At 74.7% G+C, this 57,671-nt stretch carries 47 protein-coding genes and 1 tRNA gene (2 of these 48 cut by a window edge); 36 read left to right on the top strand and 12 right to left on the bottom strand.

Features of this window, described 5'->3' with window-relative positions; genetic code table 11:
• The 17 genes from ACF08D_RS22230 to ACF08D_RS22150 all read left to right on the top strand — a co-directional run.
• Window positions 1-732: the 3' portion of an ABC transporter permease gene (locus ACF08D_RS22230; RefSeq protein ID WP_392224475.1), read on the top strand. 63 nt of this gene lie to the left of the window's left edge; 732 of the gene's 795 nt are visible here — the last part of the coding sequence; the start codon falls outside the window, past its left edge; it ends in the stop codon at window positions 730-732.
• Window positions 733-853: 121 nt separating this feature from the next.
• Window positions 854-1,828, top strand: a complete 975-nt coding sequence (locus ACF08D_RS22225) for an ACP S-malonyltransferase (protein ID WP_392224474.1) — start codon at window positions 854-856, stop codon at window positions 1,826-1,828.
• Window positions 1,815-3,533: a class I adenylate-forming enzyme family protein gene (locus ACF08D_RS22220; RefSeq protein ID WP_392224473.1), complete on the top strand. Its 1,719-nt coding sequence runs from the start codon at window positions 1,815-1,817 to the stop codon at window positions 3,531-3,533. Before ACF08D_RS22225 ends, ACF08D_RS22220 begins: the two co-directional genes overlap by 14 nt.
• Window positions 3,514-3,768 carry an acyl carrier protein gene (locus tag ACF08D_RS22215; RefSeq protein ID WP_392224472.1) on the top strand — a complete coding sequence of 85 codons (255 nt, stop codon included), beginning with the start codon at window positions 3,514-3,516 and terminating at the stop codon, window positions 3,766-3,768. The genes ACF08D_RS22220 and ACF08D_RS22215 overlap by 20 nt, the downstream gene beginning before the upstream one ends.
• 5 nt (window positions 3,769-3,773) lie before the next feature.
• A complete protein-coding gene (locus tag ACF08D_RS22210; RefSeq protein WP_392224471.1) occupies window positions 3,774-4,970 on the top strand; it encodes a PLP-dependent aminotransferase family protein in 1,197 nt (398 codons plus the stop codon).
• Entirely contained in the window at window positions 4,967-7,315 is a 2,349-nt protein-coding gene (locus ACF08D_RS22205; RefSeq protein WP_392224470.1) for a lantibiotic dehydratase, read from the top strand. Before ACF08D_RS22210 ends, ACF08D_RS22205 begins: the two co-directional genes overlap by 4 nt.
• Complete coding sequence (sbnA, locus tag ACF08D_RS22200) at window positions 7,312-8,307, top strand: 2,3-diaminopropionate biosynthesis protein SbnA (RefSeq protein ID WP_392224469.1); 996 nt, start codon at window positions 7,312-7,314, stop codon at window positions 8,305-8,307. Before ACF08D_RS22205 ends, sbnA begins: the two co-directional genes overlap by 4 nt.
• 96 nt (window positions 8,308-8,403) lie before the next feature.
• Complete coding sequence (gene sbnB / locus ACF08D_RS22195; RefSeq protein ID WP_392224468.1) at window positions 8,404-9,444, top strand: 2,3-diaminopropionate biosynthesis protein SbnB; 1,041 nt, start codon at window positions 8,404-8,406, stop codon at window positions 9,442-9,444.
• A complete protein-coding gene (gene fabG / locus ACF08D_RS22190; protein ID WP_392224467.1) occupies window positions 9,441-10,193 on the top strand; it encodes a 3-oxoacyl-ACP reductase FabG in 753 nt (250 codons plus the stop codon). Before sbnB ends, fabG begins: the two co-directional genes overlap by 4 nt.
• 38 nt (window positions 10,194-10,231) lie before the next feature.
• Entirely contained in the window at window positions 10,232-10,540 is a 309-nt protein-coding gene (locus ACF08D_RS22185) for an acyl carrier protein (protein ID WP_392224466.1), read from the top strand.
• Complete coding sequence (gene fabZ / locus ACF08D_RS22180; protein ID WP_392224465.1) at window positions 10,537-11,061, top strand: 3-hydroxyacyl-ACP dehydratase FabZ; 525 nt, start codon at window positions 10,537-10,539, stop codon at window positions 11,059-11,061. Before ACF08D_RS22185 ends, fabZ begins: the two co-directional genes overlap by 4 nt.
• A gap of 29 nt (window positions 11,062-11,090) precedes the next feature.
• Complete coding sequence (locus ACF08D_RS22175; RefSeq protein WP_392224464.1) at window positions 11,091-13,127, top strand: GNAT family N-acetyltransferase; 2,037 nt, start codon at window positions 11,091-11,093, stop codon at window positions 13,125-13,127.
• Window positions 13,128-13,253: 126 nt separating this feature from the next.
• A complete protein-coding gene (locus tag ACF08D_RS22170) occupies window positions 13,254-14,306 on the top strand; it encodes an aminomethyl transferase family protein (protein ID WP_392224463.1) in 1,053 nt (350 codons plus the stop codon).
• An 11-nt stretch (window positions 14,307-14,317) separates the two neighbouring features.
• Window positions 14,318-16,642 (top strand): beta-ketoacyl synthase N-terminal-like domain-containing protein, encoded by a 2,325-nt coding sequence (locus ACF08D_RS22165; RefSeq protein WP_392224462.1) that lies wholly within the window; start codon window positions 14,318-14,320, stop codon window positions 16,640-16,642.
• Complete coding sequence (locus ACF08D_RS22160) at window positions 16,642-17,289, top strand: hypothetical protein (RefSeq protein ID WP_392224461.1); 648 nt, start codon at window positions 16,642-16,644, stop codon at window positions 17,287-17,289. Before ACF08D_RS22165 ends, ACF08D_RS22160 begins: the two co-directional genes overlap by 1 nt.
• Window positions 17,286-18,473, top strand: coding sequence for a hypothetical protein (locus ACF08D_RS22155; RefSeq protein WP_392224460.1), 1,188 nt, complete (start codon window positions 17,286-17,288; stop codon window positions 18,471-18,473). The genes ACF08D_RS22160 and ACF08D_RS22155 overlap by 4 nt, the downstream gene beginning before the upstream one ends.
• Window positions 18,470-19,936 carry a DHA2 family efflux MFS transporter permease subunit gene (locus ACF08D_RS22150; RefSeq protein WP_392224459.1) on the top strand — a complete coding sequence of 489 codons (1,467 nt, stop codon included), beginning with the start codon at window positions 18,470-18,472 and terminating at the stop codon, window positions 19,934-19,936. The genes ACF08D_RS22155 and ACF08D_RS22150 overlap by 4 nt, the downstream gene beginning before the upstream one ends.
• Before the next feature lie 25 nt (window positions 19,937-19,961).
• Here the strand turns inward: ACF08D_RS22150 and ACF08D_RS22145 are convergent, their stop codons facing one another.
• The 3 genes from ACF08D_RS22145 to ACF08D_RS22135 form a co-directional block, all read right to left on the bottom strand.
• On the bottom strand, window positions 19,962-20,609 hold the full coding sequence (locus ACF08D_RS22145) for a response regulator (protein WP_392224458.1): 648 nt from the start codon (window positions 20,607-20,609) through the stop codon (window positions 19,962-19,964).
• Complete coding sequence (locus tag ACF08D_RS22140) at window positions 20,606-21,682, bottom strand: sensor histidine kinase (RefSeq protein ID WP_392224457.1); 1,077 nt, start codon at window positions 21,680-21,682, stop codon at window positions 20,606-20,608. The genes ACF08D_RS22145 and ACF08D_RS22140 overlap by 4 nt, the downstream gene beginning before the upstream one ends.
• Window positions 21,683-21,815: 133 nt before the next feature.
• Window positions 21,816-22,787 (bottom strand): UbiA prenyltransferase family protein, encoded by a 972-nt coding sequence (locus tag ACF08D_RS22135; RefSeq protein ID WP_392224456.1) that lies wholly within the window; start codon window positions 22,785-22,787, stop codon window positions 21,816-21,818.
• A 159-nt stretch (window positions 22,788-22,946) separates the two neighbouring features.
• Between ACF08D_RS22135 and ACF08D_RS22130 the strand changes: the two genes are divergently transcribed.
• The 4 genes from ACF08D_RS22130 to ACF08D_RS22115 all read left to right on the top strand — a co-directional run bounded on the left by ACF08D_RS22130 (window position 22,947) and on the right by ACF08D_RS22115 (window position 28,037).
• Window positions 22,947-24,755: a BTAD domain-containing putative transcriptional regulator gene (locus ACF08D_RS22130; RefSeq protein WP_392224455.1), complete on the top strand. Its 1,809-nt coding sequence runs from the start codon at window positions 22,947-22,949 to the stop codon at window positions 24,753-24,755.
• Between the two features lie 164 nt (window positions 24,756-24,919).
• On the top strand, window positions 24,920-26,545 hold the full coding sequence (locus ACF08D_RS22125) for a hypothetical protein (protein ID WP_392224454.1): 1,626 nt from the start codon (window positions 24,920-24,922) through the stop codon (window positions 26,543-26,545).
• 61 nt (window positions 26,546-26,606) lie between these two features.
• Window positions 26,607-27,371: a hypothetical protein gene (locus tag ACF08D_RS22120; protein WP_392224453.1), complete on the top strand. Its 765-nt coding sequence runs from the start codon at window positions 26,607-26,609 to the stop codon at window positions 27,369-27,371.
• Window positions 27,372-27,491: 120 nt separating this feature from the next.
• The gene (locus tag ACF08D_RS22115; protein ID WP_392224452.1) at window positions 27,492-28,037 is read left to right on the top strand and encodes a DUF6344 domain-containing protein; all 546 of its coding nucleotides are present in this window, start codon (window positions 27,492-27,494) and stop codon (window positions 28,035-28,037) included.
• Between the two features lie 22 nt (window positions 28,038-28,059).
• Here ACF08D_RS22115 and ACF08D_RS22110 read toward each other — a convergent pair whose 3' ends face one another.
• Window positions 28,060-28,776: a DUF5324 family protein gene (locus tag ACF08D_RS22110; protein WP_392224451.1), complete on the bottom strand. Its 717-nt coding sequence runs from the start codon at window positions 28,774-28,776 to the stop codon at window positions 28,060-28,062.
• A gap of 245 nt (window positions 28,777-29,021) precedes the next feature.
• Between ACF08D_RS22110 and ACF08D_RS22105 the strand changes: the two genes are divergently transcribed.
• Together ACF08D_RS22105 and ACF08D_RS22100 are read left to right on the top strand one after the other, a co-directional pair.
• Window positions 29,022-29,549: a peptidylprolyl isomerase gene (locus tag ACF08D_RS22105; protein WP_392224450.1), complete on the top strand. Its 528-nt coding sequence runs from the start codon at window positions 29,022-29,024 to the stop codon at window positions 29,547-29,549.
• Between the two features lie 132 nt (window positions 29,550-29,681).
• Window positions 29,682-30,545, top strand: a complete 864-nt coding sequence (locus ACF08D_RS22100; protein WP_392224449.1) for a rhomboid family intramembrane serine protease — start codon at window positions 29,682-29,684, stop codon at window positions 30,543-30,545.
• 274 nt (window positions 30,546-30,819) lie between these two features.
• Here ACF08D_RS22100 and crgA read toward each other — a convergent pair whose 3' ends face one another.
• The gene (gene crgA / locus ACF08D_RS22095) at window positions 30,820-31,077 is read right to left on the bottom strand and encodes a cell division protein CrgA (RefSeq protein ID WP_392224448.1); all 258 of its coding nucleotides are present in this window, start codon (window positions 31,075-31,077) and stop codon (window positions 30,820-30,822) included.
• 150 nt (window positions 31,078-31,227) lie between these two features.
• Between crgA and ACF08D_RS22090 the strand changes: the two genes are divergently transcribed.
• The 5 genes from ACF08D_RS22090 to ACF08D_RS22070 all read left to right on the top strand — a co-directional run bounded on the left by ACF08D_RS22090 (window position 31,228) and on the right by ACF08D_RS22070 (window position 34,762).
• Complete coding sequence (locus tag ACF08D_RS22090) at window positions 31,228-31,995, top strand: DUF881 domain-containing protein (RefSeq protein ID WP_392224447.1); 768 nt, start codon at window positions 31,228-31,230, stop codon at window positions 31,993-31,995.
• A 146-nt stretch (window positions 31,996-32,141) separates the two neighbouring features.
• On the top strand, window positions 32,142-32,303 hold the full coding sequence (locus ACF08D_RS22085) for a hypothetical protein (protein WP_189549781.1): 162 nt from the start codon (window positions 32,142-32,144) through the stop codon (window positions 32,301-32,303).
• On the top strand, window positions 32,300-32,938 hold the full coding sequence (locus ACF08D_RS22080) for an aminodeoxychorismate/anthranilate synthase component II (RefSeq protein WP_392224446.1): 639 nt from the start codon (window positions 32,300-32,302) through the stop codon (window positions 32,936-32,938). The genes ACF08D_RS22085 and ACF08D_RS22080 overlap by 4 nt, the downstream gene beginning before the upstream one ends.
• Window positions 32,935-34,047: a class E sortase gene (locus tag ACF08D_RS22075; protein ID WP_392224445.1), complete on the top strand. Its 1,113-nt coding sequence runs from the start codon at window positions 32,935-32,937 to the stop codon at window positions 34,045-34,047. Before ACF08D_RS22080 ends, ACF08D_RS22075 begins: the two co-directional genes overlap by 4 nt.
• Before the next feature lie 37 nt (window positions 34,048-34,084).
• Window positions 34,085-34,762, top strand: coding sequence for a class E sortase (locus tag ACF08D_RS22070; RefSeq protein WP_392224444.1), 678 nt, complete (start codon window positions 34,085-34,087; stop codon window positions 34,760-34,762).
• A gap of 80 nt (window positions 34,763-34,842) precedes the next feature.
• On the opposite strand, the gene pknB is transcribed toward ACF08D_RS22070, so the two are convergent.
• The 6 genes from pknB to ACF08D_RS22040 form a co-directional block, all read right to left on the bottom strand.
• Window positions 34,843-36,888 (bottom strand): Stk1 family PASTA domain-containing Ser/Thr kinase, encoded by a 2,046-nt coding sequence (gene pknB, locus ACF08D_RS22065; RefSeq protein ID WP_392224443.1) that lies wholly within the window; start codon window positions 36,886-36,888, stop codon window positions 34,843-34,845.
• Between the two features lie 166 nt (window positions 36,889-37,054).
• Complete coding sequence (locus ACF08D_RS22060) at window positions 37,055-38,515, bottom strand: peptidoglycan D,D-transpeptidase FtsI family protein (protein ID WP_392224442.1); 1,461 nt, start codon at window positions 38,513-38,515, stop codon at window positions 37,055-37,057.
• On the bottom strand, window positions 38,512-39,954 hold the full coding sequence (locus tag ACF08D_RS22055) for an FtsW/RodA/SpoVE family cell cycle protein (RefSeq protein WP_392224441.1): 1,443 nt from the start codon (window positions 39,952-39,954) through the stop codon (window positions 38,512-38,514). Before ACF08D_RS22055 ends, ACF08D_RS22060 begins: the two co-directional genes overlap by 4 nt.
• A 27-nt stretch (window positions 39,955-39,981) precedes the next feature.
• Window positions 39,982-41,484, bottom strand: coding sequence for a Stp1/IreP family PP2C-type Ser/Thr phosphatase (locus tag ACF08D_RS22050; protein WP_392224440.1), 1,503 nt, complete (start codon window positions 41,482-41,484; stop codon window positions 39,982-39,984).
• Between the two features lie 138 nt (window positions 41,485-41,622).
• Complete coding sequence (locus tag ACF08D_RS22045) at window positions 41,623-42,135, bottom strand: FHA domain-containing protein (protein WP_392224439.1); 513 nt, start codon at window positions 42,133-42,135, stop codon at window positions 41,623-41,625.
• Window positions 42,136-42,145: 10 nt separating this feature from the next.
• Window positions 42,146-42,982, bottom strand: a complete 837-nt coding sequence (locus ACF08D_RS22040) for an FhaA domain-containing protein (RefSeq protein ID WP_392224438.1) — start codon at window positions 42,980-42,982, stop codon at window positions 42,146-42,148.
• A 543-nt stretch (window positions 42,983-43,525) separates the two neighbouring features.
• Between ACF08D_RS22040 and ACF08D_RS22035 the strand changes: the two genes are divergently transcribed.
• The 5 genes from ACF08D_RS22035 (at window position 43,526) to ACF08D_RS22015 (ending at window position 54,067) form a co-directional block, all read left to right on the top strand.
• Window positions 43,526-43,612 (top strand) — tRNA-Leu (locus ACF08D_RS22035).
• A 276-nt stretch (window positions 43,613-43,888) separates the two neighbouring features.
• Window positions 43,889-45,820 (top strand): NAD-binding protein, encoded by a 1,932-nt coding sequence (locus tag ACF08D_RS22030; RefSeq protein WP_392224738.1) that lies wholly within the window; start codon window positions 43,889-43,891, stop codon window positions 45,818-45,820.
• Between the two features lie 203 nt (window positions 45,821-46,023).
• Window positions 46,024-46,629 (top strand): hypothetical protein, encoded by a 606-nt coding sequence (locus ACF08D_RS22025; RefSeq protein ID WP_392224437.1) that lies wholly within the window; start codon window positions 46,024-46,026, stop codon window positions 46,627-46,629.
• A 114-nt stretch (window positions 46,630-46,743) separates the two neighbouring features.
• A complete protein-coding gene (locus ACF08D_RS22020; protein WP_392224436.1) occupies window positions 46,744-48,726 on the top strand; it encodes an SPFH domain-containing protein in 1,983 nt (660 codons plus the stop codon).
• A 241-nt stretch (window positions 48,727-48,967) separates the two neighbouring features.
• Window positions 48,968-54,067, top strand: coding sequence for a DNA repair ATPase (locus ACF08D_RS22015; RefSeq protein ID WP_392224736.1), 5,100 nt, complete (start codon window positions 48,968-48,970; stop codon window positions 54,065-54,067).
• On the opposite strand, the gene ACF08D_RS22010 is transcribed toward ACF08D_RS22015, so the two are convergent.
• On the bottom strand, window positions 54,064-54,540 hold the full coding sequence (locus ACF08D_RS22010) for a MarR family winged helix-turn-helix transcriptional regulator (protein WP_392224435.1): 477 nt from the start codon (window positions 54,538-54,540) through the stop codon (window positions 54,064-54,066). The genes ACF08D_RS22015 and ACF08D_RS22010 overlap by 4 nt on opposite strands.
• A 331-nt stretch (window positions 54,541-54,871) precedes the next feature.
• Between ACF08D_RS22010 and ACF08D_RS22005 the strand changes: the two genes are divergently transcribed.
• The 3 genes from ACF08D_RS22005 to ACF08D_RS21995 form a co-directional block, all read left to right on the top strand.
• Window positions 54,872-56,392 carry a DUF2252 domain-containing protein gene (locus ACF08D_RS22005; protein WP_392224434.1) on the top strand — a complete coding sequence of 507 codons (1,521 nt, stop codon included), beginning with the start codon at window positions 54,872-54,874 and terminating at the stop codon, window positions 56,390-56,392.
• Window positions 56,393-56,425: 33 nt separating this feature from the next.
• On the top strand, window positions 56,426-57,403 hold the full coding sequence (locus tag ACF08D_RS22000) for a hypothetical protein (protein ID WP_392224433.1): 978 nt from the start codon (window positions 56,426-56,428) through the stop codon (window positions 57,401-57,403).
• A gap of 124 nt (window positions 57,404-57,527) precedes the next feature.
• Window positions 57,528-57,671, top strand: the 5' end (the start) of a protein-coding gene (locus tag ACF08D_RS21995) for a rhodanese-like domain-containing protein (protein ID WP_392224432.1). 201 nt of this gene lie beyond the right edge of the window; the window shows 144 of its 345 coding nt (coding positions 1-144); its start codon is at window positions 57,528-57,530; its stop codon lies beyond the right edge, outside the window.

Here is a 57,671-nt window from a genome sequence, read left to right as displayed (position 1 = left end):
GCCTTCATCGGCTACGAGCTGCGCCGCCGCTTCAACCGGCAGACCACGATCTTCACGCTGCTGCTGCCGGCCGTGCTGTACCTCGCGCTGTTCCGGACGGCGCCCCACGGGGCCACGCTCCCGCACGGGAACTTCGCCGCGTGGATGATGACCGGCATCGCCGTGTACGGCGCGGCGACCGCGGCCGTCAGCTCGGCGGCCACCATCTCGGTGGAGAAGGCGTCCGGCTGGATGCGCACGATGGCGCTCACCCCGCTGGCGCCTCCCGGCTACCTGTTCGTCAAGGTGCTGTCCTCGGTCCTGATGGCGGCGGTGCCGGTGGCGATCGTCGGGGTGCTCGGCGCCTTCACCGGGGTGGAGGCCACCACCACGGTGTGGGTGACCTCGCTGCTGGTGGCCTGGCTCGGCGCGGCGGTCTTCGCCGCCCTGGGCATCACCATGGGGCTCGCCCTCAAGCCCGACACGGTGATGCACATGCCGGGCCTGACCATGACGGCGCTCGCCTTCCTCGGCAACCTCTTCATCCCGCTGTCCGGGACCATGCTGGAGATCTCCCGCTACTCGCCGATGTTCGGCGTCTCCACGCTCGCCCGGTACGGCCTCACCGAGGGCTACTCGTTCAGCGGCGAGCACTCCAGCCTCGCCATGGCGGTGGTCAACACCGTCGCCTGGTTCGCGGCCTTCTCCTTCATGGCCGTACGCCGCTTCCGCAAGAGCACCGGCCGCACCTGACCTCGCCGGCCCGCCCGGCCGGGCGTCCGCACCCCGCAACCCCCGCAACCCCCGCAGCCCCAGCAGCCCCAGCAGCACCTCACGGCACCTCACGGCACCTCATGAAAGGAGATTCGAACGCATGTACGCAATCGTCGCGCCCGGGCAGGGCTCCCAGACCCCGGGCATGCTGGCCGGCTGGCTGCGCGACCCCGCGCACGCCGAGCGGCTGCGGGCCTGGTCCGAGGCCGCCGGCGTGGACCTCGCGCACCTCGGCTCCACCGCGCCGGCCGCCGAGATCGCCCGTACCGAACACGCCCAGCCGCTGCTGGTCGCCGCCGGGCTCCTGGCCCACGAGGCGCTGCGCGCCGCGCAGTACGGCGGGGCCGGGGAGCCGGTGGTGGCCGCCGGGCACTCGGTCGGGGAGCTGACCGCGGCCGTGTACGCCGGGGCGCTCGACCCCGCGGACGCCGTGCGCCTGGCCGCCGTGCGCGGCCGGGCCATGGCCGCCGCCTGCGCCGAGACCCCCACCTCGATGGCGGCCGTGGTCGGCGGCGACGAGACGGCCGTCCTCGACCGGATCGCCGAACTCGGGCTGTACGCGGCGACGTTCAACGGCCCCGGCCAGATCGTCGCGGCCGGGACGGTGGCCGCCCTGGAGCGGCTCGCCGCCGCCCCGCCGCCCTCCGCCGCGGTCAAGCCGCTGGCCGTGGCGGGCGCCTTCCACACCCCGTACATGGAGCCCGCCCGGCAGGCCGTCGCCGAGGCGGCCGCGCTGACGCCGTTCCGCCGCCCGGCCGGGGCGCTGCTGTCCAACGCGGACGGCACCGTCGCCACCGAGCCGGACGACATCCGGCGCCGCCTCGTCGAGCAGGTGGTCCGCCCGGTGCGCTGGGACCGGTGCCTGGACGCACTCGGCCGCCTGGCGCCCCGGGTGACGGTCTGCCTGCCGCCCGCCCGCACCCTCGCCGGCCTCCTCAAGCGCCGGCTGGGTCACCTGGACGTCGTCCGCGTCACCGCGCCGCGCGACCTGGACGCGGTCCGGGCCCGGCTCGGCGCCGTGCCGCCCCCGGCCGTGGCGTCCCCGGCGGAGGAGGCCGACCGTGCCGGTGTCTGAGCTGTTCGCACGGGCCCGCGCCGAGCGCCCCGGGCACACCGCGCTGATCGACGCCGAGGGGCCGCTGACCTACGACGGGCTGGGCGCCCTGGTGGACCGGGCGGCGGGCTGGCTGCGCCGCCGGGGGGTGCGCCCGGGGGACCGGGTCGTCCACGCGGGCCCGGGCGACCGGACGTTCCTGGCGCTGATGTGGGCCGCGTTCCGGGCCGGGGCCGTGTTCGTCCCCGTACACCCCGACCTGACGGACGACCAGTTGCGGCACATCGTGCGGGACTGCGGGGCCGGGCTCGCGATCTGCCGCCCGGCGGCGGGCGCGGACGCCCGGACCGCCGTGGAGCCGGCACGGGCCGCGGAGGAGATCCGGAGCGCGGACGGGGAGTTCGCGGACGGCGGCGCCACGACCGTGGAGGTCGCGGACGGCGCGATCGCCCTGCTGATCTACACCTCCGGCACCACCGGCCGCCCCAAGGGCGTCGTCTGCCCCCACCGGCAGGTCCTCGCCGCCGTGCGCGCGATCGACGCCCGCCTCGGCCACCGCGCCGACGACGTGGTGCTGTGCCGGCTGCCGCTCTCCTTCGACTACGGGCTCTACCAGGCCCTGTTGTGCGCCCACGCCGGTGCCACCCTGGTCCTCGCCGACCGCGGCGGAGACCTGGCCCTCGTCCGGGCGATCGAGCGCCACGGCGTCACCGTCGTCCCGCTGGTGCCCTCGCTCGCGCGGATCCTCACCCTGCTCAGCGGCAAGCTGCGCGGCCCCGCGAAAGTCCGGCTGTTCACCAACACCGGCGCCCGGCCCAGCCGGGCCGTGACGGAGGAGCTGCTCGCCGCCTTCCCCGGGTCGGTCTTCGCCTCGATGTACGGGATGACGGAGTGCAAGCGGATCTCGGTCCTCGACCCCGCCCTGTACGCGGACCACCCCGACTCGGTCGGCCACGTCATCCCCGGTGACCACGTACGGATCACCGGCCCGGACGGGCGGACCCTGCCGCCGGGCGAGACGGGCGAGATCGTGGTGTGGGGCGACACCGTGATGGCCGGGTACTGGGGCGTGCCGCTGGACCGGCAGGACCGGTACGCGCGCCGTGCCGACGGCTCGCTGGAGCTGCGCACCGGCGACCGGGGCCGGCTCGGCGTCGACGGGCTGCTGTACTTCGCCGGGCGCGACGACGACCTGGTCAAACGGCGCGGTGTACGGGTGGGGCTGGCCGAGATCGAGGACGCCGCCGAGCGCGTCCCCGGCGTGTACGCCGCCGTCGCCCCGCGCCCCGCCGCCGAGGACGCCCCGCTGCTGCTCGCCGTGCAGACCGCGCTCACCGCGCGGGAGGTGCGCGAGGCGCTCGCCCGCCACCTGGACCCGGCCCGCCTGCCCGACCGGATCGTCCCGCTGGACGCCCTGCCGTTGACCGCCAACGGCAAGCCCGACCGCGCGGCCGTCGCCCGGCTGCTCGCCGCCCCGGAGGCCCCGGAAGCCCCGGAGGCCCCGGAGCCCCTGGAAGCCCCGGAGGCCCCGGAGGCCGCGGACGCCGCACGCCCGGAGGCCGCCGGACCCGGGCCCGCCGCGGTCCCGGGCGCCGCCGGACCCGCGACCGGACCCGGACCCGGACCCGTCCCGGACGCCCCGGAGGCCGCCGCCGGAGCGGGCACCACCGACACCACCGACACCACCGCACCCCTGAGGAACACCCATGCACCAGCCGGAGTTTGACCAGCTCGTCGAGGAGATCTGCGCCGTCCGGGTCACCGACCCCGAGACCCCGCTCGTGGACCTCGGCGTGGACTCGCTGCACACCGTCGCCCTGGTGATGGCGGTCGAGGACCGGTTCGGCGTCGAGCTGGACCCCGACGACCTCGCCGACCTCTCGCTCACCTCGCCGGCCGGTCTGCTCAGGACCGTACGGGCCCGGCTCGCGGACGACGCGTCCGTGCCCTCGGGGAGCTGACCGACATGTGGACCGACGCCGGAGCCCCGGCGGGCATGCCCAGCCTCTTCGAGCGGGGCGGCGACCTGATCTCCTTCGCCGGGGGCCTGCCGGACCTGGACCTGCTGCCCCTGGAGGAGCTGTCCGGGCAGCTGGCCCGCCTCACCCGGCTCGGCGGCCGGATCGCCCTCCAGTACAGCACCCCGCACGTGGCCCGGGCCCTCGTCCCCGCGATCACCGACCTGATGGCCCGTGAGGGCGGCCGGCCGGTCGCGGAGGACCTCGTCCCGACCGCCGGCTCCCAGATGGGCCTGCTGGCCGTCGCCCTCGGCCTCGGCACACCGGGCGAGACCGTGCTGTGCCAGACCCCCGCCTACCCGGGCGCGACCGCCGCCTTCCGCACGGCCGGACTGCTGCCGTACGCCGCCCCGGAGGACCCGGAGGGCATCGACCCGGTGGCGCTGCGCGCGACCGCGGCCCGGCTGCGCGCCGAGGGGCGGCGGGTCCGGATGCTGTACTGCAACCCGACCTTCCAGAACCCCACCGGCGCCACGCTCTCCACCGAGCGCCGCCACCACCTGCTCGACGCCGCGCGGGAGGCGGAGCTGCTGGTCGTCGAGGACGACCCGTACGGCCTGCTCGGCTTCGACGGGCGCACCACCCCGGCGCTCCAGGGGCTCGACCCGGAGAACGTCCTCCATCTCGGCACCTTCTCCAAGGTGTTCGCGCCCGGCCTGCGCTGCGGGTGGATCGCCGCGCCCGCGCCGCTCGCCGGGGCGCTGCGCCGTACGACCGAGGTGATGGCCCTGTCGCCCTCGGCGTTCGCGCAGGCCGCGCTCGCCGCCTTCCACGCCCGGGGCGGGTGGGACACCCTGATCGACGCCTACCGGGAGCGCTACCGCGAGCGGTGCGGCCTGATGGCGGACGCGCTCGACGCCGAACTGGGCACGGACGGGCCCTGGCGGTGGCGGCGGCCGGACGGCGGCTTCTACCTGTGGCTGCGGCACACCGGCGGCGCCGACACCGCGGGCCTCGCGCCCGCCGCCGAGCAGGGCGTCTCCTTCGTGCCCGGCGCCCACTTCGGGCTCGACGGGGAGTGCGGTGACGCGCTGCGGCTCTGCTTCAGCCATGTGCCCCGGGGGCGCATCGCCGAGGGGGTCGCCCGGCTCGCCCGGGTGCTGCGCGGCGCGTCCGCCGCCGGCCCGGAGAGGCGGGTCGCATGACCGGCACCCGTGTGGCGCCGCGCCCGCACGACTGGGCGGACTTCCGGCCGCTGCACCCCCTCGGCGACAGCGCGTGGCGGGTGTGGGGCGTGGGGCTGCTGCGCAGCGCCGGGTTCCCCGCCTCGGGCGTCGACCTCCTCGGCGGCCCCCGCGCCGCGGCGGCGGCCGACCGCCTGATCGGCGCCGGTGACGCGGCCGGAGCCGGTGAGGACCACCGCGACGGTCACGACGCCGGGAGCGCCTTCTCCGCCGCGTACCGCGCCGACAGCGAGGCCGAGTCCCGCCGCCTCGCCGGCCTCGCCCGCGACGAGAAGGTCCGTACCGCCATCGCCTGGCAGAACCGGACCGTGTACCGCGTCCTCGACGCGCTCGCCGCCGGCACCGGCAAGGAGTCCAAGCGCAGGCAGCGCGAACGGACCCTCGCCATGTACTGGCTGCGCTACTGCGCCAAGGCCGAGACCATCGGCTTCTTCGGGCCGGCCGCCTGGATGTCCGTGGGGCGCGGCCCCGGGGCGCTCACCGCGGACCACGGCGAGCGGCTGGTCGCCGAGGACCGCGTCTTCTTCGAGCGGTGGGCGCTGGCCGCCCTCGCGGACTGGATGGCCGCCCGGCCGGGTGCCCGCTGGTGGTTCCCGCCGCTGCCGCGGCCCGACGTCCACCTGGACGGCGACCGGCTGCTGCTGCCGGGCGGGCGCACCCTGCGGCTGCGCCCGGAGGACCGCCGGGTCCTCGCGTACGCGGACGGGGAGCGCAGCGGCGCCGCGATCGCCGACGCCCTCGTACGCCGGGAGGGTCTGCCCGCGGACGGGGCGCGGGAGCACGTGGAGACGGTGCTGAACCGGCTGCTCCGGCAGCGCGTGCTGACCTGGGACGCCAACATCCCCGTCGACGTGCGCGCCGAGGAGGTGCTGCGCCGGCGGGTGGCCGCCGTCGGCGACCCCGAGCTGGCCGCCCGCTTCCGGGCCGTCCTCGGTGAGCTGGACCGGCACCGCGCCGCCCTGGAGACGGCCGGTTCCGCCGGCGAGCTGGCCCGGCGCCTGGACGAGCTGGACGTCTTCTTCGTCCGTACGACCGGACTGGACGCCTCCCGCGACGAGGGCAAGGCGTACGCCGGGCGCACCCTCTGCTACCAGGACGCGGTGCGCGACTGCCGCGTCGAGGTCGGCACCGGTCTGCTGGACGGCATCGCCCGGCCGCTCGCCCTGGTGGCGGATGCGGCGGACTGGTTCGGCAACCGGCTGGCCGGGCTGGTCGAGCGGGAGGTGGCCGCGCTGGTCCGGGCCGCCGCCGCGCGGCGCTCCCCCGTCACGCTCGCCGACGTGTGGCCCCGGGTGCTCGGCCTCTTCTGGGGCGACGGCGCCGAACCGGTGCGCACCGCGACCCGCGAACTGGCCGTCAAGTGGCGGGAGGTGCTGGACCCGGCCGGCCCCGGACCGCTGGACCTGAAGACCGGGGACGTCGAGGACCGCGCCCGTGCGGCCTTCGCCACCGGGCCGGTCACCGCGCCGCACCTGGCGCTGCACAGCCCCGACCTCCAGGTGGTCCGGCACCGGGACGGCGGCCACACCGTCGTCCTGGGCGAGCTGCACGCCTGCCTCGCCACCTGCGACCTGCCGTTCCTCGACTGGACCGGCGGCCCGGGCTCGCTGCGCGACCGGGTGAACGCCGTGATCGGCGCGGAGCGCGCGGTGCCGCTGCTCCCGGTGGACTGGAAGCGCAACAGCGGGCGCCTGGTCCCCGCGCCCGTCGGCGCCGGCGACCGGCTGATCGGCTTCACCCGGGCGCCGTTCGGCGACCGCTCCCGGATCGACGCGGCCGTCGCGATCACCCTGGCCGAGCGGGACGGCACCGTCACCGCCACCACGCCCGACGGGCGCGTGTGGAGCATGGCCGAGCTGCTCGCCGTCCCGGTGTCGATCGTCGCGGCGGACGCCTTCAAGGTCGGGCTCGACCGGCCGCACGCCCCGCGCGTCACCCTCGACGGGCTCGTCCTCTTCCGGGAGGCCTGGCGGGTGCCGGCCGGGGAGATCCCGCTCGCCGCCCGGCCCGACCGGGAGGGCGACTACCTCGCCGTACGGCGCTGGCTGCGCGGCAGCGGACTGCCGGACCGGGCGTTCGTGAAGTTCCCCCAGGAGACCAAGCCGTCCCTGGTCGACTTCACCAGCCCCACCCTGGTGCTCACCTTCGCGAACCTCGTCCGCCGCGCGCAGCGCCTCGACCCGGCCGCCGCCGTGGTGCTCAGCGAGCCGCTGCCCCACCCGGAGGACTCCTGGCTGACGGACGCCGACGGCGAGCGGTACGTCAGCGAACTCCGGCTCCAGATCAGCAGAAAGGTATCGGCATGACCGTGGCCCCCTCCGCCCCGGCGACCCGGCCCCGCGAGCCGGACATCCTCGCGACGATCGGCGCCACCCCGCTGGTCGCCCTCGACCGGCTGTTCCCGCCGGACCGCTTCCAGGTGTGGGGCAAGTGCGAGCGGTTCAACCCGGGCGGCTCCATCAAGGACCGCGCCGCCCGCTCGATGATCGAACACGCCCTGGCGGCGGGCGAGCTGACGCCCGGCGTCTCCACCGTCGTGGAGTCCTCCTCCGGGAACCTGGGCATCGCGCTCGCCCAGCTCTGCGGCTTCCACCGGCTCCGGCTGATCTGCGTGGTCGACCCCCGCACCACCGCGCAGAACGTCGCCCTGATGCGGGCGTACGGGGCGACGGTCGAGGTCGTCGACCGCGACCCGGAGACCGGCGAGTACCTGCCGGCCCGGCTCCGGCGGGTGCGCGAACTCCTGCGCACGGTGCCCGGCGCCTACTGGCCCGACCAGTACGGCAACGAGTACAACGCCCGCGCCCACCACCACACCATGCGCGAGATCCACGAGGCCCTCCCCAAGGCGCCCGACTACCTGTTCGCCGCCGCCGGCACCACCGGCACCCTGCGCGGCTGCGCCGAGTACATCGCCGCCGAGGGCCTGCCCACCCGGCTGGTGGCCGTCGACGCCGTCGGCAGCGTGATCTTCGGCCCGCCCGAGCCCTGGGAGCACGGCCACGACCGGACCATCCCCGGCCACGGGGCCGCCGTGGTGCCCCGGCTGCTGCGCCCCGGCCTGGTGGACCGGGTGGTGAAGGTGACCGACCTCGACTGCGTACGCGGCTGCCGCGGCCTCCTCGCCAAGGAGTCGATCCTCGCGGGCGGCTCGTCCGGCGCCGTCACGGCCGCCCTGCTGGACGCCGCCTCCTGGATCGAACCGGGCGCCACCTGCGTCGCGATCCTCCCCGACGGCGGCGACCGCTACCTCGACACGATCTACAGCGACGCCTGGGTCGAGTCCCGCTTCGGCTGACCGCCGCCCCGATTTCCGGCCCCGCCCCCCCTTCCCCCGCCCCCCTCCTCCCCCGCCCCCTCCTCTCCGTCCCCGTTGTGAAGGAACCGACCTGTCATGAGAATCCTCGGCCGCGAGGACGTCGCCGCCGCGCTCCGCGGCCTTGACGCCACCGTGCTCGACGCGGTCCGCGCCGCGTACCTGCTGCACGGCCAGGGCCACTCGGAGGTGCCGTTCTCCGGGTTCCTGCGCCCGCCCGGCGACTCCGGCTCACGCGTCATCTCCCTGCCCGCCTACCTGGGCGGACCCGAGCCCGTCATGGGCCTGAAGTGGATCTCGTCCTTCCCGGACAACGTCGGCCGGGGCCTCCAGCGCGCCTCCTCGGTCCAGATCCTCAACGACCTGGACACCGGCTACCCCACCGCCGTCCTGGAGGCCAGCCGGATATCGGCGTCCCGCACCGCCGCGTCCGCCGCGCTCGCCGGCCGGGCCCTGCACGGCGACCGCCCGGTCCACACCGTGGGCCTGATCGGCTGCGGCACCATCAACCGGCGCGTCCTCGACTTCCTCGCGCTCACCCACCCCGAGCTGCGGACCGTCGTCCTCCAGGACGCCGTGCCCGGCCGGGCCGAGGTCCTCGCCGCCCGGCTCGCCGCCGAACGGCCCGGCCCCCGCTACACCGCCGGCGACCTCGGCGCCGCGCTCGGCGCCGACACCGTCTCCGTCGCCACCACCGACTCCACCTACTGGCTCGACCTGGCCGCCCACCCCGGCCGCCCCCGCCACCAGGTGATCCTCCACCTGTCGCTGCGCGACCTCACGCCGGCGTCCGTCCTCGGCGCGTACAACGTGGTCGACGACACCGACCACGTACTGCGGGAGCAGACCTCGCTGCACCGCGCCGAACAGCAGGCCGGGCACCGGGACTTCGTGGCCGCCGAACTCGCCGGGATCCTCGCGGCGCCGGCGGGCCCGGGCGCCGCGCCGGACACCGACCGGCTCGTCGTCTTCTCGCCGTTCGGCCTGGGCATCCTCGACCTCGCGGTCGCCCGGGTGATCGTCGAGGCCGCCGCCCGCGAGGGCATCGGCACCGAGGCCGGGGGCTTCGACCCGGGCCCGCACCCGGTCACCGCGGCCATGGCGGGGGGCGCGGCATGAGCACCCTGTTCCCCGAGGGCACCCGGGCGCTGGTCACCGGGGCCTCGCGCGGCATCGGGGCGGCCACCGCCCTGGCGCTCGCCGAGGCCGGCTGCGACGTGGCCCTCAACTACCGGTCCTCCGCGGCCGGGGCGGAGGAGGTCGCCGAGCGCGTCCGGGCCCTGGGCCGCGAGGCGCTGCTCGTCCGCGCCGACGTCGGTGACGAGGCGCAGGTCATGGCGATGTTCCAGCGGATCCGCGCCGAGTGGGGGCCGCTCGGGGTCGCCGTCCTCAACTCGGGGGTGACCTCCGACGGCCACCTGGCCGCCATGAGCAGCGGCAAGTGGCAGGAGGTCATCGGCACCAATCTCACCGGCGCCTTCCTCACCGCCCGCGAGGCCACCAAGCAGATGTACGTGGACGGCGGGGCCCTGGTCCTGATCGCCTCCACCAGCGGCATCGCCGGGCGGGCCGGGCAGGCCAACTACGCCGCCAGCAAGGGCGGGGTGATCGCGCTGGCCAAGACCCTGGCGTACGAGGCCGCGCCGCGCGGCATCCGGGTCAACGTCGTGGCGCCCGGGTTCATCGACACCGACATGGTCAGGAAGGTCCCGCCGGCCCGGCTGAAGGAGGCGCTCCACGCGATCCCGCTCGGCCGCACCGGGACCCCCCGGGAGGTGGCCTCGGCGGCCGTCTTCCTGGCCTCCCCCGCCGCCTCGTACATCACCGGCAAGGTGCTCACCGTCGACGGCGGAATGATCCCCAACTAGCCCTCTCACTCCCTTTGTTCAGGTTCAGGAGAACTGTTATGCCCACCGCTCTGCCCACCGCCGCGTTCGAGGACGTCCGCACCCGCGCCGAGGCCCGCCTCGCCAGGAACATGCGGATCAAGTCGATGATCACCGAGCGGCTGGGGCTCGACGTCGACCCGGCCGTCGTCTCCGACAACCAGCCGCTGTTCGGCCGGGGCCTCGAGATGGACTCGCTGGACACCCTGGAGATCGTCGTCATGGTCAACAACGAGTACGCGGTCCTGATCAGCGACGACGACTTCGAGGCGTTCGGCTCCATCAACGCCCTGGTCGACTTCATCGAGGCCCGCGAGGCGGCGGCGTGAGCCGCGCGCTCGCCGGGGCCCCCGCGACCGGGGCGCTGAGCTACTCGTCCGACGACATCAAGCGGATGCTGCCGCACCGCTGGCCGATGCTGATGATCGACCGGGCGTACGACGTCGTCCCGGGCGTCTCCGGGCGCGGCGTGAAGAGCGTCTCCGTCAACGAGCCGTTCTTCGCCGGGCACTACCCGGACCACTCGATCATGCCGGGCGTGCTGATCGTCGAGGCGATGGCCCAGCTCGTCGCCGTGGTCTACGTCGCCGAGATCCTCGAGTCGGCGGAGAGCGACGGGCCCGGCGGGCCCGGCGCGCCCGGCGGCGACGTCTCGCGGAACGTCGGCTACCTCGGCTCCATCAGCTCCATGAAGTTCTCCCGGCTCGTCGTCCCCGGCGACCAGCTGACCCTGGACGCCCGCCTCGGGCAGCGGCTCGGCGGGCTGCGCCAGGTGAAGGTCCGGGCGAGCGTCGGCTCCGAACTCGCCGCCGCCGGAACGCTCGTCGTCACCACCGGCCGCAAGGGCTGACCCATGCCGGACACGGAAGGAGGTGCCTGATGGCCCTGACGATCCGCCCGTACGAGGAGGGCGACGCGCCCGCCATAGCGGAGCTGTACAACCGCCACCGCGACAGCCCCAACCCGGTCGCCGGCGGCATCACCGGCGCCGAGCTGGCCCGGGAGCTGGTCGAGCGGGAGACGGCGGCGTTCCTGGTGGCCGTGGACGACGAGCGGCTCGTGGGCACGTTCGGCCTGTTCCACCACACCGGCCGGCGCTCGGCCCGGGCCGGTGAGCTGATCGCGGACATGTTCTTCGTCCACCCCGCCCACCGGGGCGGTGTGCTCACGGGACGGCTGTTCACCGAGGCCGTCGAGTGGATGATGCGCTCCGGCTGCCTGGTGCTGCGGCTCACCGTCAACCCGGCGAACACCGTGGCGTTCCGCCTGTACCGGCGGGTCGGCTGCGTCTCCGTGGGCCGGGCCGTGCCCGGCGAGGACGGGAACGTGGAGCTGTACAACTACATCCCGCTCGTCCTGCGCAGCGTCTTCGCCGACCTCGGCGAGGGGGCCACGGCCGCCCTCGGCGGGCTGACCAGCTTCGCCTCCGTCACCGAGGCCCGCGACGACGAACTCCGCTCCGACGTGACGGTGGTGGACGGGGTCCGCACCGTCGGCTACGCCCTGGCGCTCGGCGGGTTCCGGCTGGACGCCACCGTGGACGTCGACCGGGGCGCGGTGCGCGAGGCCCGCCTCACCGGACCCGGCGGCGAGGCCCGGGAGCTGCGGATCACCCGGCCGCCGTACGAGGTGCGGGAGGCGCGCGGAGCGGCCCCGTACCGGTTCACCAGGGGCGGCCTCACCTGCGAGGTGGACGGCGAGGACGGCACCGTGCGGGTCACGGCGGACGGGCACCACGGCCCGGTGCTCGTCTCGACCTGGCCGAGCTGCCGCGCCGACCGCCCGGCCGGCTGGCGCGAGGGCGAGCCGCGCGACCTCGTGCTGGAGCCGGTGGCCGGCGGGGTCCGGGTCACCGAGCGGCACGGCGGCGACACCGTCACCGGCACGGTCACCCTCGACGGCACGGGCCTGCTCCAGGAGTTCACCCGGACCGGCGCCGCCACCGGCCGGATCTTCCAGACCGTGGGCCTGCGCCAGGGCGTGTTCACCGGCCCCGACGGCACGGAGTCGCCGATCGGGCTCGGCCTGGGGGTGCGCGACGCCTCCGAGGTGGTCGCCGCGTCCCGGCCCGTCCCGCCCGGCGGCGTCCTGGCGTGGCGGGGGAGCGGCCTCCGGGTCGGCGTCCCGGCGGGCGAGGGGCCGGTCCGGCTGGTCCACGCCACGCTCCTGGAGCGGGACCCCGGCTTCGGCGCGGACGGCACGGCCCGGCTGCGCACCGGGATCGGCCCGTACGAGCCGTACGAGCCGTACGAGCCGGAGGCGCCGGGCACCGGGATCACCGGGGCCACCGGGGCCACCGGTGCCGACCGCCGGCTGGAGGTGAGCGCCCGCGCGGGCGGCGTCACCGTCTGGCGGGAGGGCGCCACCCGGGTGCTGCGCAGCCCGTACCCCCGCACCCGCTCCTACGGCCACCATCCCCGCTGGTCCGCCGGGCTGTGGGCGACCCGGGAGAACAGCCGCCACGACCGGGCCGCCGGGCTCGGCTGGGGCCTGCCCGCCCCCGGCGCCTGGGAGCACAAGGAGCCGCTCGGGCTGTACGCCCCGGGCACCGGCCTCGGCTGGGACGTCACCGAGGAGGGCGGCGGCGTCCGGGTCGCCGTCCGGGCGGGCGGCACCGGCCGCGAGAGCGTCCTGTGGCTCACCCCGTACGCCCCCGTCGTCACGCCCGTCGTCCTGGAGTCGGCCGGCCGGGTCTGGGAGACGGCCTCCGGCGACTTCCGCCAGGTGTGGGCGCGGCGCGCCTCGGTCCGCCTCTCCGGCGGGCGCTGGCTGCACTGTGGGCCCGCCGCGCCCGGCTCCCCGGACGACGAGCTGGTGCTGCGCGCCACCCCGTCCGGCCTGCTCGTCGGCGGTGTGTCCGCCGCCCCGGAGAGCGCCTGGCTGCTCTCCGTCCACGACGGCCCCCTGCCGTCCTGAACCGAACGCCGCCATGAACCGAACGCCGTCCTGAACCGGACGCCGCCTTGACCCGGACGCCGTCCTGAACCGGACGCCGCCGTGAACCGAACGTCGAAGAACCGCCCGAAAGGCAACGGAAGCACCATGACCACCAGCACCGCCACCACCACCGCCACGGCCCCCGCCGCCCGTACCGCCGCCGACGACTACGCCACCCTGCGCACCGCCGTCGGCGCCTACCGCGTCACCGCCCCGCTGGTCCGGCTCACCGGCGACGACCGGCTGACCTTCCTCGACGGCTTCCTCGCCAAGTCCGCCGACTATGTGGAGCCGGACACGGTCCGCGAGGCGCTGGCCCTGAACGCCGACGGGAGCCCGTTCGCGATCCTGCTGCACTTCGAGCTCGGCGACGAGTCCTGGCTGCTGCCGCGCACCACCGTCACGGACACCGAACTCGACGCGTACCTGGGCCAGTTCGAGACCCCCGGCGTCACCGTCGAGATCCGCCCCGAGGGCTGGGGCGCCACCGCCTTCGAGGGGCCGCTGGCCTGGTCGGTCGCCGCCGGGTTCATCGACTTCGACATCTCCGGGCTGACCCTGCACGCCCTCACCGAGTCCGCGGGCGTGCCCGGCGCGACCGCCCACCTGGCCCGCGTCGGCACCACCGGCGAGTACGGCTACCTGCTGCTGTCGGACGCGCCCGGCGCGGCCCACGAGGCGGTGCTCGCCGCCGTCGCCGGGCGCGGCGGGGCCGAGGTGGGCGCCGAGGGCCTGGCCCGGGTGCAGGCCGAGGCCGGGATGGGCCTGTACGCGGCCGGGTTCGGCGCCCTGACCGCCGGCGCGGCCGACGTGGCCTGGATGATCGACTGGAGCCGTACCGGCGAGTTCCACGGCTCCGACGGCCTCACCCCGCCGACCGCGGCCGACCCCCGCCTGACCGCGCTCGCCGCCCCGGCCGGCAGCCGCTTCGCCCCGGGCACGCCGGTCACCGCGGGCGGCCGGCCGGTCGGCACCGTCCTGTACCAGGCGCCCGCCGCCAACCCGGACGAGGAACTGGTCCTGGCGGTGCTCGACGCCCCCTTCTGGGCGCCCGGCCTGGACCTGGCGGCGGACGGCGAGCCGGACGGCCCCCACCCGCTGCGCACCGCGACCCTGCCCCGGGTGGTCGCCCGCTCCCTCACCAGCAAGATCGCCTGAGAGACACGGCCATGACAGCCATCGCACCCCCGAGCATCGCCCTGACGGGCCTCGGACTGATCACCGGAGCCGGTGACGACCTGGAGAAGGGCTGGGCGTCCATCGCGGCCGGCACCACCGGCATCCGCACCAACACCCTCTTCGACACCTCCGGACTGCTCACCGACTGGGCGGGCATGGTCACCGCCCCCCAGCCCGCCGGCCTGGACCGCTGCTACGCCCTGGCCGGCACCGCGATCCGCGAGGCCCTGCGGGGCAGCGGCCTCGACCTGGACACCGTGGACCGCGACCGGGTGGCCGTGGTGGTGGGCTCCAGCCTCGGCGCCATGCCGACCCTGGAGGCCACCCACCGCGACCTGGTGCGGGACGGCAGGCTGGACGCCGCCCGGGCGGTCGCCTCCCAACTGCCCTGCGTGGGCGACTGGATCGCGGCCGAGTTCGACCTGCGCGGCCCCCGCGTGGTCCTCTCCAACGCCTGCGCGGCCAGCGCCGTGGCCCTGGGGTACGCCGCCGAGCTGCTGTGGAAGGGCGAGGCGGACCTGGTGGTGTGCGGCGGCGTCGACCCGCTGGCCGAGCTGTCCGCGTACGGCTTCAGCGCGCTCGGCGCTCTGGACGCCGAGCCCTGCTCGCCGCTGTCCGCGTCCACCGGCCTCACCCTCGGCGAGGGCGCCGGCTTCATGGTCCTGGAGCCGGTGGAGCGGGCCGCCGCGCGCGGCGCCCGCGTCCTCGCGGAGCTGGGCGGGTACGGGCTGTCCTGCGACGGCCACCACCAGACCGCGCCCGACCCCAGCGGCAAGGGCGCCTGCGCCGCCATGGCCGAGGCCCTCGACACGGCGGGCCTCGCACCGGGCGACGTGGACTACCTGAACCTGCACGGCACCGGCACCCCCGCCAACGACGCCTCCGAACCGAAGGCGCTGCGGCGGCTGTTCGGCGAGGAGATCCCGCCCGCCAGCTCCACCAAGTCGATCCTCGGCCACACCCTCGGCGCGGCCGGGGCTGTGGAGGCCGTGGTGAGCACCCTCGCCATCGACCGGGGCACACTGCCGCCCACGATCAACACCCGGGGGATCGCCCCGCCGTCCGGCCTGGACGTCGTCCCGGACACCGGGCGCCCGGTCCACCCCGGCGTGGTGGTGTCGAACTCGTTCGCGTTCGGCGGCAACAACGCCTCCGTGGTGCTCCACCGGCCCGGCCTCACCGGCTCCCGCCCGCCGCGCAGGGCCGCCGTGCACGAGGTCGTCGTCACCGGGGTCGCGGGACTGGCCGGGTCGGCGGGCGGCACCGACGCGCTGGTCGCCGCCCTCGCCGAGGGGCGGCCCTGCTACGACGCCGTCGAGGAGGTCGCGGGGATCGGGGAGGTGCCCGTGGGCCGGGTCGACATCCGGGCCGCCGCACGGGGCATCAACCCCAGCAGGGCCCGCCGCATGGACCCGCTGAGCCTGCTCGCCGCGTCCGCCGTGGGCGACCTGTACGCCCGGCACGGCAAGCCTGCCCGGGCCGAGGCCGAGGCGACCGGGGTCGTCTTCGCCACCGGGTACGGGCCGGTGACCTCCGTCCTCCAGTTCCACGAGGGCGTGGTGCGGTCGGGCATCACCGGGGCCAACCCGTCGCTGTTCGCCAACACCGTCGTCAACGCCGCCGCCGGGCACGTCGCGATGCTGCACCGCTACCGGGGCTACACCGCGACCATCGCGGGCGGCGGCACCAGCTCGGTGCTCGCCCTCCAGCTCGCCACCCGGGTGATCGCCCGGGGCGCGGCCGAGCGGATCATGGTCGTGGTCGCGGACGAGTTCCCCGCGCAGGCCCTCGCCACCCAGGCGGCCCTGCCCGGTTACGCCCGGACCCCGCGCATCGTGCCGGGCGGCCGCACCGGGACCGTCCTCGGCGAGGGCGCCGCCGCCGTCCTGCTGGAGAGCCGGGAGGCGGCCACCGCCCGGGGCGCCCGCGTGCTGGCCCGGGCGCGCGGCTTCGGCGCCAGTGGCGAACCGGCGGGCATCGGCCGCATCGGCCGGGACGGCGCGGCCTGGGCGCGCTCCCTGGACGCCGCGCTCACCGAGGCGGACCTCGCCCCCGAGGGCGTCGGCACGGTCGTCTCGGCCGCCTCGGGGCACCCGCTGGTCGACCTCGCGCAGCGGGCGGCCCTGCGCCGCGCCGGGCTCGCCGGCCGGCCGGTCACCGTCCCGAAGGCGGTGACCGGCGAGACCTACGGCAGCGCGGGCGCCCTCGGCCTGGTCGCCGCCCTCGCCGGCGGGGCCGCCACCGGCCCGGTGCTGCTGTCCAGCTTCGCGTTCGGCGGCGCGTACGCGGCGGCCGTCCTCGACCCGGACGTGTGATGGGCGCCTCGACGGGGCTGCCCATCGACCCGGGCCCCACCGGGTACACCCTGGCGCCCGACGGGCCCGCGCCCCCGGGGGAGGCGGTGAACGTGCTGGTCACCCGGCACCGGCGGCAGCCCCGCGACCGGATGGGGCAGCGGCTGACCGCATCAGGCCGCTCCCTGATCGTCCGGGCGCTCACCACCCTGTACGGGGCCGGGCCCGCCCCCGCCGAGCTGGCGCGGGACGTCCACAAGCGCTGGTCGGTGCCCGCCCTGGGCCTGGCCGCGTCGGTCGCGCACTGCGCCGCGTACAGCGCCGTGGCCCTGGCGCCCGCCGCCCGTGCGATCGGCGTGGACATCCAGGACGAGCGGGACCGGCCGCACGCGCTGCGCTGGCTGGGCGAGCTGCTGGGCCGTCAGGGGCGGGCCAGCATCCGGGACTTCGCCGAGTGCGAGGCGCTCATCAAGGCGTCCCACCTCACCAAGGAGACCTTCGCCGGGACCCGGCTGCCGGACTGGCGGCCGGGCTGGCGGCCCACCGGCACCGTCCCGTACCAGGTGCGCTCCCTCGTCCTGTGGGCCGACGGAGCGCCGCCCCTCCACCTCGCCCTCGCCTGCGACGCACCCGCCCCGGTGCGCTTCCACCACCTGGAGCAGGAATGACCCCCACCGCCGTACGGCCCTACACCCGCCGCATCTCGCCCATCGAACGCGGCTACCTCAACGCCGCCGCCACCGGCACCCCCCAGCTCATCCAGATGGTGATCGAGGGGGAGGGCGCGCTCGACGCGGACGCGCTGCGGCGGGCGGCCCGCGCGGCGACCCTGGCGAGCCCCGGTCTCGCGGTGCGCCGCCGGGGCGCCCTGTGGCGCGCCGGCGGCACCGCCCCCGGGGTGGTGGAGCTGCCCGGGGGCACCGGCACCGACCACCCGTTCTTCCACCGCGACCTGCCGGTGGTCACCGGCCCGGTCTGCGAGCTGGGCCTGATCCCGGGCGAGCGGCCCCGGCTGGTGGTCCGCGCCAGCCATGTCGTCACCGACGGGCGCGGCCTGCGCGCATGGATCGGGGACCTCTTCCGGGCGCTGCGCGGCGAGGAGCCCGAAGGCTGCCCGGACACCGTGGACGACGGCCACTTCCGGGCGGCGGCGGGCGACGTGCCCCCGGCGCCCGGGGCCGCCCGCCTCACCGGGCTGCCCGCGATCCTCGGCCGGGGCCCCGCGAGCGGGCGCCCGCTGTGGCTGAGCCGCCGGGTGCCGGCCGGGCCGTCCGGGGTCACCGCCCGCGCCGCCGCCGCGCTCTCCCGCCACCTGGCGGGCGACACCGGCCGGCTGATCGTCCCGGTGGACCTGCGCCGCCACGACCCGGCGGTGCGCTCCACCGCCAACCTCACCTCCCGGCTGGTCCTCGACCTGCGGCGCGACGACAGCTGGAAGCGCGTCCACGGGGCGCTGGTCCGGGCGCTGCTCGCCAAGGCGGAGGTCGCCGCGCTGGAGGGGGACTTCCTGCGCGGCAACCCCTTCGCCAACAGCCTGGACGAGGCCCGCGGACTGGACGGCACCCGCTTCCCCTGCACCGCGATCGTCTCCGACCACGGGGAGGTGGACCCCGGCGCGTACAGCACGCCCGCGTTCCGCTGCACCTCGTTCCGCACGCTCCCGATGCTCGTCCCGTACGCCGAGATGTTCCTGAGCGCCTGCCGCACCGGCGGGACGACCGAGCTGACGCTGGCGTGCCGCGACCGCCCCGGCGCGCGTGACGCGGCCGGCTCCCTCCTGACCGACATCGCCGAGGCCCTGGACCCCCGCCGGGGCGGGCCCGGCGGCCCCCCGAAGGACGTCCCCGCATGACCCTCACCGCACGCACCGAACCCCCCGCCCCGTCCGGTCCCCCGCCCGGTGCGGCCCGGGCGGGCCGCACCGCCGCCCTCACCATCGCCGTGGCGATCGGCGGCGCGTTCCTGGCCCAGCTGGACACCACGATCGTCAATGTCTCGCTGGCCGAGACCTCCGCCCGCTTCGGCGCCATCACCCAGGTCCAGTGGGTGGTCACCGCCTATCTGCTGGCGCTGGTCGCCCTGATGCCGGCGGCGGGCTGGCTGGCCTCCCGCTTCGGCCCCCGCCGGGTCTTCGTCGTCTCCCTCGTGGTCTTCGGCGCCGGCTCGGCGGCCTGCGCCCTCAGCCGTACGCTCCCCGAACTGGTCGCCGCGCGCGGCCTGTCCGGTGCCGCCGCGGGGGTGCTCACCCCGGTCGCCACGATCCTGCTCACCAGCGGGATGCCGCGCGAACGGCTGGGCCAGGTGCAGGCGCTGAACGGCAGCGTCATGCTGCTCAGCCCGCTGCTCGGGCCCACCGCCGGCGGGCTCCTCGTGCACGCCTGGGGGTGGTGGGCGGTCTACGCGGTCAACGTCCCGCTGTGCGTCGTGCTGCTCCTGCTCGCCACCCGCGTCCGGAAGGACGGCCGGTCCTCCCCGGCGGACGGGGGCCGCCCGCTGGACGTCCTGGGCCTGGTGACCGCCGCCGCCTGCACGGTCGGCGTGGTCCTCGCCGTGCACTCCTTCGCCGGTACGGGGCTGTCGGCCCGTCCGGCGTTCCTGGTCCCGCTGGTGCTGGCCGCGGTGAGCGGCGCGGTGTTCGTACGGCACCAGCTCCGCGCCGCCGCGCCGCTGCTGGACCTGCGGCTGTTCTCGCACCGGGTCTACCGCACGGCCGCGACGACGATCTTCTGCCTCGGTTTCGTCCTGTTCTCGCCGATGATGCTGATCCCGCTGTACTTCGAGTCGGCCCGGGGCGAGAGCGCGGTCACCACGGGCCTGCTGATGTCGGCCGGCGGGCTCGGGGTGGTCGTCGCGGGCCTGGCCTGCCGCCCGGTGATGCGGAGGATCGGCGGCGGCACCACCGTCGTCATCGGGATCGTCCTCACCATGGTGGCGACCGTGCCGCTGACGACGCTGTCGGACACCACCTCCTACCCGCTGCTGTGCGCGGGGCTCGCGGTGCGGGGCCTGGGCACGGGCCTGACCATCGTCCCGGCGATGACCCGCGCCTTCGAGTCGATCGAGCCGCGTTCCATCCCGGACGCCTCCGCCCAGCTCAACCTGGTCCAGCGGATCGGCGGCACGGTCGCCCTCGCGGTGGCCACGGTGGTCCTGGAGCGGTTCGCCCGCTCCCACCACGGGCTGGTCCCGGGCGCGTTCGCCGACTCCTTCGGCGTCCTGCTCGCCGTCTACGGGCTCACCCTGGTCCCGGCGTTCGCCCTGCTGGCCGCGGACCGCCGCGAACGGGCCGCCCGCGCGGCGGCGGAGAGCGGGTGACGGTGTGGCGGAGGGCGCCGGCCGGTCAGTAACGGCGCTGCGGCTGCATCCGGTTGACCGCGTCGAGCCGGGAGGTGGCGCCCAGCTTGTCGAAGATGTTCCGCAGGTGGCGCTTGACGGTGCCCTCGGTGATCCCGAGGCGGCTGCCGATCTGGCGGTTGCTCAGCCCCTGGGCGACCAGCTCCATCAGCTCCCGCTCGCGGAGGGTCAGGGTGTCGGCGGGCTCCGGCTCCCGCTCGGGCCGGGCGGCCCGCGCAGAGGGCAGGAACATGGTCGTGCCGCCCGCCATGGCGCTGCGGATGGCCGCGACCAGGACCTCCCGGTCGGCCTCCTTGTGCAGATAGCCCGTGGCGCCCGCCGACAGCAGCGCGTCGATCAGCCGCCGGTCGTCGTGCATCGTCAGGACGATGATCCGGGCGTCGGGGGCCGCCTGCCGGATGCCCCGCAGATTGGCGAGCGGGCCGGGCCCGGGCATCTCCAGGTCGAGGAGCACCACGTCCGGGCGGTGCAGGCCCGCCATGCGGACCCCGCCGGGCCCGTCGCCGGCCTGGGCGACCACGGTCAGCCCCTCGTACATCTCCAGCAGCTCGCACAGCGCCTCGCGCAGCAGCCGGTGGTCGTCCACGGCCAGCAGCCGGATGTCGCCGCCGCTCTCCGCTCCCGCGCCGCTCATCGCCCGTCCACCCCGGCTCCGTCCAGCGGTATCCGCACCGCGACCCGGGTCCCCCGGTCCGGCTCGGCGATCAGCTCCAGCGTCCCGCCGAGCCCGGTGACCCGCTGGCGCATCGCCGCCAGCCCGCCGCCGCCCTCCCGCGCCCGCGGCAGCCCCACGCCGTCGTCGACGACGGTGGCGTGCACGACGTCGGGGAAGACGCTCACCAGGACGTCGACATGGTCCGCCCGCGCGTGGGTGAACGCGTTGCGCAGGGCCTCCCGTACGACGAGGAACAGCTCCTGGCGGGTGCGCTCGGGCAGCCAGGACTCGTCGCCGTCGATCCGGGAACGGACCTTCGCGGGGCGGTCGCCGGCGACGGCGCTGTAGGCGTCGATCTCCTCCTTGAGGCCCTGGTGCAGCTCGTCCACCCGCAGCCCGCCGACCATGGAGCGGGTGAAGCCGTAGACGTCGCGCAGCGCCTCGCGGGCGTCCGCCAGCCGGTCGCGCGGCGGGACCGCCCCGGTCTCCTGCTCCACGGCGTACAGGTCGAGGCAGCGCAGCGCCAGGCTGATGCTGCTGCCGATGTGGTCGTGCAGGTCGCGGGCGATCCGGTGGCGGCGGGCGGTGCTGGCCTGCCCCACCTCCCGCAGGGTCGCCGACTCGTAGCCGATGGCGGCGGCGCCGACCCGCGCGAAGACGGCCTCGTGCAGGGTCCGTACGGCGGTCAGGCAGCGGGACAGGGCGGTGCCGGCGGGCAGGTGCGCGGTGACCTCGGTCATCGTCCCGACCGCCACGTCGAACAGCACCCGGGCCGCGTGCACCGAGTCGACCGGCGGGACCCGCTCGGAGGAGCGCTGCACGCCGAGGGCCATCGACGCCAGCTCGGCCTCCTCGGCGAGCGTGGCCTCGGTGCCGTACAGGGTGTCGACGAACTCGCCGAGGATCTGCCGGGCCTGTCTCTCGCAGGTGGTCCACAGCTCCGGGCGGAGCGCGAGCGGATTGCCGGCCTCCCGCAGGCCGTCCGCGTAGCGGGCGACGGCGGTGTCGACAAGGGAGGACCGGTCGGTCCCCCGGTCGGAGGAATGTCCCACGGCGTGCCCCCATGTGGGGAAAACGGTCAGGTCAGGACGGGGTCATTCCCCACACTCACCCGCCTCGCGGGATCATAACAACGGCTTTGTCATATGCCGGTGAAGAACGGACAAGCTGGCTTTAAGGGGACGTTCACCCCCAGGCAAGAGCGGCCAGCGCGGCCAGATGGACGGCGTACTGGGTCACCATCCACGCCCGGTACGGGGCCCGGGGCCCCGCGCCCTCCCCGTGCACCGCCAGGCAGCGCCCGGCCACGCACAGCGCGCCCACGGCGAAGACGGCGGCGGCGGCCTCCAGCGGCAGCTGGCGCACCCACAGGGCGCCGGCCGCGATGGCCAGGGCCAGCGCCACCCCGGCGGCGGCGCAGAACCGCCGGGCGCTGCGCTCCCCGCGGACGACGGCCAGCGTGCGCCGGCCCGCGAGGGCGTCGCCCCGGGTGCTGCCCAGGTCCTTGGCGACGGCCGCTATCAGGCCCACCCCCAGCGAGAGCACCACGGCGAAGACGGCCGCCTCGGCGGTGAGCCCGACGCCCGAGGCGGCGACCCCGGCGAAGTAGGTCGCCCCCGCGGCGGCGCAGGTGACCGCCGAGGCGGACCAGGACCGGCACTTCGCCGCGACCGACGGCGCCGAGTAGGCGTACCCCAGGGCCAGGAAGACGGCCGCCGCCTCCGCCACCCGCCACCCCGACGCGCAGCCGAGCACCAGCCCCGCCAGCGCGGTCACGGCCACCGCCCGGCGCGCGGCCGACTCGGTCAGCCGGCCCCCGGCGAGCGGCCTGGTCGACCGGTTGGCGCGGTCCTCGCACAGGTCGCTCACCCCGTTGAAGACGTACACGCTCACCGTCGCCGCCCACCAGGCGACCGCGCCCAGCAGCAGATGCGGGGCGTCGGGCCGGTGGTGCGCGGCGGACGACGTCAGCAGCGCGCCCGTGACGAACCGCAGCACGAACATCGCCTGGACGAGCGGACGCGCCTCGCGCAGGCAGTTCCCCACGGTGCGCGCGGAGAGGCGGAAACCGGACGCCGCCGGGGGCGACGGGACCCCGAAAGCCGTGGCGGAGGAAGCGGACGTTTCGGGAAGGCGAGGGGCGAAAGCCGTGGTCATATGGCGAAACTAAGGTGGGAATGCGCCATTCCGATGTGTTTCTTTGGAGGTACGGCATGTGCCTTCGGGAGTACGCGCGTTGAATACGCGCGAGACCCGCCCCTAGCGTCGGCAGCGTCGCAATCACGCCGCACGACGCGGCCCTCGGGGGTGAGGACGATGGAGTTCCTGGTTCTGGGACCGGTGGAGGCACGGACGTCGGGACGGCCGGTCCGGCTCGCGGGCATGCGCCGCCGCCGGCTGCTGGCCCTCCTCCTGCTCCACGCCCGCCGCACGGTGTCGGTCGACACCCTGGTGGACGAGCTGTGGCAGGACCCGCCCGCCTCCGCCCGCCACCAGGTGCACAACGCGGTCCGCGACCTGCGCGCGGCCCTGCCCCCCGCCGGCGACGGCGCCGGCCTGGTCAGCACCGACATCGGCTACCGGCTGGACCTCCCGCCCGGCGCCCTGGACGTGCACCGCTTCACCGAGTGGACCCGCGCCGCCCGCGCCGCCCGCCGCGAGGGCCGGGACGCCGAGGCCGCCCGGCTGCTCCAGGAGGCCCTGGACCTCTGGCGCGGCGACGCCTTCGCGGGCATCGACTGCCCGGCCGTGACCGCCGCCGCCGCCGGACTGGACGAACAGCGGCTCACCGCCGTCGAGGAGCTGATGGAGCTGCGCCTCGCGGCGGGCGAGGCCGGCTCCCTGGTCGCCGAACTGTCCGCGCTCACCGCCCGCCACCCCCTGCGGGACGGGCTGCGCGGCAGCCTGATGCTTGCCCTCTACCGCAGCGGACGGCAGGCCGACGCGCTCGCCGTCTACGACGAGGGCCGCCGCCTGCTCGCCGGTGAACTGGGCCTCGATCCCGGCCCCCGCCTGCGCCGCCTGCACGGCGAGATCCTCGGCCACGGCCCCCGGGCGCAGCACCAGGAACGCCCGCCCGCCGCCGGGACCACCCGCCCCCGCCCCGGCCACGGCAACCACCTGCCGCGCGACCTGCCCGACTTCACCGGCCGCGCCGCCGAACTCGCCCTCCTGGAACGGGCCGCCGACGACCAGCCCCCCGGCACCCCCCGCACGGTCACCGTCGACGGCATGGGCGGCATCGGCAAGACGGCCCTCGCCGTCCACTTCGCCCACCGCCGCACCGCGGACCACCCCGGCGGGCAGTTCTACCTCGACCTGCACGGCCACAGCGCGGCCCGCCCGCCGCTCACCCCCGACGAGGCGCTGGGCATCCTGCTGGCCTCCGACGGGGTGGCTCCCGGCGACCTCCCGGCGGGCCCGGACGCACGCGGCGCCGTCTGGCGCTCCCGCCTCGCCGGCCGCCGCGCGCTGCTCGTCCTCGACGACGCGGCCGACGCCGCCCAGATCGCCCCGCTCCTCCCCGGCGCCGGCGAGACGCTCACCCTGATCACCACCCGCCACCGGCCGGCCGCCCCCGACGGCTCCCGCGCCCTGCCGCTGGGGGCCCTGCCCCCCGCCGACGCCGAGACCCTCTTCCGCCGCGTCGCGGGCGGCACCCGCACCGGTACGCCCCTCACCGAGACCCTCGCCCTGTGCGACCACCACCCGCTGGCGCTGCGCCTCGCCGCCGGGCGACTGCGCGACCGCCCCGCGTGGACCGTTCCGGACCTCGCCGAGCGGCTGCGCACCCCCGCCGGGCGCACCGCGCTCCTGCGCACCGCCGACCGCGACCTGATGGCCCTCCTGGCCCTCTCCCACCACCGGCTGCCGCCCGCCGCCCGGGCGTTCCACCGCACCCTCGCCCTGCACCCCTCGCCCGTCCACGACATCCCCGGGGCCTGCGCCGCCACCGGCCTCGCCGCCCCGGACGCCGAGCGCCTCTTCGACACCCTCATCGACCACAACCTCGCCCACGAACCCCGCCCCGGCCGGCTCGTGATCCCCCCGCTCCTGCGCGACTGCGTCCACAGCACGGCGCCCCCGGCCCCCGGCGCCGTCCGCCACCTGACGGCGGTGGCCTGACCCGGCCCCCGCTCCGCCATCGCGGTGCACTCCGGCACGGACAGCGCAATCACCGGCCGCCCGGCTTTCCGGCCCCCAGTACGTGACGGACGCTGCCGCTGTCCGGGCACACCCGAGGACCGGAAGGGACCCCTGGGATGGCGGTCAGGCACACCCCCACCCGTATGCGAGCGTTACTCCTCTCCGCCGGCGCGCTGCTCGTCGTGGCGCACGCCGGCGGCTGGCCGCTCCTCTCCCGCCCCCCGCAGGCCGCCGCCGACGGCGCGGGGCGGGCGGCACTGGTCCTGACGGTGACCGTCAACAAGAAGACCCCCCGGCAGGCCGAGCGCACCGGCGTCCGCACCGGCCACCCGGTCGTCAAGCGCTACCGGCTCACCAACCGCTCGGGCGCCGACCTCCACCGCGTCACGCTCACCGACCCCTCCGTACCGCGCGGCGCCCTGCGCTGCCCCCGCGGCCAGGGCTTCTGGATGCGCGGCATGACCTCGGTGCTCTGCACGGCCCGCTTCCCCGCCGCACCGGGACGGCACGCCGCCACCGCGCGCGCCCGGGGCGAGATCCCCTCGCTGGGCCTGCGCCCCACCGCCACCGCCCGGGCCGGCTACCAGGGCGTGGGCGGCGCCCTGGCGCTCGCCGTCTCCGTGCGCGACGCCGTGGCGCCCCGCACGGTGGTCCGGTACGTCATCAGCAACCCGGGCAACCGCACGGTCCACGACCCCCGGCTCACCGACGCCGGACTGGGACGGCCACCCCTGAACTGCGGCGGGCGGCCCGGCCCGCCCCGGGCGCTGGCCCCCGGCGCCGTCGCGGTGTGCGAGGCACGGCCGGCCGGCCTGCGCCCCGGCCCCCACCGCGCCGCCCCGGAGGTCCGGGGCAGTGACCGGCTGTTCACCCTGGGCCCGACCTGCACCCGGCCGGCCCCGCCGCCGGTGCTGGTGGCACGGGCAGTGGCGCCCTTCGTGGTGGCCCCGCCCCCACCGCCACCGGGCGCGGGTGGTGCTGTGGCGGGCGGGGCTGGTGGTGTCGGCGGTACGTCGGTGGTTGGCGCGGCGGGTACGGCGGCTGGTGCGGCTGGTGCGGCCGGTGGTGCGGCTGGCGCGGCTGGCGCGGCCGGTGGTTCCGGTGGTGCGGCCGGTGCCGCTGGGGCCGCCGCCGCGCGGGCCGCCGCCGGGGTCGCCGGTACGGCCGCCGGTGTCGCCCCCGTCCCCGCGCCCGGCGCCCCGGGAGCACCGGCCGCCCCGGGCACGGCTGCCGCGGGTACGCCGGGGGCCGCCGTCCCGCCCGGCGCGCTCGCCCCGGGCGCGGCGGGTGCCGCGTTCCTGACGCCCCCGGCTCCCTTCGCCCCCGGTGCCGTCGCCCCGCCGGCCGTGATCCCGCCCGGCCTGGCCGCGCCCGGCCTCGTACCCCCCGGTCTCGTACCCGGCCTCACCGCGCCCGGGGCGGCCCCACCCGGCCTCACCCCGCCGGGAGCCGTCCCGCCCGGAGCCGTCCCGCCCGGGGCCGTCCCGCCGGGAGCCGTCCCGCCCGGGGGCCTCGCCGGGCTGGCCGGCACCGCGGGCGCCGCCAGCGCGGGTGTCGGCCCGGGCAGCGGCACGGGCAGCGGGGCGCGACCGCCCGGCGAGGCGCGGCCCGACGGCCCCCGCACCCCCGCCACCGCCCCCGACGGGGGGCTGACCGCGCGGGCGGACGGGGGCTACCGCCGGGACGAGTCGCTCAGCCCGGCCGTGTTCCTGCTGCTGCTCTTCCTCCCGGCGGCGGCGCTCGTCGTCCTGGCGAGCCGCCGCCTGTAGCACCCCCGGAACGCACCGCCGGATCCCCGGGAGCGCCGCGCGAGAAAGGAGAGGAGCGGTCGTGGAGCATGTGATCGGAACCCTGGCCCTCGGGCTGCTCGCCGCACTGGTCGCCGCCGCCGCCGTCGTGGCGTGGCGCCACTTCCACCCCGCCGAGGCGGACGAGGAGGAGGGCGGCGGTGAGGTCGCCGAGTACATGTCGATGATGATCGCGCTCCTCTACGCCCTGCTGCTGGGCCTCGCCCTGGTCTCCGTCTGGGAGCTGCGGGGCGACGCGGAGAACCACATCTCCACCGAGGCGGGCGCCCTGCACCAGATGACGGTCCTCGCCGAGGGGCTCCCGCCGGAGCAGCAGCGACGGGTGGAGGCGGTGGCCGAGCGGTACGCCGTGCATGTCGTCCGGGACGAGTGGCCGCGGATGCGGCAGGGCGGCCCGCCGGCCGACACCGGGTGGGGCCTGGTGCGCCAGCTGCGCGCGGTGGCGGCCGCGCCGCCCGACGCGTCCTCGTCCCAGGAGGTCACGGCGCTGGAACTGCTCGGCCAGCTCAGCGCGCTGGACGACGCCCGGCGCGGCCGGGAGGCGGTCGCCGAGGAGACGTTGTCCCCGGTGCTGTGGGCGGGGATCTTCGTGGGGGCGGTCCTGTCGGTCGGGATGCTGTTCTTCTTCGGGATCGGCCGCAGCCCGGGCCAGCTGATGATGGCGATGGGCATGGTGGTGCTCACGGTGTTCCTGGGGCTGCTGATCCACTACCTCTCGACGCCCTTCGGAGAGGTGATGGGGGTCGGCCCCGACCCGTTCACGCGCTACTTCCCGGTGGCGGCCTGAGCCGTACGGGTGGTGTTCATCGGAAGATCTGCGCAGCGCCGACGTCGCTCCGTGCCTTCTCGAGATGCGTACACATCATGAGAAAGGTATGTAGATCGCTCAACCCGAAAGCGAGGGGCCATGACCGACGTCGAGTGCACGCACGCCACCCATGTCACACCCGCCACGCACGCGAACACCACCTTCTGGACCGCGCTGTTCTCTCTCCTGACCGCGATCCTCACCGCTCTCGGCCTGAAGCGCACGCCGAAGGCGTCCGTTCCGGTGATCGCCGCCCCGGTGGCCGTTCCCCCGGCCCGCGCCGCCCGCGCCGCCCGTTCCGCCGCGCACTCCCCGGCCCCGGCCCCGGCACCCGATCCGGTGCCGCTGTGCTGCGCACCCGCCTGGGGTCCCGGCCGGGTCCGGTCGCTGCCGCCCACGATCAAGCAGCGCATCCGCGCGGAGGCGCACGGCTCGTCGCCCTCCGTACGCCGCCTGCCCGCCTTCGCCGTACCGCAGCCGGCCGACGCCTCCGACCCGACCGTCCGGGCGGCCGTGACGACCGGCGCCACCACCGGCGCCGTCACGAGCACCACCGCTCCGGCCGCCGCCGGGCACGGAACGGCCGGCCGGGCCGCCGCTGTCGACGTCCCGGCCGGCCGCACCGACCTCGCACTCGCCGCCTAGGGCGCGTCCTCCTGGGACAGCCCTAGCGGCGCTCGTCGTCCGTGCCCGCGTCGGCGTCGGCCTCGGCCTCCGCCTGCTTGGCCTCCACCTCGGGGTCCAGCGCAGCCGGGCCCGTACCGTCGACGGAGGTCAGCGGAGTGCGCTCGGGAACCTCGGTAGGAGCCGGGGGCTCGACCAGCCAGTCCGGGTTGGCCTGCTTGTCCCACCACTTCCAGGCGGCGAAGGCGCCGCCGGCCAGAACGCCGACGACCGCCAGCCCCTTGGCGAGGCGACCGGCCCTGGCCCGACGCTGGTTCTTCCTCACAAGCTTCTGAATGTCCTTGGCCGTCACCTGGCCGCGCACAGCGGCGACGGCGGCGGCGGAGCGGGCGAGCGCCTGCTCCTTGACGGGCTGAGCGGCGGCCATCGCCTGCTCGACCCGGGGCACGGTGTAGTCCGCAGCCTGACGTGCGGCCTGACGGGTCCGGACCGCGGCACGATGCGCGGCCACGTCGACCTTCGGCGGCACATGCGGCGCGACGAGCGTGCCGTACTGGAGACGTGCCTGAGCCTTGGCCCGGTTCGCGGCCTTGGAGACCTTCGGCGCGACCCGGACACGTGCTTCCTGCGCGTAGTGCTGCGCGTACTGCGCGGCCGTGTCCTTCGCCGTTTCGGCGTAGGGCGCCACCACTTCCGCGGCGTGCCGCACGCTGTCCTTGGCCGAGCTGGTCGCGGCGAGCACGCTGTCCTTGCGGGTCACGGGATCCTCCTCCTCGGTGGCGGGGTCGGTATTCGCCTGTCCGTCCTTTTTGAAATCATGCCTGTCACCGTCATGGTCGGCATGCTTTACGGCGGCATCCGGGGCAACGGGGCCTGAACCCACCGCGTACCCCCGCCCGCCCGGCGTGCACCACCTCCGGGTGCGAAAGCCCCGCCCTTTCGGCGGCGGCCGTCCTTCCGTGCGAGGATCGGTGAACGTCAGAGCAGACTTACGGAAGGCAGATCGTGGCCGAGCAGCTTTACGCCACCCTGAAGACCAACCACGGCGACATCGAGATCCGGCTCTTCCCGGACCACGCGCCCAAGACGGTCAAGAACTTCGTCGAGCTCGCCCAGGGCGAGCGCGAGTGGACGCACCCGGCGACCGGGAAGAAGTCCACCGACCGCCTCTACGACGGCACGGTCTTCCACCGTGTCATCAGCGGCTTCATGATCCAGGGTGGCGACCCGCTGGGCAACGGCACCGGCGGCCCGGGCTACGAGTTCGGTGACGAGTTCCACCCGGAGCTGGCCTTCAACAAGCCCTACCTGCTGGCCATGGCCAACGCCGGTCCGGGCACCAACGGCTCGCAGTTCTTCGTCACCGTGGCCCCGACCACGTGGCTGACCGGCAAGCACACGATCTTCGGCGAGGTGTCCAACGACGCCGGCAAGAAGGTCGTGGACGCGATCGCCGCCAGCCAGACCAACCCGCGCACCGACCGCCCGGTCAAGGACGTGGTCATCGAGTCCGTGGTGATCGAGACCCGCTGACCCGCCCCGCGGTCCTTCCCGCGGCGCCGCCCGGCCCCGCCCGGGGCGCCGTCGCCGGGAACCTTTTCGCCTCGTCCGTCCGTAAGGATGGACGAGGCGATTCGCACGTGTGGCAGCCGACGAGGGGATCCCATGGAGCAGGCGCAGACGCCGAGGTGCTACCGCCACCCCGGTGAGGAGACGGGCATCCGCTGCACGCGCTGCGAGCGGCCCATCTGCTCGGCCTGCATGGTGAACGCGGCGGTGGGGTTCCAGTGCCCGGAGTGCGTGCGCGGCGGGTCCGGCACGGGGCACACCCGTACGGCCAACCACCCCCGCACGGTCGCGGGCGGACGGCTCACGGCCGGGCACCCGCACCTGATCACCCATGTGCTGCTCGGGCTGAATCTGCTGGTGTTCCTCGCCGGGGTGATCAGCCCGTCCCTGGTGGACGAGACGCTCCTGATCGGGTACGCCTTCGACCCCGGCCTGGGCGAGGTCGTGGGGGTCGCGGACGGCGAGTGGTACCGGCTGGTCTCGTCGATGTTCCTGCACGAGGAGATCTGGCACCTCGCGGGCAACATGCTGCTGCTGTGGCTGCTGGGCGGCACCCTGGAGGAGGAGCTGGGCCGGACCCGGTACCTGGTCCTCTATCTGCTGTCCGGCCTGGCCGGCAGCGCGCTCACCTATCTGATCGCGGCGGAGAACCAGGGGTCGCTGGGCGCGTCCGGCGCGATCTACGGCCTGCTGGGCGCGAGCGTGGTGCTGTTCCGGCGGCTCCGGCGCGACATGCGGCCGATCATCGCCCTGGTCGTGCTCAACCTGGTGATCACCTTCGCCCGGGACGGCATCGCCTGGCAGGCGCACATCGGCGGCCTGGTCGCGGGCCTGGTCATCGCGTACGCCATGGTCAACGGCCCGCGCGAGCGGCGGGCGCTGCTCCAGTGGTCGGCGTGCGGCCTGGTCCTGGGGCTGTCCCTGCTGACCGTGATTCTGAGGACGTCCGCGCTCGTCTGAGCGGCGTTTGTCCCCACCATTGTCCACAGCGTGTGCCCGTACCGGCGCATCGTGTGGGGAACGTCTGTGCCCATCCGCGCTGACCTGCGGCTTTGTCATACCGGTGCGGGGTGGGCCGACCGCCTCCGGGCGGCCGGCCGCAGTCACATCGGCGTCAACTCAATGCGAGTTATCCACAGATCGTCTGACCTTTTCCACTCGCTGTGCACAACGCTGTGGATAACTCAGGGCAGGGCTTGACGGCGACGGCCGGGCCCCGCGTCCGCCGGGGCGGCTACTTCCACTGCGTGGAGACACCGAAGCCGGCGGCGATGAAGCCGAAGCCCACCACGATGTTCAGGTTCCCGAACGACTCGACGGGCAGTGAGCCGTCGGTGACGTAGAAGACCACGATCCAGGCGAGCCCGATGGCGAAGAGGGCCAGCATCACCGGAGCCACCCAGCTGCGGCTGGTGAGCTTGATGCTGGTCGCCTGCTTGGTGGCCGGCGGCGGCGTGAAGTCGGCCTTCTTGCGGATACGTGACTTCGGCACGAGGGACTCTCCTGTCGATGCGCTGCGTGACCGCGCAGGGAACTGTGACGGTGGTGCGGTGGCCGGTCCGGGGGCGAGGGGGACACCACTGCCCCACCCGGGCGTCCGTTAGCGTAGTGCTTCCGCGGGGTCGAAGGAGATAAGGGTACGTTGAGCAATTCCGCCGACTCTCCCCGAGAGCCGGCCGGGCGCGACAGGTGGCGACCCGTCCGGTTGCTGACCGCTGCCGTCTTCGCCCTCGCCGGCCTGATCTTCGTCACCAGCTTCAACACCGCCAAGGGCACCAACATCCGCACGGACGCCTCCCTGTTGAAGCTCTCCGACCTCATCCGCGAGCGCAGCCACAAGAACGCCGAACTGGACGGCGCGACCGCCGCCGTACGGGACGAGGTCGACGCCCTCGCCCGCCGGGACGACGGCTCCACCGAGGCCGAGGACGCCGAACTCGCCGCCCTGGAGAAGGCCGCGGGCACCACCGAGGTCGCCGGCCAGGGGCTCACCGTGACCCTCAACGACGCCCCGCCGGGCGCCCAGGCCGCGCCCGGCTACCCCGAGCCGCAGGCCAACGACCTGGTGATCCACCAGCAGGACCTCCAGGCGGTGGTCAACGCGCTGTGGCAGGGCGGCGCCGAGGGCATCCGCGTCATGGACCAGCGGCTGATCTCCACCAGCGCGGTGCGCTGCGTCGGCAACACCCTGATCCTCCAGGGCCGCGTCTACTCCCCGCCCTACCGGATCACCGCCGTCGGGGACACCGGCCGGCTCCAGCGCGCCCTCGACCGGTCCACCGCCGTCCAGAACTACCTGCTGTACGTCAAGGCGTACGGCCTGGGCTGGAAGGTCGACGACCACGACAAGGTCGCCCTCCCCGGCTACGCGGGCACGGTCGACCTCCACCACGCGCGGCCCACCCCGTAGCCGGGCCGCCCCCGGCCGGGCCCCCGCTTTCCACAGGTGACCCACCCCGGGGGCATCGCCCCGTACTCTGGTGCGGTATCGAAGGGCACCCGACGGCCGCCACGGCCCCGGGTCGACGGATTCGACGGAAAGGACCGGCGGGCGTCATGTACGGCTGGATCTGGCGGCATCTCCCGGGCAACGCGTGGGTGCGGGCGCTGATCTCGCTCGTCCTGGCCCTCGCGGTGGTCTATGTGCTCTTCCAGTACGTGTTCCCCTGGGCGGAGCCGCTGCTTCCGTTCAACGATGTGACGGTGGACGGTCAGTGAGCGCGCGCATTCTCGTCGTCGACAACTACGACAGCTTCGTCTTCAACCTGGTCCAGTACCTCTACCAGCTCGGCGCCGAGTGCGAGGTCCGGCGCAATGACGAGGTCGAGCTGAGCCACGCCCAGGACCACTTCGACGGCGTCCTGCTCTCACCCGGCCCCGGCACCCCCGAGGAGGCCGGCGTCTGCGTCGACATGGTGCGCCACTGCGCGGACACCGGTGTCCCGGTCTTCGGCGTCTGCCTCGGCATGCAGTCGATGGCCGTGGCGTACGGCGGAGTCGTCGACCGCGCGCCCGAGCTGCTGCACGGCAAGACGTCCCCGGTGGTGCACGAGGGGCGGGGTGTCTTCACCGGGCTGCCGTCGCCCTTCACCGCGACCCGCTACCACTCGCTGGCCGCCGAGCCGGTGGGCCTGCCGGACGAGCTGGAGGTCACCGCGCGGACCGAGGACGGCATCATCATGGGCCTGCGCCACCGGGACGCCGCCGTGGAGGGCGTGCAGTTCCACCCCGAGTCCGTGCTCACCGAGTACGGGCACCTGATGCTCGCCAACTGGCTGGAGCAGTGCGGTGACACCGGCGCGGTCGCCCGGTCGGCGGGCCTGGCGCCGGTGGTGGGCAAGGCCGTCGCGTGACCCCCGTACGCCCGGAGCACGAGCACGGTTCGCCGTGGTTCCGGGCGACGAACCCGCCACTTCCGGAAGAGGAGATTCCGCCCCAGCCGCAGCCCCAGCCTCAGCCTGGGCCCTACGCGCGGCAGCCGCAGCACCAGCCGGAGCCTTACGCGGCGCCCGAGCCGTACGCGTCGTACGAGCCGGCCGAGACGCCCGGGCCGCCGGCCGGGGCCCGTCCGGCGGACGGCGAGACGATGGCCCTGCGCACCGAGGACACCCGGCGAATAGCGGCCGGTCCCGCGCCCACCGGGGGCCGCGCCGAGCGCCGCAGGGCGGCCGCCAAGGGGGGCGGACGCGGACGCCGCCGCAAGGGGGCCTCCCGGACGCCCGCCGCGCCGCCCCAGGACCCCGGCAGACCGCTCACCCGCGTGGAGGCCCGGCGCGCCGCCCGGGCCCGCAAGGACAGCGTCGGCGTGGTCGCCAGCCGGGTGGTGGGCGAGCTGTTCATCACCTTCGGCGTCGTGATGCTCCTCTTCGTCACCTACCAGCTCTGGTGGACCAACGTCCGGGCCGGCTTCGAGGCCGACCGGGCCAAGCAGGGCATCGAGGACGCCTGGGCGGAGGGCCGCAAACCGGGGGCCTTCGAGCCCGGCCAGGGCTTCGCGATCATGTACATCCCGAAGCTGGACGTCGTCGTGCCGATCGCCGAGGGCATCGACAAGAAGCGCGTCCTCGACCGGGGCATGGTGGGCCACTACGCCGAGGGGCAGCTCAAGACGGCCATGCCCTCGGACCGGCAGGGGAACTTCGCGGTGGCCGGCCACCGCAACACCCACGGCGAGCCCTTCCGGTACATCAACCGGCTCTCCCCCGGCGACCCGATCGTCGTGGAGACCCAGGACACGTACTACACCTACGAGATGGCGAGCATCCTCCCGCAGACCCCGCCGTCGAACGTGTCCGTGATCGAGCCGGTGCCCAGGGGCTCCGGCTTCACCGGGCCGGGGCGGTACATCACGCTGACGACCTGCACGCCCGAGTTCACCAGTACGTACCGGATGATCGTGTGGGGCAAGATGGTCGACGAACGCCCGCGCAGCAAGGGGAAACCGGACGCGCTCGTAGGCTAGGGCGGCCTGGCTTCGACCTTCAGACGGGACAGATGTAGTGGCACGTGCGCGCAACCGGATCGCCGGAGCCGTCAGCGTCTTCGGCGAGCTGCTGATCACCGCAGGGGTGATCATGGGCCTGTTCGTCGTCTACTCGCTGTGGTGGACGAACGTCCTCGCCGACCGGGAGGCCGACAAGCAGGGCAGCGAGGTCCGCGACCACTGGGCCTCGGCGGCCCCGGGCGCCCTCGACACCAAGGACGGCATCGGCTTCCTCCACGTACCGGCGATGAAGAACGGCGAGATACTGGTCAAGCGGGGCACCGACCCCAAGACCCTGAACAACGGCGTCGCCGGCTACTACACCGCCCCCGTGAAGTCCGCCCTCCCCTCCGACAAGGCGGGCAACTTCTCGCTCGCCGCGCACCGGGACGGGCACGGGGCGAAGTTCCACAACATCCACAAGCTCAAGAACGGCGACTCGATCGTCTTCGAGACCAAGGACACCTGGTACGTCTACAAGGTCTACAAGACGCTCCCGGAGACCTCGAAGTTCAACGTGGACGTCCTCCAGCCGGTGCCCAAGGAGTCGGGCCGGGCCAAGCCGGGCCGGTACATCACCCTGACGACCTGCACGCCCGTCTACACCTCCACCTACCGCTACATCGTCTGGGGCGAGCTGGAGCGCACCGAGAAGGTCGACGGCGCCCGCACGCCCCCGGCGGAGCTGCGCTGACCCGCACGCATGACGGAGCCCCGGCACCCTCCTCGCGGAAGGTGCCGGGGCTCTGTCGTACTCCCTGTGACGGGTGCGGATCAGCCGCGCTCGCGGAAGGTGATCCCGGCCGGGCCGCCGAAGAAGCCGCCGTCGTCACCGTTGTCGCCGTTGCCGCCGTTCTGGTTCCCGCCGTTCTGGTTGCCCCCCTGGTTGCCGCCCTGGCAGCCCAGGGTGGTCAGCGTCACCGTGGTGGTCGCCGGGTCCACCGGCGTGCCGACCTGCGGGTCGCTGGCGGCCACGAGGGCGTTGTCGTCGGCCGGGCAGTTCGGGGCGACCTGGACATTGGTGAAGCCGGCGGCGGCCAGCGTCTGCTTGGCCTGGCCCAGCGGCTGCGGCCGGACCTCGGGCACCGGGACCTGCTGCTGCTGGGGGCCCTTCGAGACCTCCAGGGTGACCTCACTGCCCTTGGGGGCCGAGGAGTTGCCCTCGGGGCTCTGCTTCACCACCGTGTTGGCCGGCTGGTCGGAGTCCACGTCCTGCCGCTTGACCGTGAAGCCGAGCGTCTCCAGCTGGTTCTTGGCGGCGTCGAACTGCTGGCCGGTGACCGGCGGCACGTTCCGCTCGCCCTGCTTGGACACCGTGATGGTGACCTCGCTGCCCTTCTCCGCCCGGGAGCCGCCCGAGGGGTCCTGGCTCAGCACCTCGCCCGGCTGCTTGTCGGACTCCTCGTAGGCGACCTTGACCTCGAAGCCCTTGTCCTCGAGGTTCTTGCGGGCAGTCTCCTCGGACTTCTCCGTGACGTCCGGCACCTCGATCTTCGCGGCACCCTCGGAGACGACGACCGAGATGGTCTCGCCCTCCTGCACGGTGCCGGACGCCGGGGTCTGGCTGCAGATCGAGCCCTTGGGCTGGCCGCAGGCGTCGGTGCCGTTCCGGGCGATCTTCAGCCCGGCGTCGGTCGCCGTCCGCTCCGCCTCCGGGTACGGCTTGCCGACCAGCTTGGGCACGGTGATCTCGTCCGAGCCGCCCCCGCCGCCGCCGAAGACCGACTTGCCGATCAGGATCGCCCCGACCAGCACCAGGATGCCCGCCAGGATCAGCAGGATCGTGGAGATGTTCGACTTCCGCTGGCGCCGGCGGTCCGGGCGGTCGTCGTAGCCGAAGCCGCCGTCGTCCGGGTTCACCGGCGGCAGCATCGACGTCTGACCCGCCGGGTCGGCCGGGCGCATCGCCGTGGTCGCCTGGTCGTCGGGGCCGTACCCGCCGAAACCGGCCGCGCCCATCGCCGCCGTCGCGGCGACCGGCTGGCCGTCGAGGCACGCCTCGATGTCGGCGCGCATCTCGTCGGCCGACTGGTAGCGGTAGTCGGGGTCCTTGACCAGCGCCTTCAGGACAATGGCGTCCATCTCGGGCGTGATCTCGGGGTCGAAGTTGCTGGGCGGCTGCGGCTCCTCGCGGACATGCTGGTACGCCACCGCCACGGGCGAGTCGCCCACGAACGGCGGGCGGACGGTCAGCAGCTCGTACAGCAGGCAGCCGGTGGAGTACAGGTCGGAGCGGGCGTCGACCTGCTCGCCCTTGGCCTGCTCCGGGGAGAGGTACTGGGCAGTGCCGATCACGGCGGCCGTCTGCGTCATGGTCATCCCGGCGTCGCCCATGGCGCGGGCGATGCCGAAGTCCATGACCTTGACCTGGCCGGTGCGGGTCAGCATGACGTTCGCGGGCTTGATGTCGCGGTGGACGATCCCGGCCCGGTGCGAGTACTCCAGGGCCTGGAGGATGCCGACCGTCATCTCCAGCGTGCGCTCGGGGAGCAGCTTCCGGCCGGAGTGAAGAAGCTCACGCAGGGTGGACCCGTCCACGTACTCCATCACGATGTACGGGATGGAGATGTTGTCGACGTAGTCCTCGCCGGTGTCGTAGACCGCGACGATCGCCGGGTGGTTGAGCGAGGCGGCCGACTGGGCCTCACGGCGGAACCGGGCCTGGAAGGACGGGTCACGGGCGAGGTCGGCCCGCAGCGTCTTCACGGCGACGGTGCGGCCGAGCCGGGTGTCGTGGGCGAGGTAGACCTCCGCCATGCCACCGCGGCCGAGCACCGAGCCCAGCTCGTACCGGCCGCCGAGGCGACGCGGCTCTTCCATAACTGTTCCAGCCCTCTCCGTCAGTCCCGACCGCACCCGCGTGTGGTCCGGCGGTGTGCTGTTCGCGCATACGCTACCGGCCACGGGAAGTCGATCGGACCGCGACCACTGGCTGATACGGGACCGGTACACACCGGCACTCAGTCGTGACCGCGGCACTCCCGCGTCACTTCTTGCTCTTGAGTACCGCCTCCATCACGTCCTGGGCGATGGGGCCGGCGAGCCCGCCACCACTGATGTCGTCCCGGGTGGCGTTGGAGTCCTCGACCACGACGGCCACCGCGACGGGGGAGCCGCTGTCGGTCTTGGCGTAAGAGATGAACCAGGCGTACGGGCGGGCCTTGTTCTCCTCGCCGTGCTGCGCCGTACCGGTCTTGCCGCCGACCGTCACGCCGTCGATCTTCGCCTTGGAGCCGGTGCCGTTCTCGACGACGCCCTCCATCATCTCCTGGACGAGCTGGGCGGTCTTCGGCGACATCGGCCGGCTCATCTCCTCCGGCTCGTGCTTCTCCAGGATGTCCAGGTCGGGGGAGCGCAGCTCGTCCACCATGTACGGCTTCATCAGCTTGCCGTCGTTGGCGATCGCCGCGGTCACCATGGCCATCTGGAGCGGGGTGGCGTTGGTGTTGAACTGGCCGATGGAGGACAGCGCGTTCTGCGGGCGGTCCATGTTCCGGTCGTAGACCGACTTGGCGGCGCGGACCGGGGTGTCGATCTCGGCGTTGTTGAAGCCGAACTTCTCCGCCATCTCCACCATCTTGTCGCGGCCGACCTCATGGCCGAGCTTGGCGAAGACGGAGTTGCAGGAGACCTCCATCGCGTGCTTCAGCGTGGCGTTCTCGCACCCGGAGGCGTGGTTGACCATCTCGCGCCGGGTGTCCGGCAGCAGGTACGGGTCGGGGGTGTCGGTGGGCGCGTTGATGTCGGAGACCTTGCCGTTCTCCAGCGCCGCGGCGGCCGTCAGCACCTTGAAGGTGGAGCCGGGCGGGTAGATCTCGCGCAGCGCGCGGTTCAGCTTCGGCTTGTCCTTGTCCTTCTCCAGCGCCTGCCAGGCCTTGGCGTCCTTGTTGTGGTAGCCGGCGAAGGAGGACGGGTCGTACGACGGGGTCGACGCGAGCGCCAGGATCTTGCCGGTGGCCGGCTCGATCGCGGCGACGGCGCCCTTCTTGTCCCCGAGGCCCTTGAAGGCGGCCTTCTGGGCGGCGCCGCTGAGGGTGGTGACGACGTCGCCGCCCTTCTTCTTGTCGCCGGTGAACATGGACATGGTGCGGTCGAAGAACAGCCGGTCGTCGTTGCCGGTGAGGATGCCGTCCTCGAGCTTCTCGATCTGGCTGGCGTCGAACGCCTGGGAGGCGTACCCGGTCACCGGGGCCCACATGGGCCCGTCGACGTAGGTGCGCTTGAACTTGTAGTACGGGTCCTTGGAGTCGACCGAGCCGGTGATCGGCTTGCCGTCCACGATGATGTTGCCGCGGACGTTGGCGTACCGCTCGACGGTGACGCGGCGGTTCTTCTCGTGGGTGCTCAGCTCGCCGGCCCGGACGTACTGGATCCAGTTGTCCCGGATGAGCAGGGCGAGCACCAGCAGGCCGCAGAAGATCGCGACATGGCGCAAGGGCTTGTTCACGGTCGGACCACCTGGGTCATCTCGGCGTCGGGGGACGGGGCGGGGGCCGGCGCGGGACGGCGGGCGGTGTCGCTGATCCTCAGCAGGATGGCGACCAGGGCCCAGTTGGCGATCACGGACGAACCGCCGTACGCGAGGAACGGCATGGTCATACCGGTCAGCGGAATGAGGCCCATCACACCGCCGGCGACCACGAAGACCTGGAGGGCGAAAGCGCCGGACAGGCCCATCGCCAGCAGCTTGCCGAAGGGGTCCCGGGCGGCGAGGGCGGTGCGGATGCCGCGCTCGACGATCAGGCCGTACATCAGCAGGAAGGCCATGACACCGGCCAGGCCCAGCTCCTCGCCGACGGTGGCGAAGATGAAGTCGGAGTTGGCGGCGAAGCCGATGAGGTCGGAGTTGCCCTGCCCGAGCCCGGTGCCGAGGGTGCCGCCCGAGCCGAACGACATCAGCACCTGGGTCATCTGGTCACAGGCCTGGATCATGTTGGAGCCCTCGGGGGCCGTCTCCAGGCACCCGAAGGGGTCCAGCCAGGCGGCCACCCTGGACTTGACGTGGCTGGCGGTCGAGCCGACCACCGCGGCACCGGCCACGGCCATCAGCAGACCCATGATGATCCAGCTGGTCCGCTCGGTCGCCACGTACAGCATGATCACGAACATGCCGAAGAACAGCAGCGAGGTACCGAGGTCGTTCTCGAAGACCAGGATGAGCAGGCTGACGGCCCAGATCGTGAGGATCGGGCCGAGGTCACGGCCGCGGGGCAGGTAGAGGCCCATGAAGCGGCGGCTGGCCAGGGCGAGGGCGTCCCGCTTCACCATCAGGTAGCCGGAGAAGAAGACCGCGATCACGATCTTGGCGAACTCACCGGGCTGGATGGAGAACGGGCCGACCGCGATCCAGATCTTGGCGCCGAAGACGTCCGACCCGAGGCCGGGCACCAGCGGCAGCAGCAGCAGGACCACCGCCACCACCATGGAGATGTACGTGTAGCGCTGGAGGACGCGGTGGTCCTTCAGGAACATCAGCACCAGCAGGAACAGCGCCACACCGATCGCCGAGTACATCAGCTGCTTGGGCGCGTCCGGGCTGAAGCTGCCGAACTGGTTCATCGACCTCTCGATGACCCTCGGCGACTGGTCCAGCCGCCAGATCAGCACCAGCCCCAGCCCGTTGAGCAGCGTCGCCAGCGGCAGCAGCAGCGGGTCGGCGTACGTGGCGAACTTCCGCACCAGCAGGTGCGCGATCCCCGCCAGCAGGCCCAGCCCGATGCCGTAGCCGAGCATGCCCGCCGGGACCTTGCCGTCCAGGGCGAGGCCCACGTTCAGGTACGCGAAGACCGGGATGGCGACGGCGAAGCCGAGCAGCGCGAGCTCGGTGTTGCGCCGGCTCGGCAGATCGATCGCGCCGATGGTGGTCGTGTTGGTGACAACGCTCATGGTGGTGAAAGGCCCCCCTACGGGTGCTTACTGCTTGCCGCAGTTCGAGGCCAGCTTCTGCTCCTCCTCCGAGAGGGTGGGGCCCGGAGTCGGAGTGGCTGCGGTGCTGGTGGACGGCTTGGGCGTGGGCGCGGTCGGGAGGCCGGTGGTACCGCCGGCCTGGCCCTCACCGGGAGGCGCCGCGGGCGCCCGGTCGGCCGCCGCCTGGCGCTGCTCCTGCTTCTTGCAGGCGGATGCCTGGGTGGCCAGCTCCTCGATCTTGTCCCGCGCCTTGCCGAGGCTGCCGCCGGCGATCGTCTCCTCGACCTGCTTGCGCTGGTAGTCGGGGAGGTACTTGAGTTCGATCTCCGGGTGGTCCTTCTCGACCTCGGAGAGCGAGACCCAGGCCAGGTCCTGGCTGATGCCGCGGTACAGGGCGACGTGGTCGTCCTTGGAGCCGACGTAGTACTGCGTCTGCGTCCAGCGGTAGCCGCCGTACGTCGCGCCGCCGACCACGGCCAGCGCGAGGACGATGAAGAACGATCTCTTCAGCCACTTCCGGCCGCCGCCGCGCGGCTTGGTGAAGTCCCCTTCGGCGTACGCGCCGAAGCCCCCCTCCGGGGGCATGCCGCCGTAGCCGACCTCGTCGCCGCTGCCGGGCGGGCCGAAGCCCCCGCCGGGCGGCTGCGGGGCCGGGCGGCCGAGGCCGGCGGCGCGGCCCGCCGGGGTCTCCATGGCGCCGCCGTCGTTGAGCTGCGTCTGGTTCTCGGCGACCGCGCCGACCACGACCGGGGTGTCGCTGAGGTGCCCGGCCAGGGTGTCGCCGCCGTCCACGTCCAGGACGTCCGCGACGATCACCGTGATGTTGTCGGGGCCGCCGCCGCGCAGGGCGAGCTGGATCAGGTCCTGGACGGTCTCCTGGGGGCCCTGGTAGCTGGCGAGGGTCTCCTCCATCGTCTGGTGGGAGACGACGCCGGACAGGCCGTCCGAGCAGATCAGGTACCGGTCGCCGGCGCGGACCTCGCGGATGGAGAGGTCGGGCTCGACATGGTCGCCACTGCCCAGCGCGCGCATCAGCAAGGAGCGCTGCGGGTGGGTGGTGGCCTCCTCCTCGGTGATGCGGCCCTCGTCGACGAGGCGCTGCACCCAGGTGTGGTCCTGGGTGATCTGGGTCAGCACGCCGTCCCGCAGGAGGTACGCGCGGGAGTCGCCGACGTGGACCAGGCCGAGGCGCTGGCCCGTCCACAGCAGGGCGGTCAGGGTGGTGCCCATGCCCTCCAGCTGGGGGTCCTCCTCGACCATCACCCGCAGCTGGTCGTTGGCGCGCTGCACCGCCGTACCGAGCGAGGTGAGGATGTCGGAGCCGGGCACGTCGTCGTCCAGCGTGACGAGCGTGGAGATCACCTCGGAGGAGGCGACCTCACCGGCGGCCTGGCCGCCCATGCCGTCGGCGATCGCGAGCAGGCGCGGCCCGGCGTAACCGGAGTCCTCGTTGCCCTCGCGGATCATGCCCTTGTGGGACCCGGCGGCGAAACGCAGGGAGAGACTCATGCGCACCTGCCCTGTCGACTCCGACGCCTCCGGGTACAGCCGGTCTCGAGCCACACTGCCCACCCTCCGGTCGGGAGCCTGTGCCGGTCACCTGTGGGCACCGCTGCGGCTCGCTCGCTCCGCTCGCTCATTGTCGTACTACTTCCGCAGCTCGATGACGGTCTTGCCGATGCGGATCGGCGCGCCCAGCGGAATCGGGGTCGGGGTGGTGAGTCGGGTCCGGTCGAGATACGTGCCGTTGGTGGACCCGAGATCCTCGACGATCCACTGGCCGTCACGGTCCGGGTAGATCCTGGCATGCCTGCTGGACGCGTAGTCGTCGTCCAGGACGATCGTGGAGTCGTGCGCGCGGCCCAGGGTGATCGTCTGGCCCTGGAGGGCGACCGTGGTGCCCGTGAGGGTGCCTTCGGACACGACCAGCTTGGTGGGCGCCCCGCGGCGCTGGCGGCCGCCCTGCTGGCGCTGCTGCGGCGGGGCAGCGGCCTGCTGGCGCGCGGCCTGCTGCGGGCGCGCCGCCTCACGGCGCGAGCCGCGCTGTGTGACGCGCGTCCCGAACAGGTCGCTCCTGATGACCTGGACGGCCACGATGACGAACAGCCACAGTACGGCGAGGAAACCCAACCGCATGACCGTGAGGGTCAGCTCTGACATTGCCCCCGCTTCACCCTTCGGCTTGCCGGTAAACGATGGTGGTACTGCCCACGACGATCCGCGAGCCGTCGCGGAGCGTAGCGCGGGTGGTGTGCTGCCCGTCCACCACGATGCCGTTGGTGGACCCGAGATCCTGGATCGTCGAGGGCGTTCCGGTCCGGATCTCACAGTGTCGGCGCGATACGCCGGGGTCGTCGATCCGCACGTCGGCCTCGGTGCTGCGGCCCAGCACCAGGGTCGGGCGGGAGATCTGGTGGCGGGTGCCGTTGATCTCGATCCAGCGCCGCACCTGGGCGCCGGGAGCGGGGCCGGGGGCGCCCGCGGGCCGTCCGGCGGGGCGGCTGCCCGACCCGGGCGGCGGGGCCGCCGGCATCGGGGGAGCGCCCGCCGGGGGGTACCCGTACCCGCCGGGGCGCGCGCCCTGCGCGGGGGCGGCGCCGCCGTGCGCGGCCGGGCCCGGTGACTGTGACGTACTCGACGCCAGCGTCCTGCTGCGCACCCGGTACAGACCCGTGTCGAGGTCGTCCGCCTTCTCCAGGTGGACCTTGATCGGGCCCATGAAGGTGTAGCGCTGCTGCTTGGCGTAGTCGCGGACCAGGCCCGCCAGCTCGTCGCCGAGCTGGCCGGAGTAGGGGCTGAGGCGCTCGTAGTCCGGCGCGCTCAGCTCCACGATGAAGTCGTTGGGCACGACCGTGCGGTCGCGGTTCCAGATCGAGGCGTTGTTGTCGCACTCGCGCTGGAGGGCGCCCGCGATCTCGACGGGCTGGACCTCGGACTTGAAGACCTTGGCGAAGGTGCCGTTGACCAGACCTTCGAGCCGCTGCTCGAAACGCTTCAGGACTCCCATGGGGCACCTCCTCCGTCGTTGCCGTCCTGGTACTGCTTACTGATCGTATCCACGCGTCGGGAAATCGGCTGGTTCCCCTTCTCTGCCCTGTGGACGAGTGTCACCTCTCACAGGGATCGTAGAGCCGCCCTCCGGACAGTGTCCCGCACCTGAGTCACACCCTGCAGGAGTGGGTGCGGCGGGCGGCCGTTCCCGGTTCCGTGCGTGTTCCGCACGACGTGCTCCGTACGTCTCGTGCCGTACGTCTCGCTCCGTACGTCTTCTGTCCGTCTTCCGTCCGGGCTCCTGTCCACCGGTGGGTCCTCTCCATGGGGGGGGGTTCGTGCCGCTCCCGTGCGGGGACGGTGCACGGCCCGCCGGGGCGGTGGCCCGGGGCGGCTCCCCTTCCCTTCCCGTACCCCGCCGGGCCCCTCCCCTCTCTGTTCGCCGAGGGGGAGCTCGAAACAACGGATGTGAATCCACCTCCGGCGACGTGCTAATCTTCAGATGTCGCCAGGGGGACGCACCGGAAGCCGGTGAGAAACCCAAGCGGCAACACCCAATGCGCGGGTGGCGGAATAGGCAGACGCGCTGGATTCAGGTTCCAGTGCCCGAAAGGGCGTGGGGGTTCAACTCCCCCCTCGCGCACCAGAGAAACCGATGAACGGGTTCTCGCCGGAGACGAAAGTCGAGGCGAGGGCCCGTTTCTCGTTGTGCCGCCCCGGCCGGTGCCGCCCCGGCCGGTACCGCTGCGGCCGGTGCCGCTCCCGTGGTGCCGCGCCGGCCGGTGGCGTGACCGAAGTCACGCCGCAGGGCGAGGGCCCCTCGCGGGGCTGTGGACAGCGCGGCGCTTCCCGGTGAAGATCGCACGTGTCCTCCTCCACGCCCCCGCACGCAGCCGCCCGCCCGGCCCCTCCCGCCGGACACATGATCGTCTGCGGTGACGACGCCCTCGCCCACCGGCTGGCCACGGAGCTCCGGGACGTCTACCGGGAGCGGGTCGTCCTGGTCCGTCCCGGCGGCGGCCCCGCGGCCGGGCCCCGGCTGGCCGTGCCCGGCCAGGGGCGGGCCTCGGCGCTGCTCGGGCGGGTCTCCGCCGCGATGGCGGGTGCACCGCCCGCGCCCGAGCGGCTGCCGGAGGAGACCGAGGCCGCGGAGCCCACCGAGCCGGTGCTGGAGGCGGCCGGCGTGGCCCGGGCCGCCGCACTGGCGCTGGTGTACGACGACGACGAGACCAACATCCGCGCCGCCCTCACCGCCCGGCGCCTCAACCCGGGCCTGCGGCTGGTCATCCGGCTCTACAACCGCAAGCTCGGCCAGCACCTGGAGGAGCTGCTCGACCAGGCCGCCCGGGTCGCCCTGCCGGACCTGGACCCCGCCGCCGTCGACGCCTCCACCACCGTCCTCTCGGACGCCGACACCGCCGCGCCCGCCCTGGCCGCCACCGCGGTCGCGGGCACCAGCAAGGTCGTCCACGCCGACGGGCTGCTGCTGCGCGCCGTGGAACGCACCCCGCCCGGCCGCGGGGAGGCCCCCGACCCGGGCCTGTGCACCCTCGCGCTGCTCTCGGCGACCGTCAACGACCCGGCCGGCGAGGAGGGTTCGGACAGCAGCGGCACGGCCGGCCCCCAACTGCTCCCCGATCCGCGCACGGTGGCCGCCGCCGCCGGGCGGGGCACGGTCGTCCTGGAGGCCGTCACCCACACCGTCCCGGCACAGGCGCCCGGACGGCTCGCGGGCCGGGGCCTGCCGCTCTCCGACCTGTTCTCCCGCCGGCTGCGCTGGGCCGTCGCCGCCACCGCCCTGGCCGTCTGCGCCCTGGCGGTGGTCTCCTGGGTGGTCACCGGCGACCATCCGCTGCACGCCGCCTATGTGACGCTGCTCGACCTGTTCTCCATCAACGAGCCCGCCGTCGGCGAGAGCACGCCACGCCAGGTGCTCCAGCTGCTGACCGGGCTGCTGGGCCTGATCCTGCTGCCGCTGCTGGTGGCGGGCGCGCTGGAGGCGCTGGGCGCCTTCCGCGGCGCGTCCGCCCTGCGCCGCCCGCCGCGCGGCCTGTCCGGGCACGTCGTCCTGCTCGGGCTCGGCAAGATCGGCACCCGGGTGCTGGCACAGCTGCGCGGACTCGACATCCCCGTCGTCTGCGTCGAGGCGGACCCGGAGGCGCGCGGCGTGGCCCTCGCCCGGCGCCTGCGCGTGCCGACCGTGACCGGTGACGTCACCCAGGAGGGCGTGCTGGAGGCGGCCAAGATCCACCGGGCGCACGCCCTGCTCGCGCTGACCAGCTCGGACACCACCAACCTGGAGGCCGCCCTCTACGCCCGTACGGTCAAGGCGGACCTGCGGGTGGCGCTGCGGCTGTACGACGACGACTTCGCCACCGCCGTCTACCGCACCCTGCGGGCCGCGCACCCCGGCGCGCTCACCCGTAGCCGCAGCGTCTCGCACCTGGCCGCGCCCGCCTTCGCCGGGGCGATGATGGGCCGTCAGATCCTGGGCGCCATACCGGTCGAGCGCAAGGTGCTGGTGTTCGCCGCCCTCTCGGTGGCGGGCCACCCGCTGCTGGAGGGCCGCACCATCGGGGAGGCGTTCCGGCCCGGCGCCTGGCGGGTGCTGGCCCTGGACACCACGGCGCCCGCGGACCGGCGGCCCGACCTCGCCACCCCGCACCCCGCCGACGGACCGAGCCGGCCGACCGGGCTCGTCTGGGACCTCCACCCGGGGTACGTCCTGCGGCCCGACGACCGCGTGGTGGTGGCCGCCACCCGCCGGGGCCTGGCCGAACTCCTGGGGCGCCGCACCGGCCCCCACACCCCGCCGCACCAGCCGCCCCGGCCGGGCCACGCCACCGGGCGCTGAACCCCGGCCCCGGGCGGCGGACAGGCGCGGGCCCTCGGCATCAAGGACGCGTCAAGACTGCCGGAACACGGCAATGCGCCCGGGCGCGCCCCCCTGTCAGGGTGAGGGAAGCCGGGGGAGGCACCCAAGGATGGTGCCGTAACCCGGAAACCATCGTGCCGCGCCCACGACGCGCGCGCCGACGACGCGAGGGGGCGCACACCATGGGGGAGTTCTGGCAGGCCGTCGCCGCGTTTCCCACCGTGCTGTTCTCGGCGGCCCTGGTGGTGGTGGCCGGGTTCTGGCTGCTGGTGCTGGCCGGCGGGGCCGAGCCGGACGGCTTCGACGGGGACGTGGACGCCGGCGCGTTCGGTCTGGGCGGGGTGCCCGTGGCGGTGTCGGCCTCGCTGCTGATCGTCCTGTCCTGGTTCACCGCCCTCACCGGCTCCGTGCTCCTCGCCCGTACGGGCTGGCCGTCCGGAGCGGTCCATCTGCTCGGCGCCGCCCTGCTGCCGGTCGCGCTGTTCGGCTCCTGGTGGCTCACCCGCCGGATCGTCCGCCCGCTGGCCGCCCTCTTCCCCGACGAACCCGGGCCGTCCCTGCACGACTTCGTCGGGTCGGTGTGCACCATCCGCACCGGGCGGGTGGACGCCGGATTCGGCCAGGCCGAGGTCGCCGCGCGGGACGGCTCCACCGCGGTCGTCCAGGTCCGCCGGAACGACGACAGCCCGCTGGCGCTCGGCAGTACGGCACTGCTGTACGCGTACGACGAGGCCGGGGCGTTCTTCTGGGTCACCGCCTTCGACCCGGCGCTCGACCCGCGGGGCTGATCGGCGGCTGATCCGCGGCTGATCCGCGGCTGGTCCGTGCGGCCTGCCTCCGGGTGGCCCGCGGGCCCTCCCTCTCCCTCTTCCGCTCCTCACCCTTCGATTCGGGGACTCCTCATGGATGCCATCTCCTGGGGCGTCGGCGTGCTCGTCGCCGTCGTCCTGCTCATCGCCGTCGCCCTGCTGTTCGTGATCAGCCGGCTGTTCCGCAAGGTGGAGCAGGGCAAGGCGCTGATCGTGTCCAGAACCCGGAAGGTCGACGTCACCTTCACCGGACAGGTCGTCCTTCCCGTCCTGCACAAGGCCGAGGTCATGGACATCTCGGTGAAGACCATCGAGATCTCCCGCACCGGCCGGGACGGCCTGATCTGCCGCGACAACATCCGCGCCGACATCCGGATCTCGTTCTTCGTACGCGTCAACAAGACCGTCGAGGACGTCATCAAGGTCGCGCAGGCCATCGGCACGGCCCGCGCCAGCGACCAGGGCACGCTGCAGGAGCTGTTCAACGCCAAGTTCTCCGAGGCGCTCAAGACGGTCGGCAAGCAGCTGGACTTCACCGATCTCTACACCAAGCGCGACGAGTTCCGGGACCGGATCATCCAGGTCATCGGCACCGACCTGAACGGCTACAGCCTGGAGGACGCGGCGATCGACCACCTGGAGCAGACGCCGCTCGCCCAGCTCGACGCCTCCAACATCCTCGACGCCCAGGGCATCCGGAAGATCACCGAGCTGACGGCCGTCGAGCACGTGCGCACCAACGAGTTCCGGCGCACCGAGGAGAAGGAGATCACCCGCCAGAACGTCGACGCCCGGGAGGCCATCCTGGAGCTGGAGCGCCGCCAGGCCGACGCCGAGATCAAGCAGAAGCGCGAGATCGAGACCGTACGGGCCAAGGAGGAGGCCGAGACCGCCCGCGTCGTCGAGGAGGAGCGGCTGCGCGCGCAGAGCGCCTTCCTGCGCACGGAGGAGCAGCTGGGCGTCCAGCGCGAGAACCAGGCCCGCGAGGTGGCCGTCGCGCAGAAGAACCGCGAGCGGGTCATCGCCGTCGAGAACGAGCGGATCGAGAAGGACCGGCTGCTGGAGGTCATCGCACGGGACCGGGAGACGGAGCTGACCCGTATCTCGGCCGAGAAGGAGGTCGAGGCCGAGCGCCGCGAGATCGCCGAGGTGATCCGGGAGCGGGTCGCGGTGGACCGCACGGTCGCCGAGCAGGAGGAGTCCATCAAGCGGCTCCGCGCCGTCGAGGAGGCCGAGCGCAGCCGTCAGGCCGTCGTCATCGCCGCCGAGGCCTCGGCGCAGGAGCGCCTGGTCAAGGACATCAAGGCCGCCGAGGCCGCCGAGCAGGCCGCCGTCCACCGCGCCGCCGAGGAGCTGACGCTCGCCGAGGCGCGGAACAAGGCCGCCGACCTCGACGCCCGGGCCAGGGCCCGCCTCGCCGAGGGCATCCAGGCCGAGGCCGCCGCCGAGGGCCTCGCGGCCGTCCGGGTACGGGAGAAGGAGGCCGACGCCATCGAGAGGACCGGCCGCGCGGAGGCGGAGGCCACCGAGGCCCGGCTGCGTGCCGAGGCGGCGGGCCTCACCGAGAAGGCGGCGGCGATGGCCGCGCTGGACGAGGCGTCCCGGAGCCACGAGGAGTACCGGCTGCGCCTGGAGGCGGAGAAGGACATCCGGATGGCCGGACTCGAGGCACAGCGGCAGGTCGCCGAGGCCCAGGCCGCGGTGCTCGCCACCGGACTGGAGAACGCCGACATCAACATCGTCGGCGGAGAGACCGCCTTCTTCGACCGGATCGTCGGGGCGATCTCCCTCGGCAGGAGCGTCGACGGCTTCATGGAGTCCTCGGAGACCGCCCGGACGCTCGCCGGGCCGTGGCTGGACGGCTCGGCCTCCTTCACCGAGGACCTGACGAAGGTGCTGGGGTCGGTGTCCACCGCCGACGTGCGGGACATGACCGTGTCCGCGCTGCTGATGAAGCTCATGCCGGCCGGGTCGGGCCGGCTGGACGAACTGATCGGCAAGGCACGGCAGTTGGGCCTGGCCGACATGCCGGTGGCCGAGCTGGCGGACCTGGACGCCGCCGCCGTCAAGGGCTGACGGTCACGGCGCCGGGCCGGGTAGGCACCCGGAGCCGCCGCGCGGGGGGCGGCGGCTCCGGGGAGGGGGCCCGGGGGCGGGGGCTCCGGGGGGCTCCGGGGGCTGGGGCGGTGGCCGGCGGCGTACGCGGCCGGCCGGTCCGTCACGTACACGTACACGTACGAAGGAGTGGGAGAGCGGCATGGGGACGGCGGGGATGGTGGGGGCGGTGGACACGGTGGAGTCGGCGGGGGTGGCCGGGATGGCAGGGGCGCCGGGGGCTCCCGGGGCGGCCGGGGCGGTGGGGGCGGCGGGGGCCACCGGGACGGCGGAGATCGACGCCGGTACGTACGAGGTGCTGCGCGACCGCCTCGGCGCGCGGGCCGCCGAGCTGGCCCGGCGGGCCGGTGCCCTGAACACCGCGCGCGTGGCGGCCTTCGGCGCCACCGGGCTCGCCCTCACCACCACCGGCCACCTCCGCACCGCGCGGGACCTCGTGGCCCGGGACGTCGTCGCGGTCGGGGACGTGCTGCTCGCCGGGTACGAGGCGGCGTCGCCCGGGGACGTGTTCGCGCTCCACGACCGGGACCTCGGCCGGCTCCCCGACGACGCGGTGCCGGGGCTGCTCGACGACCCGGCGTTCGCCGCCGAGTTCGCGGCCCTGCACCGCTACTACCGGGACGCGCGGTTGCTGCGGCTGCGGCGGGTGGACGACAGGCTGCTCGCCGTCTTCCGGACCGGTGCCCGGGCGGAGGACATCCGGGTGCTGCGCTGGTCGGTGTCCGCCTCCGGCGAGGTGCGGTTCCTGGACGCGCGCGGCGAGCGGGACCACGTCCTGCCCGACCCGTACGACGTCGACTGGACCGGGGCCACCCGGGACGACCACGTCCTCGGCAGGCACCCGCACATCGCCGTCGCCGGGGGCGCGGTCTTCGTGTCCACGGTCGGCGGGGCGCTCACGGTGAAGACCGAGAACGACACCGAGACCGGTGCGGCCGTCCACAGCGAGCCGGTCGGTGAACCCCTCCAGTCCCTCGCGGACGCGGAGGTGGCGTACGCCGTCGTCGGGCCGCTGGTCCTGCTGCGCGTCCGCCCGTACAAGGAGGAGACCCGCCGCCACCTGGTCGTCCACACCCCCACCGGTGCCGTGACGCGGCTGGACGGCATCGGGCTGTCCTGCCGCCGGCTCCCCGGCGACCGGGGCGTCGTCTTCCCCGGCGGCCTCTGCCTGGCCACCGGCGCGGTGAAGACCTTCGACACCGACACCTCGGGCCTCGCGTTCGAGCGGGCCGTCCGCGCGCCGGGCGGCGAGGACGTGCTGTACGCGTTCACCGCCGCGACGGGCCGCGCGCTCCTGATGCCGTACAACCTCGTCCGCGAGGAGGTCGCCACCCCGATCGCGTGCCACGGGTGGGCGCTGCTCGACGACGGAACCCTCGCCGCCCTGGGCGCTGGGCCCGGGGAGCCCGTGCGGGCGCACCCGGTGCGGCTGTGGCGGACGCCGTTCGTGGCCGGGGCCGCGCCGGAGGGCGAGGGGCCGCTCGCCCGTATCGGCAACGCCGACCTGGTCCGGGGCATCGCGGACTGCCTGGCGGTCGCGCGGCAGGTCACCGGTGCGGGGGGCGCCGCCCTGCCCGCGGGCGGGGGCGGGGATGCGGTCGGGGGCGGGGCCGGTGACGCGTCCGCGGGCGGGGACGGGGACGTGGCCGGTGCCGGTGCCGGGGGGACGTACGCCGCGCTCGTCGCCGCCTGTACGCGGGCCCTCGACCGCTTCCCCTGGCTGGGCGACGCGGACGTGGGCGACCTGCGCACCCCGCTGGAGGAGGTGCGGACCACCGCGGAGCGCGTACTGCGCGAGGCCGAGACCGTACGGGCCCTGCGCGACCGGGCCGCCGAGGCCCTCGGCCGCGCCCGGGAGGACCTCGCGCGGCTGGTGCGGCGGGTACGCGGGGAGGCGCCGGCCACGGCCGGGGAGTGGATCGCCCGCATCACCGAACTCCGGCGCGCCCAGGGCGGTCTGACGGCACTGAGGGAGATGCGGTACGCGGACACCGGGGACGTGGACGCGCTCGCCGGGGAGGCCGGGGCGCACATCGCCGCGACCGCCCGGGGGGCGGTCGCCTTCCTCGCGCGCGACGACGCCTTCGCCCCGCAGCACGCGGAGGTGGAGCGGCTCACCGCCGACGCCGGGTCGGCCACCACGACCGCCGAGGCGGCGGCGGTCACCGAGCGGCTCGACGCCCGGGTACGGGACCTCCAGGGCCTCACCGAGGTGGTCGCCGGGCTGGACATCGGCGACGCCACCGTCCGTACCGCCGTGCTGGAGCGGATCGCCGGGGTGCTGGGCGGCCTCAACCGGGTACGCGCCCTGCTCGGCGCCCGGCGGCGGGAGCTGCTCGACCAGGAGGGCCGGGCGGCCTTCGCGGCCGAGTCCGCCCTCCTCGCCCAGACCGTCACCGGCGCCCTGGCCGCCGCCACCACCCCGGAGTCCTGCGACGAGCAGCTCGCCCGGCTGCTGCTCCAGCTGGACAACCTGGAGTCGCGCTTCGCCGACCACGACGCCTTCCTGGGCGAGATCGCCGACAAGCGCGCCGAGGTCCACGACGCCTTCGCGGGCCGCAAGCAGGCCCTCCAGGACGCCCGGGCCCGGCGGGCCGAGCGCCTGGCCGCCTCGGCCTCCCGGGTCCTGGAGACCCTCGCCCGCCGGGCGGCCGCCCTGGACGGCCCGGACGAGGTCGCCACCTTCTTCGCCTCCGACCCGATGGCCGAGAAGGTCCGCCGCACCGCCGCCGAACTGCGCGACCTCGGCGACCGGGCACGGGCCGAGGAGCTGGAGGGCAGCCTGGGGGCCGCCCGCCAGGAGGCCGGGCGGGCCCTGCGCGACCGCGCCGAGCTGTACGCGGACGGCGGTGACACCATCCGGCTGGGCGGCCACCGCTTCGCCGTCACGCCCCGGCCGCCGGAACTTACCCTCGTACCCGATCAGGACGGCGGCCTGGCCTTCGCTCTCACCGGCACCGACTACCGCCGCCCGGTCACCGACCCCGGCTTCGCGGACACCCGCCCCTACTGGGAGCAGCTCCTGCCGTCGGAGAACGCCGACGTCTACCGCGCCGAGCACCTCGCCGCGCGGCTGCTGGCCGAGCACGGAGCGGCGGCGCTCGCGGACGCAGGCCCGGCGGGCCTGGCCGCCCTGGCCACCCGGGCGGCCGGGGCGGCCTACGACGAGGGGTACGAGCGGGGCGTCCACGACCACGACGCGGCGGCGATCCTCTCCGTACTGCTCCCGCTGCACGAACGGGCCGGGCTGCTGCGCCACTTGGCCGCCGACCGGGCCGCCGCCCAGCTCTTCTGGGCGCACGGGACGACCGCCGGCGACCGGGCGGCCTGGACGCGCGAGGCCGTGTCGCTGGTCCGGGCCAGGGAGACCTTCGGGCCGCCGCCCGCCCTGGACGCGCTGCGCGGCGAGCTGGCCGGGGCGGGCGGCCTGAGCGGTCCCGCGGCCGCGTACCTGGTCGAGGAGCTGGCGGCCGGCGGGTCCTTCACGACCGGCCCCGCGGCCCGCGCCCTGCTGGAGAACTTCCACCGGTCTGCGGGCTCCTCGCCGTACGCCGAGGACGTCCGCACCCTGCTGGGCGAGGGTGACGCGGCGGGCGCGCGCCGGCTGGTGGAGGGCTGGCTCGTCCCGTACGCGGAGTCCTGCGCGGAGCCCGGGGCGGAGTCCTGCGCGGAGTCCTGCGCGGAGTCCTGCGCGGAGTCCTGCGCGGAGTCCGGGGCGGAGTCCTGCGGGGAGTCCTCCGGCGAGCGCGTGGACCCGGGGGACCTCGCGGAGGCGGTGGCGATCGAGGTCTGCCCGGGGCTGGCCCGCCATGACGCGGACGTGCTCCCGGCCGGCCGCGTGGAGGGCCTGCTCGGCACACACCCCCGAATCGACCGGGGCACCCTTCCGCTGAGGCTGGACGAGTTCCTCGCCCGTACCGGCGACTTCGCCCGCCGGGTGGTGCCCGGCTTCCGCGCGTACCAGCGGCGCAGGAACGCCCTGGTGGCCGCCGAGCGGGAGCGGCTGCGGCTGGACGAGTACCGGCCGAGGGTCATGCCGTCCTTCGTGCGGGGCCGGCTCGTGGACGAGGTGTACCTGCCGCTGGTCGGGGACAACCTGGCGCGGCAGATCGGGGCGGCGGGGGCGGCGAAGCGGGCCGGTACGAGCGGCCTGCTGCTGCTCCTGTCACCCCCGGGGTACGGCAAGACGACCCTGGTCGAGTACGTCGCCGCCCGCCTCGGCATGCTGCTGGTCAAGGTCGACGGCCCGGCCCTCGGCCACGGCACGACCTCCCTCGACCCGGAGCGGGCGCCGAACGCCGCCGCCCGGCGGGAGGTCGAGAAGATCCACTTCGCGCGGGAGGCCGGCACCAACGTCCTGCTGTACCTGGACGACATCCAGCACACCTCGCCCGAGCTGCTGACCCGGTTCGTGCCGCTGTGCGACGCCACCCGCACGCTCGACGGCCACGACCTGCGCGGCAAGCGCTTCGCCGTCTGCATGGCCGGCAATCCGTACACCGAGTCCGGGCAGCTCTTCCAGGTGCCCGACATGCTCGCCAACCGCGCCGACGTCTGGAACCTCGGCGACGTCCTGACCGGCAAGGAGGACGCCTTCGCGCTGAGCTTCGTGGAGAACGCGCTCACCTCCCACCCCCTTCTCGCCCCGCTCGCCGGCCGCGACCGCACCGAGCTGGAGGCCCTGCTCGCCCTGGCCGCAGGGGACCCTGCGGGCCGGCCGGCCACGCACCCGGACGGCCACTCGTACGGCCACTCGTACAGCCATCCGTACGCGCCCGCCGAGCTGGAGGCCGTGCTCGCGATGCTGCGCCATCTGCTCACCGCCCGCCGCACGGTCCTGGCGGTGAACGCCGCCTACATCGCCTCCGCCGGCCAGGCCGACGCCGACCGCACCGAGCCGCCCTTCCGGCTCCAGGGCTCGTACCGCACCATGAACAAGATCGCCGCTCGTATCTCCCCCGCCATGAACGACGCCGAGCTGGGCGCCGTCGTCACCGACCACTACGCGGCCGAGGCCGGGACGCTCACCACCGGCGCCGAGGCCAACCTCCTCAAGCTCGCCGCCCTGCGCGGCACCCTCACCGACGACCAGCGGACATGGTGGCAGACCCTCACCGACGCCTACGTCCGCTCCCGCTCCCGCTCCCAGGACTCCGGCGCCGACGCCCTCACCCGGGCAGTGGCCGCCCTCACCCTGCTCGCCGACCGCGTCGCCGCCATGGAAACGGCGATCACCCGTGCGAGCGCGGGCGGGGATGCCCGGGCGGGTTCCGGCGGGGACGGCCCGAGCTCGGACGGCTAGGCGGGGCTGTTGCCCGTGTTTCTGGGGGCCGCGCCGTCGGCTGTGGCGCTGTCCGTGCCGTTGTAGCGCAGGAGGTACGCCGCGAAGCGGGCGAGGTCGTCGGTGGACCAGTCGGCGAGGCGCTCGTGGTAGGCGGCGCGGCGGCTGGCGTGGGTCGAGGAGAGGGCTCGGGTGCCGGCCTCCGTGGGGTGCAGCACCTGGACGCGGTGGTCGGCGGGGTCGGGGCGGCGCTCGACGAGGCCCAGTTTCTCGAGCGTGGTGACCTGGCGGCTGACCGTGGACTTGTCGAGCAGGTAGTGGGCCGCCAGGTCGGTGGCGCGGCAGCCCTGCCGGTCGTCGATGTGGGCGAGCAGGGTGTACGACACGAGGGACAGCTCGGGGTGGAGCCGTGCGGCCGTGGCGCGGGCGCGGCGGGCGAAGGCCGTCAGCTCGCGCTGGATGGTGTCGACCGCGTCGTCGCGTCCCGCAGGCATGACGTGCACCTCCGCGCCTCGCTCGTGTCCCCACTGTCGGTTGCGCAGTACAACGATAGTGGGTTTCCATGGCTTTCTGCCGCTTCCTGCCGCTTTCCGCCGGTCACGGGTACCGCACGGGGGCCGCGCCATGTCGTCCGTAGTCCTCGGTTGTCGGGTGTCGGTCATTGGTCGTCCACAGGCGGGGACGGGAGGCCGGGGGCGGAGGTACGGTCTGGACACCTGGGCGAACGGTGCGGCGTGAAGGGCGCCGCGGGCCGGCGTCCGGGGCGAGGGCCGGGGCTGGTTGTCGGCAGGCCGTGTGGCGACGGGCGAGGGGACGGGGCAGGTCATGAACGACATCCGGACGGTGGTGCCGGCGCCGCGGGGCGACAGCGGCGGTGAGGGTGCCGACCGGAGCGGTGACGAGCGTAGCGGTGGCGGCCGGAGTGGTGGGGCGGGTGGCGGCCTGGGCGGTGGGCGCATACCCGCGGTGCCCGGTTTCGCGTCCGCCGACCGGCTGCGGGGCGCGGGGCGGTCGCCCAAGCAGCAGGGCAAGGAGCTGCGGGAGCGGGTGCCCCGGGCGTCGCACGAGCTGCTGGAGCTGACGTCCGACCGGCCGGACGCGGTGCGGGCGGTCGAGGAGTCCAACCGGGGCCGGGTGCCGGGGCTGGCCCCGCTGCGGGTGGGCCGGATGGCCGCGACCCCGTTCGCCTTCCTGCGCGGTGCCGCCGGGCTGATGGCGCACGACCTGGCGGGGACGCCGGTCACCGGGATCGCCGCGCAGATATGCGGCGACGCGCACGCGGCCAACTTCGGGCTGTACGGCGACGCCCGCGGCGGGCTCGTGATCGACCTGAACGACTTCGACGAGACCGTGACCGGCCCCTGGGAGTGGGACGTCAAGCGGCTCGCCACGTCCCTGGTGCTGGCCGGCCGGGCGGCGGGTGCCGACGAGGACGTGTGCCGGGCGGCGGCCTTCGACGCGATGGGCGCCTACCGGCGGACCATGCGGCTGCTGGCCAGGCTGCCCGTGCTGGACGCCTGGAACGCCATCGCCGACGAGGAGCTGGTCTCGCACACGGACGCCCGGGACTTGCTGGGCACGCTGGAGCGCGTCTCCGAGAAGGCCCGGGGCAACACCAGCGCCCGGTTCGCCGCCAAGTCGACCGAGGACTGCCCGGACGGCGCCCGGCGGTTCGTGGACGCCCCGCCGGTGCTGCGGCGCGTGCCGGACGAGGAGGCCGCGGCGGTCGCCGCCTCGCTCGGCCCGTATTTGGAGACGCTGCCGGAGGACCGGCTGCCGCTGCTCGCGCGGTACGCGATCCACGACGTGGCGTTCCGGGTGGTGGGCACCGGGAGCGTGGGGACGCGGTCGTACGTGGTGCTGCTGCTGGACCACCGGGGTGAGCCGCTGGTGCTCCAGGTCAAGGAGGCCAGGCCCTCGGCGCTGCTGCCGTACCTGCCGGGGATCGGGTTCCCGGTGGAGGAGGTGCCGCACGAGGGCCGGCGGGTGGTCCTGGGGCAGAAGCGGATGCAGGTGGTGAGCGACAACCTGCTGGGCTGGACGACGGTCGACGGCAGGCCCTACCAGGTACGGCAGTTCCGCAACCGCAAGGGCAGCGTGGACCCGGCGGCGCTCGCCGCCGACCAGGTCGACGACTACGCCCGGATGACCGGCGCCCTGCTGGCCCGGGCGCACGCGCACAGCGCCGACCCGCGGGTGGTCGCCGGGTACTGCGGCAAGAACGAGGAGCTGGACGAGGCCGTCGCGCGGTTCGCCGTGGCGTACGCGGACCGCACCGAGGCCGACCACGCCGACCTGCTCGCGGCGATCCGGAGCGGGCGGCTGCCCGCCGAGCTGGGGGTGTGACGTTCCGGGGCGCCGCGCCCGTACGCTGGTCGGGTGACGACCCCGAACGACGACGTGTCCGGTGCCCCGAACGACGACGTGACCGGCGCCCCGGCCGGCGACCGGGAGCCCGGCGCGACCGCCGCGCCCGGTGCGGCTGCTGAGCCTGGTGAGCCCGCTGAGCCCGCCGAGTCCGGTGCGACCGCCGGGTCCGGTGCGACCGCCGGGTCCGGTGCCGCCGGTCCGGCGGGTGAGCGGCCCGAGGCGCGGCTGGAGCGGGCGGTGCGCGCGGCGGAGCAGGCGCTGATCGAGTTCGAGATCGCCGTGGAGACGTTCCGGGTGGAGGTCGAGAACTTCTCCCGGCTGCACCACCAGAAGCTCGGCCCGATGTACGCCCGCCTCGACGAGCTGGACGCCTTGATCGCGGAGGCCCGCGCCGCCCGCACCGGCGATCCGGAGGACCTGGCGAAGGCGCAGTCGGCGCGGGCGCTGGTGATGCCGATGCCGGGCGTCGACGAGCTGTTCGGCGACTGGATGGACTCCGACGGCCTGTCCCCCGAGGCCGACGCCATGCTCACCGACCGGGCGGTGCGCCCGCCCCGGCGGGTCCGGCCGAGCGACGAGGCCCGCAAGCTCTACCGCGAGCTGGCCCGCAAGGCCCACCCGGACCTGGCCCGCGACGAACAGGAGCGGCAGCGCCGGGAGGAGTTCATCACCCGGGTCAACGCCGCCTACGGGCGCGGTGACGAGGCGCTGCTGCGGGAGCTGTCCGAGGAGTGGGCGGCGGGCCCCGCGCCGGCGGCCTCCGCCCTCAGCGAGAGCGAGGAGCTCTACGCCCGGCTCGACTGGCTGGCCCGCCGCAAGGAACTGCTCACCGTGGTGGCCCGGGACCTGGAGGACAGCGCGATCGGCGCGATGCTCCGCATGGCGCCCGAGGACCCGGACCGGCTGCTGGAGGAGATCGCCGAGCAGCTCCTCGCCCAGGTCTCCGCCCGCGAGGCGGAGCTGGCGGCCCTGGCGGAGACCCCCTAGCTCCCCCGCCGCCCGCCCGTGAGGGCGTCCGCCGGCGCTTGCCCGTCGGCGGCGCCGGTGTACTAGCGTCGGGACCGACCCCCACCCGGCGGGCCGCCCGCCACCGACAAGAGAAGGTCTGACCATGAACTTCGCACCGCTGCCCTCCGTGGACGCCGCGACGGTCCCGTCCGACGGCCTGGTGCTCGACGTCCGCGAGAACGACGAGTGGGCGGCCGGGCATGTGGAGGGCGCGCTGCATGTGCCGATGAGCGACTTCGTGGCGCGC

The sequence above is a fragment of the Streptomyces sp. NPDC015131 genome (assembly GCF_043079975.1).
In the GTDB taxonomy this organism is placed as follows: domain Bacteria; phylum Actinomycetota; class Actinomycetes; order Streptomycetales; family Streptomycetaceae; genus Streptomyces.
The sequence above is the reverse complement of the archived record's forward strand: the minus strand, read 5'-3'. Positions and strand labels throughout refer to the sequence as shown.

Coding starts and splice junctions, on each gene's coding strand:
- ACF08D_RS22030 (WP_392224738.1), top strand. CDS start 43,889: ATGATCGTCTGCGGTGACGACGCCCTCGCCCACCGGCTGGCCACGGAG.
- ACF08D_RS22025 (WP_392224437.1), top strand. CDS start 46,024: ATGGGGGAGTTCTGGCAGGCCGTCGCCGCGTTTCCCACCGTGCTGTTC.
- ACF08D_RS22145 (WP_392224458.1), bottom strand. CDS start 20,609: ATGAGCGGCGCGGGAGCGGAGAGCGGCGGCGACATCCGGCTGCTGGCC.
- ACF08D_RS22205 (WP_392224470.1), top strand. CDS start 4,967: ATGACCGGCACCCGTGTGGCGCCGCGCCCGCACGACTGGGCGGACTTC.
- ACF08D_RS22210 (WP_392224471.1), top strand. CDS start 3,774: ATGTGGACCGACGCCGGAGCCCCGGCGGGCATGCCCAGCCTCTTCGAG.
- ACF08D_RS22115 (WP_392224452.1), top strand. CDS start 27,492: ATGACCGACGTCGAGTGCACGCACGCCACCCATGTCACACCCGCCACG.
- pknB (WP_392224443.1), bottom strand. CDS start 36,888: ATGGAAGAGCCGCGTCGCCTCGGCGGCCGGTACGAGCTGGGCTCGGTG.
- ACF08D_RS22175 (WP_392224464.1), top strand. CDS start 11,091: ATGGCCCTGACGATCCGCCCGTACGAGGAGGGCGACGCGCCCGCCATA.
- ACF08D_RS22045 (WP_392224439.1), bottom strand. CDS start 42,135: ATGTCAGAGCTGACCCTCACGGTCATGCGGTTGGGTTTCCTCGCCGTA.
- ACF08D_RS22010 (WP_392224435.1), bottom strand. CDS start 54,540: ATGCCTGCGGGACGCGACGACGCGGTCGACACCATCCAGCGCGAGCTG.
- ACF08D_RS22135 (WP_392224456.1), bottom strand. CDS start 22,787: ATGACCACGGCTTTCGCCCCTCGCCTTCCCGAAACGTCCGCTTCCTCC.
- ACF08D_RS22150 (WP_392224459.1), top strand. CDS start 18,470: ATGACCCTCACCGCACGCACCGAACCCCCCGCCCCGTCCGGTCCCCCG.
- ACF08D_RS22125 (WP_392224454.1), top strand. CDS start 24,920: ATGCGAGCGTTACTCCTCTCCGCCGGCGCGCTGCTCGTCGTGGCGCAC.
- fabG (WP_392224467.1), top strand. CDS start 9,441: ATGAGCACCCTGTTCCCCGAGGGCACCCGGGCGCTGGTCACCGGGGCC.
- sbnA (WP_392224469.1), top strand. CDS start 7,312: ATGACCGTGGCCCCCTCCGCCCCGGCGACCCGGCCCCGCGAGCCGGAC.
- sbnB (WP_392224468.1), top strand. CDS start 8,404: ATGAGAATCCTCGGCCGCGAGGACGTCGCCGCCGCGCTCCGCGGCCTT.
- ACF08D_RS22005 (WP_392224434.1), top strand. CDS start 54,872: ATGAACGACATCCGGACGGTGGTGCCGGCGCCGCGGGGCGACAGCGGC.
- ACF08D_RS22100 (WP_392224449.1), top strand. CDS start 29,682: ATGGAGCAGGCGCAGACGCCGAGGTGCTACCGCCACCCCGGTGAGGAG.
- ACF08D_RS22165 (WP_392224462.1), top strand. CDS start 14,318: ATGACAGCCATCGCACCCCCGAGCATCGCCCTGACGGGCCTCGGACTG.
- ACF08D_RS22015 (WP_392224736.1), top strand. CDS start 48,968: ATGGCAGGGGCGCCGGGGGCTCCCGGGGCGGCCGGGGCGGTGGGGGCG.
- ACF08D_RS22170 (WP_392224463.1), top strand. CDS start 13,254: ATGACCACCAGCACCGCCACCACCACCGCCACGGCCCCCGCCGCCCGT.
- ACF08D_RS22160 (WP_392224461.1), top strand. CDS start 16,642: ATGGGCGCCTCGACGGGGCTGCCCATCGACCCGGGCCCCACCGGGTAC.
- ACF08D_RS22215 (WP_392224472.1), top strand. CDS start 3,514: ATGCACCAGCCGGAGTTTGACCAGCTCGTCGAGGAGATCTGCGCCGTC.
- ACF08D_RS22155 (WP_392224460.1), top strand. CDS start 17,286: ATGACCCCCACCGCCGTACGGCCCTACACCCGCCGCATCTCGCCCATC.
- ACF08D_RS22050 (WP_392224440.1), bottom strand. CDS start 41,484: ATGAGTCTCTCCCTGCGTTTCGCCGCCGGGTCCCACAAGGGCATGATC.
- ACF08D_RS22185 (WP_392224466.1), top strand. CDS start 10,232: ATGCCCACCGCTCTGCCCACCGCCGCGTTCGAGGACGTCCGCACCCGC.
- ACF08D_RS22055 (WP_392224441.1), bottom strand. CDS start 39,954: ATGAGCGTTGTCACCAACACGACCACCATCGGCGCGATCGATCTGCCG.
- ACF08D_RS22130 (WP_392224455.1), top strand. CDS start 22,947: ATGGAGTTCCTGGTTCTGGGACCGGTGGAGGCACGGACGTCGGGACGG.
- ACF08D_RS22040 (WP_392224438.1), bottom strand. CDS start 42,982: ATGGGAGTCCTGAAGCGTTTCGAGCAGCGGCTCGAAGGTCTGGTCAAC.
- ACF08D_RS22225 (WP_392224474.1), top strand. CDS start 854: ATGTACGCAATCGTCGCGCCCGGGCAGGGCTCCCAGACCCCGGGCATG.
- ACF08D_RS22085 (WP_189549781.1), top strand. CDS start 32,142: ATGTACGGCTGGATCTGGCGGCATCTCCCGGGCAACGCGTGGGTGCGG.
- ACF08D_RS22020 (WP_392224436.1), top strand. CDS start 46,744: ATGGATGCCATCTCCTGGGGCGTCGGCGTGCTCGTCGCCGTCGTCCTG.